Below are 56,659 nucleotides of genomic sequence, written 5' to 3'. Positions count from 1 at the left end.
AACGTAAAATGATAACGATTTTTGTCTGCGCGACGGATGCGATACATTGCCTGATCTGCGGGGTGTCGTAATTGATCGTGTTCAATTTCTTGCGGCTGTTCATGGAAAAATTACAAGTACGCTTGCTGCTGCATGACCTTGAGCTGCTTGGTAACAGCTGAATGCACGGGAGAGTATGCGATGGCCAGCAAGCAGGAAAAAGTCCAAAATCAGCGTAATGCAAATAAAGACAAATCGGGGTTTAGCAATGCGACAGCATGAACTGACAGACACCCGCAAGGGGTACGTGGAATGGATACTGTTTGCCGTGGCTGTGGTGTGGGGTGCCAACCCCCCCGTGGTCAAGGTCGGGCTGCAATATCTCTCGCCCATGCCTTACAACTTTGCCCGCATGGTGGTGGCGACGATCGTGGCCATGCTAGCGTTGTGGCTGTCTGGAACTTACCGGAAATTCGAGCAAGAGGATCTGCGCAAGGTGCTACAAGTAAGTGCTTTCGGCTTTCTGGTGTTCCAGGTCTGTTTTGCCGAAGGCGTGCTGCGTACCACCGCTGGCAATGCCTCGTTTCTGCTTTGTTTGCTGCCGGTAAGTGTGGTGCTGATCAACAAGTTTTTCGGCCTGGAAGCGCTGACGCGGCCGGCCATGGTCGGGATTGGTTTATCAATGGCCGGGGTGGCATTCATCGTGCTCGGATCCGGCAAGGAAATCAGTCTGGCCAGCACCCATCTCGTCGGCACCGGCTTGATGCTGCTAGCGCAATTCGGCTACGCCTATTACACGGTATTCTCGCGGCCCTTGCTGCAAAAGTATTCCACTTACCAGATCACCGCAGCGCTGATGCTGATGACTACGCTGTTGATGTTTCCATTTTCTGCTGGCAGCGTGCTGACGATCAACTGGGCAGGATTACCACTCAATGCCTGGGGCAGTGTGGTGTTTTCCAGCGTACTGGCGCTGTGTCTGGGCAATTTTCTGTGGATCTGGGGCGCTGGTATCATCGGCAGCACGCGTGCTTCGGTTTTCAATAATCTTTCCCCGGTTTTTGCCGTGATTTTTGGTTACCTGCTGTTGAATGAATCGTTTGGCCCGCTGCAGTTTGCCGGGGCCATAGCCGTGTTTGCCGGCGTATGGATTACCCGCCATCGCAAGTTGCCATTTCCCCAGCGAATATGAGGCTGTCGACAGTACCGTTTTACCGTACCCAGGTTTTACACTATCGCATTACGCAAGCAGGCCAGGATGACTGGCGCATGGAGATCACGGATGAGCCGAGTTCCGCAAAAAAATTACAGCACCAATCCACCTGTCGATTTATCGCTGAAGTATTTGCAACTGCTATCCGAGAAATACCCGTCGATCCAGGCTGCATCGACCGCCATCATCAACCTGACCGCGCAGCAGCAGCTTCCCAAAGGCACGGAACATTTCCTGTCGGATGTGCATGGCGAGCACGAGGCATTCGAGCATGTGGTGCGTAACGGAGCTGGATCGATCTGGCGCAAGATCGAGGAAATGTTCGCCAATTCCATGACCAAGCGTGAGCGTCGGGATCTGGCAGCGTTGATCTATTACCCCGAATTGAAGGGGCCTCTGATGCTCAAATCCGTGCCGGATGTGGAAGAGTGGAGCCGCCTGACACTGATCCGTCTGGTGAGATTGTGCCGGCATCTCACTGCCAAATACCGGCGCGAGGCCGTGCGCAATTTCCTGCCCAAGCATGTGGCTGAAACGATCGAGGAATTGTTGTATGACCAGGAAGGCGTGGAATTCAAGGCCGCCTATTATCAGTGCCAGATCGATACCATCATTGCCACCGGCAGCACGCAGATGTTCATTACCACGCTGGCAGAACTGATCCAGCGTCTGGCGGTAAGACGGTTGCACGTGATCGGCGATATCTACGATCGCGGACCAGGAGCACATATCATTCTGGATTTGCTGATGAAGCATCATCAGGTCGATATCCAGTGGGGCAATCACGATATTTTGTGGATGGGTGCTGCTGCCGGCAACGAAGCGAGCATGGCCAACGTCATTCGCATCAGCCTGCGTTACGGCAATATGGAATCGCTGGAAAACGGCTATGGCATCAGCCTGATGCCGCTGGCCTCCTTCGTGCTGGATGCCTATCAGGATGATCCATGTGAATTGTTTCAGCCCAAGCTGCCCAAGGACCACACTTTTTCCAATCAGGAAATCCAGCTTATGGCCAAGATGCAGAAGGCCATGGCGATCATCCAGTTCAAGCTGGAAAGCCAGATCATCAGGCGTCGTCCGCATTACCAGATGGATGATCGGCGCCTGCTGACCCAAATCGACTATGCGCGCGGCATCATCAATCTGGATGGCCAGGAGTATCCGCTGCTGGACAAACACTTCCCGACCATCGACCCGGCTGATCCGGAAGCCCTGACACCGGAAGAGCGTATCGTGGTCGACAAGCTCAAGCAGGCGTTTGTGGAAAGCCGCAAGCTGCAGCAGCATGTACGCTTCCTGTTTGCCAAGGGCAGCCTCTATCTGGCCCACAATGGCAACTTGCTCTATCACGGCTGCATTTCCATGCGCGAAGATGGTGAATTCCGCTGCTTTGATGTGGATGGCCAATCGTTTGCCGGCAAGGCATTTCTGGATCGGGTCGACCGGCTGGCGCGCCAAGGCTATTTCGATATTGGCAATCCGGAACAGAAACTCTACGGCATGGATACGCTGTGGTTCCTGTGGTGTGCACCACAGTCGCCCCTGTTCGGCAAGGAAAAGATGGCCACCTTCGAGCGTTATTTCCTGGCAGACAAATCCACGCACGTGGAAAAGCGCAATGCCTACTATGCCTTGCGCGATCAGGAAGAAACTGCCCGCAAGATCCTGCTGGAATTTGGCCTGAATCCGGATACTGGATTCATTATCAATGGTCACGTACCGGTCAAAGTCAGCAAGGGTGAACGGCCAATCAAGGCTAACGGTAGGCTGATCGTGATTGATGGAGGTTTCTCGCGCGCTTACCAGAAAGACACCGGTATTGCCGGCTATACCCTGATTTCGAACTCGCGCGAGTTGTTGCTGGCGGCGCACCAGCCGTTCGAATCAAGACAAAAAGCGGTTTCCGAGGCCGTGGATATCGATACGGAAACCGAGGTGATCTACACCTATCCCGAACGTCTGTTGATTGGCGATACCGACAGAGGGCGCGAATTTCAGCAGCAGATCGATGAGCTGCATGCCTTGCTGCATGCCTATCGCGAAGGTCTGATCAAGGAACATAGCCTGGCTTGAGTGCCACTTCCGCAAATACTGAACCGCTACTGATGAGATCGAATTCGAAAGCACTCGTCGCAATCGATGAGGTCATCGAAAACAGAAAGGCCAGCTCATTTGAGCTGGCCTTTCTGATGCTAACAATCTGGAGCGGGCGATGGGAATCGAACCCACGGCACAAGCTTGGGAAGCTTGGGTATTACCATTATACGACGCCCGCGAAGCGCCGCTATTCTATGCGGTTTGTCGGGGTGGATGCAAATCCATGTTGCGTTGACCAGGTTGATTCATGAGTGATCAAGCCTGGTCCGCAAAATTCAGCAGGCCCGACTAGAACATGTGCAGGCCACCGTTGATGGAAATATTCGAGCCCGTGATGAATGAGCCGGATTCGCTGGCCAGATAGGCGACCATGTCGGCGATTTCTTCCGGCTTGCCCAAACGACCCACAGGAATGGTCGAAATGATCTGGTTGCGTACTTCTTCCTTGATGGTCATGACCATTTCGGTGCCGATGTAGCCGGGGCTGATGGTGTTGACGGTAACGCCCTTGCGCGCCACCTCCTGTGCCAAGGCCTTGGTAAAGCCGTGCATGCCGGCTTTGGCCGCAGAGTAGTTAGTCTGGCCGAATTGTCCTTTCTGGCCATTCACGGATGACATGTTGATGATGCGGCCCCAGCCGCGTTCGGTCATGCCTTCGCAGAATTGCTTGGAAACGTTGTAGACGGAATCGAGATTGGTGCCCAACACAGCATCCCAGTCGACCTTGGCCAGTTTTTTGAACACGGCATCGCGCGTGATGCCGGCGTTGTTGACCAGAACGTCAACCGGCCCAACCTCGGCCGTGATCTGCTCGGCCATGCGCGCGCATTGGTCAAAATCCGTGACATCGCACACGTAGACCTTGAAGTCATAGCCTTGGGTTTTCATATCTGCCACCCAGGCATTTGCACGTTCCGCCTGGATATCGCAAGTAACGACAGTGTGACCCGTATCGGCGAGTTTCTTGCAGATGGCGGTACCGATGCCGCCGATGCCGCCAGTGACCAGTGCAACACGTTTCATGAAAGACTCCTTGCGTGAAGTTGGGATGTGCCAGCTTGTGCCGGACAGGATGGGAACCTTACTCATGATAGACAGACGGTTTTGTTTTTCCAGAAAAATGTTGCCGTGCAATATCGGGAATATTGTGCCTGCCGCAGGTCGGAATTCAGCGATAAGCAGAAGCATCAGGGTTTGTCCAGAATTGAGAGGGAGTACTGCTTCAGATAGAATGCGCGATTCAAATTCCCTCCTATAGCCATGACCAAGTTTATTTTTGTTACCGGTGGTGTGGTCTCCTCGCTGGGCAAGGGCATTGCTGCCGCTTCCGTTGCTGCCATCCTTGAATCGCGTGGCCTGAAGGTCACAATGATGAAGCTGGATCCATATATCAATGTGGATCCGGGTACCATGAGTCCTTTCCAGCACGGTGAAGTCTTCGTGACCGAAGATGGCGCCGAGACCGATCTGGACTTGGGCCACTATGAGCGTTTCATCTCGTCCAAGATGAGCAAGCGCAACAATTTCACCACTGGCCAGATTTACGAATCGGTGATCCGCAAGGAACGTCGTGGCGATTACCTGGGCAAGACTGTGCAGGTGATCCCGCATATTACCGACGAGATCAAACTCTTCATCAAGCAAGGTGCCGGCGCGGCTGATGTGGCCGTGATCGAGGTTGGCGGTACGGTTGGCGATATCGAATCACTGCCGTTCCTGGAAGCGATCCGCCAGATGGGCGTTACGCTGGGGCGTGACAATACCTGTTTCGTGCATCTTTCTTATGTGCCCTATATCGCGGCAGCAGGCGAGATCAAGACCAAGCCAACCCAGCACAGCGTCAAGGAATTGCGCGAAATCGGCATTCAGCCGGATGTACTGATCTGCCGTGCCGATCGTCCGGTTCCCGAGGAAGAAAAGCGCAAGATCGCGCTCTTTACCAATGTGCAGGAGCGCGCAGTTATTTCCTGTCCGGATATGCCGTCGATCTACCAGATCCCGCGCGTGCTGTGCGAGCAGAGTATCGATGACATCATCTGCAAGCAGTTGCAGCTTGATCATCAGCCGCCGGCCAATCTGTCGATGTGGGACAAGATCGTTGATGCCATCAACAATCCAACCCAGACCGTGCGCATCGCCATGGTTGGCAAGTATGTCGACCTGACCGAATCGTACAAATCGCTGATCGAAGCGCTCAAGCACGCCGGCATCCATACCGGTAGCGAAGTGAAGATCACCTTCGTCGATTCCGAAAACCTGGAAACCGAAGGCATTGACTGCCTGAAGGATATGGATGCCATTCTGGTGCCGGGCGGCTTTGGCAAGCGCGGCGTGGAAGGCAAGATCAAGGCAGTGCGTTTTGCACGCGAAAACAATATTCCTTACCTGGGCATCTGTCTGGGTATGCAGATTGCGCTGATCGAATATGCGCGCGATATGGCCGGTATGCAGGGCGCCAACTCGACGGAATTTGATCTGGAAACCGAATATCCGGTTGTGGCGTTGATCTCGGAATGGGTCAACCACGATGGCAAGATCGAAAAACGCGATGAAAACTCCAATATGGGTGGCACCATGCGCCTGGGGGCGCAGGAATGCCGCTTGGTGACAGATTCCCTTGCATCCAGGGTTTATGGCGCCGAGGTGATTACCGAACGCCATCGTCATCGTTATGAAGTAAACAACCATTATCTTGCCCGTCTGGAAGGCGCCGGACTCAAGATCAGCGGCAAATCGGCTGGTGCTGAACAACTGGTGGAAACGGTCGAGCTGCCGAATCATCGCTGGTTCTTCGCTTGCCAGTTCCATCCGGAATTCACGTCCACACCGCGTGATGGTCATCCGCTGTTCAAGGCCTATATCGAAGCGGCGATTGCGTATGCCAAGGAAAATGGCCGCGAAGGTCTTTCCTGCTGAAAACCTAGTGAGGCGTCAGGTATGAGGAGTTAGATCTTGCTCCTCACGCTTCACGCCTCATGCCTCACGGAGCCATCCATGAAACTTTGCGGATTTGATGTCGGTCTCGATAAGCCATTTTTCCTGATCGCCGGTCCTTGCGTGATCGAAAGCGAGCAGATGTGTCTCGATATCGCCGGCGAAATGAAGGAAATCACCACCGCGCTGAATATCCCGTATATCTTCAAGGCCAGTTTTGACAAGGCCAACCGCAGCTCTGGCAAGTCTTTCCGTGGCCCCGGCATGGATGCCGGGCTGGAAATTCTGGCCAAGGTGCGGCGCGAGATCGGTGTGCCGGTATTGACCGACGTGCATACCGAAGAAGAAATCCCGGCAGTGGCTGCCGTGGTAGATGTGTTACAGACACCTGCTTTCCTGTGTCGCCAGACCGACTTCATTCATGCCGTTGCCGCGTCCGGCAAGCCGGTGAATATCAAGAAAGGCCAGTTCATGGCGCCTGGCGACATGAAGAATGTCGTGGATAAGGCGCGTGAAGCCAGTGGCGGAGCTGACAATATCCTGGTATGCGAACGTGGCGCATCTTTCGGTTATAACAATCTGGTCAGCGACATGCGCAGCCTGGCGATCATGCGCGAAACTGGCTGTCCGGTGGTATTCGATGCCACGCACTCGGTGCAATTGCCGGGTGGACAGGGAACCTCCTCCGGCGGTCAGCGCGAGTTCGTGCCGGTGCTGGCGCGCGCGGCCGTGGCGGTTGGCATTTCCGGTCTGTTCATGGAGACGCATCCTGATCCAGCCAAGGCGCTCTCTGATGGGCCCAATGCCTGGCCATTGCCCAGGATGCGTGAGTTGCTCAGCGTGCTGAAGATGCTCGATGATGTGACCAAATTACATTGCATTGATTGAAAACACAGTTTTTCCTGAAAACCTGTGTTATTTTCTTACGGTTTTTTTGTGTAGCCTGGCTTGTTTCTACTTGAGGATGTGCAAATGAGTGCAATCGTTGAAGTAATCGCCCGCGAGATTCTGGATTCCCGCGGCAACCCGACTGTTGAAGCAGATGTTCTGCTGGAATCTGGCGTGATGGGCCGTGCCGCTGTGCCGTCCGGCGCTTCCACCGGTGAGCGTGAAGCCCTGGAACTGCGCGATGGCGACAAGTCCCGCTATCTGGGCAAGGGTGTTCTGAAGGCTGTTGAAAACATCAACACCGAAATCTGCGAAGCCATCATCGGCCTCGATGCTGCCGATCAGGCGTTCATCGACAAGACCATGATCGATCTGGATGGCACGGAAGACAAGGGCCGCCTGGGCGCCAACGCCATTCTGGCCGTTTCCATGGCCGTGGCCAAGGCTGCCGCTGAAGAAGCCGGTCTGCCGCTGTATCGCTACGTAGGTGGTTCCGGCCCGATGGCTCTGCCGGTGCCGATGATGAACGTGATCAACGGTGGCGAGCACGCCAACAACAGCCTGGACTTCCAGGAACTGATGATCATCCCGGTTGGCGCTCCGACCTTCCGCGAAGCCCTGCGCATGGGCGCTGAAGTGTTCCACAACCTGAAGAAGGTGCTGCATGACAAGCACATGCCGACCACCGTGGGTGACGAAGGTGGTTTCGCCCCGAACGTGGCCAACGCTGAAGAAGCGCTGGAAATGATCGCTGCAGCGGTTGCCAAGGCTGGCTACAAGTTTGGCGAAGACATCTGCATCGGTCTGGATTGCGCTGCTTCCGAATTCTTCGAGAAAGACACCGGTCTGTACTTCTACAAGAAGGGCGATGGCCGCAAGCTGACTTCCGAGCAGCAAGTTGACTACTTGGAAAGCCTCGTGAACGGCTACCCGATCATCTCGATCGAAGACGGTATGGGCGAGCGCGACTGGAACGGCTGGAAGATCCTGACCGACCGTCTGGGCGACAAGGTACAGCTGGTGGGTGACGACCTGTTCGTGACCAACGCCAAGATCCTGGCCGAAGGCATCGAAAAGGGTATCTGCAACTCGATCCTGATCAAGGTTAACCAGATCGGTTCGCTGTCCGAAACCCTGAAGGCTGTTGATCTGGCCAAGCGCAACCGCTACACCTCCGTGATGAGCCATCGTTCCGGTGAAACCGAAGATAGCACCATTGCCGATCTGGCCGTGGCTACCAACTGCATGCAGATCAAGACCGGTTCGCTGAGCCGTTCCGACCGCATGGCCAAGTACAACCAGCTGCTGCGCATCGAAGAAGAACTCGGTGATGCTGCCTACTACCCGGGCAAGGCTGCGTTCTACCAGATCAAGCGCTAAAACTGTTTGTGCGGGCGCTAGACGCCCGCCGAATGGTGTAACATCCCGAACCGGAGCCTGGGCTCCGGTTTTCTTTTATAGGGCCGACTTGAAACGTGCGTTTGCTTGCCATATTTTTTGCTGTCGTGATTGCAGCTTTGCAATGGCCACTCTGGGTAGGTAAGGGCGGGTGGCTGCGGGTATGGCAACTGGATCAGCAAGTCAGTGAGCATATGGCCCACAACGGCCAGCTCAAGGAACGCAATACCGCGCTGGAGGCGGAAGTCAGCGATCTGAAAACCGGTTCGGATGCGATTGAAGAGCGTGCACGCAGCGAATTGGGCATGCTCAAACAGGACGAAGTGTTTTTCCAGATTCTGGATAAACACAAGCCCGCAACCATTCCGCCACTTAACGCCAGTCGCACGGATGGCTCTGCAGCCTCCGCCATTGCGCCATAAACCAGTACACTTTTCTATTTTTAATTGCTGAAGTGTATCTGTTATCCCCGGGCTGACTCTGCTATCTTCAAGCCTATATGATGGATGGCACCATGAACGATCTCACCAATCTTACCTCCCAGACCCCGCGTCGCACCGGCACGCTTTATTACAAGATGGCGGAAGAGCTGGCCCAGGCAATCACCTCGGGTGTGCTCAAAGCCGGCGAAAAGCTGCCGTCCATCCGCAAGCTGTCTTCGCAGCGGCAAGTCAGCCTGACAACGGTGATGGAAGCCTATCGGGAGCTGGAAGATCGCGGCTATATCGAAGCGCGCCCACAATCCGGCTTTTATGTTCGGGCGCAGCGTGGCTTTGCCGTGCCTGAGATTACCCAGCCGCCGCAGAAACCTTCTGAAGTCATCATCGATCCGCTGTTGCAGCCGGCAGAATTGGCGCGTCTGCATGATATCCGGGTGGATTTTGGCCTGGCGATCCTTTCGCCCAAGCTCTACCCCAATCAGCAATTGCAGCGGCTTCTGGCCCAGGTGACACGACAGGAGCCAGAGCTTTTGTCCGACTACGGCAGGCCGTGCGGCGATCTGGAACTGAGAAGACAGATTGCCCGGCGTTCGCTGATCTGGGGTGGCCAGATCGATGCCGATGAAATCCTGATCACGCACGGCGGGCTGGAAGCGATCAACCTTTGCCTGCGTGCGGTGACGCAGCCGGGTGATGTGGTGGCGATTGAATCCCCGGCGTATTTCGGGCTGTTGCAGATACTGGAAAGTTTCCGGCTCAAGGCGCTGGAAATCCCGACGCATCCGCAGACCGGTATATCGATCGAGGCGTTGGAATTGGCTACGCGCAATAATGCGGTCAAGGCTTGCGTACTGCTGCCCAATTTCTCCAATCCGCTTGGCAGCCTGATGCCGGATGAAAACAAGAAGCGTCTGGTAGAGATTCTTTCCGAGCGCAAGATTCCGTTGATCGAGGACGATATCTACGGGGAGTTCTGTTATCACGGCGATCGGCCGCGACCCGCCAAGGCGTTTGATCGCGACGGCAGCGTGATGCATATCGGTTCGTTCACCAAAGTGGTGGCGCCAAGCTTCAGAGTGGGCTGGGTGGCGGCCGGTCGTTTCCAGCGCGAGCTGGAAGAACTCAAGTTCATCAACACCTACTCGACCTCGATGCCGCTGCAGCGCACGATTGCACGTTTCCTGGAAAGCGGCGGTTACGAGCACCATCTGCGCCGCCTGCGCAAGGCCTGTGCCGAGCAGGTAACCAGCGCCGTGGCGGCCATTCAGCGTTTCTTCCCGGCAGACAGCCGTTTGCATGTGCCGCAAGGCGGCTATGTGCTCTGGCTGGAGTTGAACCCGGCGGTGAATACCTTGTTGTTGTTGCAACGCGCGTTATCTGAGGGGATCAGTTTTACGCCGGGGCCGCTGTTTTCACCCAGCCACAGTTATCGCAACTGTCTGCGCATCTGTTGCGTCGAGCCGTGGACCATGCGGCACGAGCGTGCCATCCAGCGCTTGGGTACGCTGGCAGCGGACATGATTCACGGCGTTTGACCGGATTTTTGATCCAAAAAAGCCATTCATCGCAGAGCGTGAATGGCTTTTTCCATGCTTTTTTCAATCAGACAGTTGCATGCGGTGTGACATGCCCGTGCAGCAATTTTTCCAGCGACTGGTGCAGTTTTTGGCGCCAGCCCGGTTGCGTGCTGCTACTTTCGGTATGGAAGAAGCAGTCTTTGCTCAGCGATTCGATAACGATTGAATCACCCTGCATCTGATACTGTTCACCGTCTTGCAGGATGATGTCGTCCCCGCAATCCGTCAGCCACAACTTGCCCGTATCGCAGACTACACGCTCGCCTTGCTGGGCCGTGTACTGAATCGTTTGCCGGGCATGAAGACAGGTGGTGTCCATGATATGCACTCCTTTGATTGGCGATGGATTTTGTATGGCTATCATTTTCCCCGGCAATCGGCAGGCGATGCAGATGCACACTGTTATCTTGTCGAGAGAAACAGGCGCATAAAACGATCAACTGTATATCCTGGAAACGGTCTCAACTGTTATCTGCACCAGAATGAATCACTATATTCACGCATATGGTGCAGCGTGTCCGGATGAACACGGTGTGGCGGCCCCGTTTCAGGCGTAAATCCGCTTTCATGTTGTCGCTATGTCTGGCATGGTGTTTGCAAGACAGACGTCATAATCCATAACAAAAATGACGCGCCCATGAACGAAGATATCGAATTGTTACGCCTGCTGGCCCGCCTGAAACTTCAGGTTCGCCGCGAACTGGATCAATCCGTTGATCTGGATCGGCTCAGGAACGATCCACAGTACGCCCGTAACCGGCTGACCGAGATCGAGGATGAAACCTCGAATGAGGATCTGCTCGTTCTGGTTCTGCGCCTGCGCGAAATGCTCCTGCCGCATCAGTCCGTACACGCCAAGGCGGAAAACGAAGCTCGCCCGGAGAAATCGCAACGCTACCTGTTCGGCGCGCGTTCCTGATGTTGCTTTGTGCTGAGGCTCTGCCTTGAACGCTGCACCGAACCGGCCCCAGCAGCGCATCATCAAGGTGCGCCGGGATTACAATAGCTGGGTGGCGCGCGAAACGCTGGAAGATTTCGCGCTGCGCTACACGCCAGGTGCATTCCGCAAGTGGTCTATCTGGCAGGTGGCCAATACTGCAGTGGGTGGTGCGGCTTCGTTTCTGGTGCTGGAGGCCGTGGGTGCCACGATGATGGTGCAGGCCGGTTTCCTGAATGCTTTCTGGGCGATTCTGGCTTCCAGCCTGGTGATCTTTCTGGCCGGCTGGCCGATCAGCATCTATGCCGCGCGTTTTGGCGTGGACATGGATCTGCTCACGCGCGGCGCGGGTTTTGGCTACATCGGCTCGACCATTTCCTCGCTGGTTTACGCCTCGTTTACCTTCATTTTCTTTGCGCTCGAAGCGGCGGTCATGGCCTATGCACTGGAGCTCGGGTTGGGCATTGCACCTGCCTGGGGCTATCTGGTGTGTGCGCTGGTGATCCTGCCGCTGGTGATGCATGGCATTACCGCGATCAGCCGCCTGCAGGCCCGGACCCAGCCGGTCTGGTTGTTGTTGCTGGTGCTGCCTTATCTGTACGTGTTCCAAAAGGATGGACATGCACTCGCCGGCATCTGGCAATACGGCGGCAGCCAGAATGCCACTGGCTTTGATTTGTCGCTGTTCGGCACGGCATTTACGGTGGGTATTGCCCTGATTACCCAGATGGGGGAACAGGCTGATTACCTGCGTTTCATGCCGCGTCGTGATGATAGCAACCGGCGTAGCTGGCGCTGGGCGACCTTGCTCGGCGGGGTAGGGTGGCTGGTACCTGGCGTGGCCAAGATGCTGGGTGGTGCGCTGCTGGCCTGGCTCGCAATCCGCGCGGCCGTGCCGCTGGAGCGGGCGGTAGACCCGAACCAGATGTATCTGATCGGTTTCTCGCTGGTGTTTCCGTGGGCCGGCTGGGCGGTGGCGATCACGGTGCTGTTCGTGATCCTGTCGCAGATCAAGATCAATGTGACCAACGCCTATGCCGGATCGCTGGCGTGGTCCAACTTCTTTTCGCGCCTGACGCACAGCCATCCTGGCCGGGTGGTCTGGGTGGTATTCAATACGCTGATCGCGCTGATGCTGATGGAACTCGAAGTTTTCCAGGCATTGGGGCAGGTACTGGGCCTGTACGCCAACGTGGCGATTTCCTGGATCATGGCTGTGGTGGCCGATCTGGTGATCAACAAGCCGCTCAAGCTCTCTCCGCCCGGCATCGAATTCAAGCGCAGCCACCTCTACGACATCAACCCGGTCGGGGTGGGCACCATGGCGCTAGCCTCCATCCTATCGGTGTGCGCGCATGTGGGATTATTCGGTGCCACGCTCAAGCCGTTCGCGCCCTTCCTGGCCATCGTCACAGCGCTGCTGACTGCGCCGACACTGGCCTGGCTGACAAGCGGGCGTTATTACCTGGCACGCAAATCCGCGCCGTTCGATGGCCACCTGCATCACTGCGTGGTGTGCGAGCGCGAGTACGAAGCCGAGGATATGGCGCATTGCCCGGCGTATCAGGGGCCGATCTGTTCGCTGTGCTGCACGCTCGATGCGCGCTGTGATGATCTGTGCAAGCCGCATGCCCGCCTTGCCGTGCAGTGGGCCAGCCTGCTGGAGCGCCTGTTGCCACGCAGTGTTCTGCCATTCCTCTCGCGCGGGCTGGGGCATTATTTGTTGCTGATGACCGGCATTGTTTCCTTCCTGATGCTGGTACTGGGCCTGCTTTATTACCTCGAACTCAACGGCGAGCTTGCCCCGTCGCCGCATCTGGCCGATACCTTCCTGCGCATTTTCGCTGCACTGTTGCTGGTCAGCAGCGTGGTGGCATGGTGGATGGTGCTGACCCACAAGAGCCGGCAGGTGGCGCAGGAAGAATCCAACCGGCAGACCCAGTTGCTGCTGCAGGAAATCGAATCGCACCAGCGCACCGATGAGCAGTTGCAGAAGGCCCGCCAGACTGCCGAGCAGGCCAATCACGCCAAGAGCCGCTACATCACGGCGATCAGCCACGAATTGCGCACGCCGCTCAATTCCATCCTCGGGTATGCGCAGATTCTGGATGGCGATCCTGCCATCCCACCCTCGCGCCAGCAGGCCATTCAAGTAATCCGCCGCAGCGGTGATCATCTGCTTTCCGTGATCGAAGGCACGATCGACATCGCCCGGATCGAAAGCGGCAAGCTCACGCTCGATATCAGGCCGCTCGATTTCGCCGGATTCATCGAGCAGATTGTCGCCATGTTCGAGCTGCAGGCACGCGGCAAGGGGCTCGATTTCATCTACGAGGCACCCACCGAGCTGCCTGCCGTGGTGCGTGCTGATGAAAAACGCCTGCGCCAGATCCTGATCAACCTGTTGGGCAATGCCGTGAAATACACGGCCAGCGGCAGCGTCACCTTCAAGCTGGCCTATCTGCGCGAGATGGCCACCTTCGAAGTCTGCGATACCGGGCCCGGTATTCCCGAAGATGAGGTGGGGCGGATTTTCGAGCCGTTCGAGCGTGGCAGTGCGGTGCGGGGCGGTACTACCGGCACCGGCCTGGGGTTGACCATCGGCAAGATGCTTACCGACCTGATGGGGGGCGAGATGCGCGTGACCAGCGAACCCGGCAAGGGCAGCCTGTTCACGGTGCGCCTGTACCTGCCACAGGTACACGGTGCGCAGGCGGAAGCTGCGTTGCCGCGTTCCACTCGCATTGGTTATGTCGGCACACGCCGGCGCATTCTGGTGGTGGATAACGAACGCGTCGATCGCGAAATGCTGCGCAGCGTGCTGGCCCCGCTCGGGTTCCAGGTGGAAGAGGCGGCATCCGGCATCGAATGCCTGGCGCTGTTGCCGCATTTCCGGCCGCATCTGGTGTTCATGGATCTGGCCATGCCCGGTATCGATGGCTGGGAAACCATTCGCCGGATTCGTGAGCAAGGGCTGAGCGACGCCAAAATCGCCATCATCTCGGCCAATGCCTTTGAGAAAGGGCAGGAAAACGATGTCGGAATCGCTGCCGAAGATTTCATTCTCAAACCGCTGAAGGTGGAAGAGCTGCTCGAATGGATAGGCCGCAAACTCTCGCTGGAGTGGGTCAGCGCGCCGGCCCCGCTATTGCAGGTCAAACCGCTTGCCGCACCGGTCGTGCAGTGGGTCAGCCCGTCCGAGGATGAATTGCAGGCGCTGAATTCGGCGCTGGAGCTGGGCTATGTGCGTGGCGTGCGCCAAGCGCTTGACCGGATTGAGCAAGGGGATGCTCGGTATGCCGAATTCGTGCGGCTGGCGCGCGAACAGGTCGGCAAGTTTCAGTTCGATGTGCTGCGCGAAATCATTCGCAAGGGCTTGAAGGGAGAAGCATGAACACGCGCCAATCCGGCATTGTCCTGGCCGTGGACGATGTACCGGACAATCTTTCGCTGCTTTACGATGCGCTCGACGAAGTGGGTTACACCGTGCTGGTGGCCACCGATGGCGAAGCGGCGCTGCACCGGGCGCGCCTCAGCCTGCCCGACGTGATCCTGCTCGATGCCATGATGCCGGGCATGGATGGTTTTGAGGTGGCGCGGCGGCTCAAGGCCGATTTTGCTACGCAGGCTATCCCCATCGTCTTCATGACCGGGCTGACCGAGACGGAACACGTGGTGGCCGCCTTTGCCGCCGGCGGTGCGGATTACGTGACCAAGCCGATCAAACCGCAGGAAATCCTGGCGCGCATCGCCGCGCACATGCACAACGCCCGGCAGATGAAGCAGGCGCGCAGCGCACTCGATGCTTTCGGGCAGGCCACGGTAGCGATTGCCGCTGCCAACGGCCGGCTGACCTGGCAGACCCCGCTGGCGCGGCAGTTACTCAACGACCATTTCGGTCCGCATGGAGAATTCGCACCGCAAAGCCTGCTCGACTGGACCCGCCACGCCGATGTTGCCCGCCGCGAAAATCGCGAAATACCGGCGCTCTTGAATGTGCTGGAAGGCAGACGCCTGCTGGCGAGTTTCCATGACCAGACCGGCGACGAGGAATGGCTGGTGGTGCTGCGCGAAGAGAACGACGCCGCCTCGATCGAAACACTGCTGACGGCATTCCCGCTTACCCGGCGCGAGGCGGAAGTGCTGTATTGGCTGAGCCTGGGCAAGACCAACCGCGATATCGCCGAGATCCTGGAAATGAGCCCGCGTACCGTGAACAAGCACCTGGAACACATCTTCGAAAAGTTGGGTGTGGAAACACGCACGACAGCGGCATCGCTGGCGCTGGAGCGAATTCGCTAGAACATGTTCTTGGCAGACTTGGATTCCAGGCGTTGGATCGCATATTCCCTCCATGCCTGTGGCACGCTGCCACGCCCATCGCAAGGATGCCTCATGCCTGTACCGGAAGATTCCCCGCAACGCCCTGCCCAGTCGGCCGGTCATTCTCCGGCCCGGCTGATCCGTTTTGCCGTGATCGTCAGCGTTTCGCTGATCGTGCTGCATGCCTATATCGGCTGGCAACTCTTGCCTGATCTGCCACTGAACCAGGCAGGGTGGGGCGCGGGTATCGCACTGCTGGTAGTTCTGGCCGGGCTGATTCCGCTGGGCGTGCTTTCGCACTTTTTCATTGCCCGCCAGACGCTGGCGGATCGGCTGACCTGGGCGGGATCGCTCGCCATGGGGCTGTTCTCCTCCTTGTTTGTGCTGACTTTCCTGCGCCAGATCGTGCTGGGGTTGCTGTCCCTGATTCCGATGGTTGACCCGAACGCTACCGTACTGGAAATCTCGGCTATTGCCGTACTCGGGTTGGCACTGATTGTTACGCTGGCCGGCTTCGTCAACGCCCGGCGCTTGCCGCGTGTGGTGGAGGTGGATGTGCCAATTGCCGGGTTGCCGCCCGCACTGGCCGGATTCACGATTGTGCAGCTCAGCGATATCCATGTCGGTGCCACGATCAAGCGCAATTACGTGCAGGCTGTCGTCGATCGCGTGAATGGCCTGAATGCCGATGTGGTGGCGATCACGGGTGATCTGGTCGATGGCAGCGTGCCCCAGCTGGCGGACGATATCCAGCCGCTGGCAACACTCTTGGCCCGGCATGGCGTTTTTGTTGTGACGGGGAACCATGAGTACTATTCGGGCGCATCGGCCTGGGTTGAGCAATTCGGGCGCATTGGCTTGCGCTGCCTGATGAATGAGCACGTAGTGCTGGCTCACAACGATGCGGTGCTGGTATTGGCGGGCGTCACCGATTACAGCGCTCATCAGTTCGATCCGGCCCAGCGCAGCGATCCGCAACTTGCTCTTGTCGGTGCCCCGGCAGGGGTGCCGCGCGTGCTATTGGCGCATCAACCGCGTTCTGCCGCAGCCGCATCGGCAGCCGGATTCGATCTGCAGCTTTCTGGCCATACCCACGGTGGCCAGTTCTGGCCTTGGAATCTGTTTGTGCCGCTGCAACAACCCTATACTGCCGGTCTGCACCGGCTTGATCGCCTCTGGATCTACATCAGTCGTGGCACCGGTTACTGGGGGCCGCCCAAGCGCTTTGGCGCACCTTCCGAGATTACCCGTATCCGGCTGGTTGCGGGTGGTGCAGCGTAGTTAGCGCAATTTTTCCCCTTTGCTGGACTTGTATTTCGTTTTTTATCGATTTAATATTTCGTTAAATTGCGAAATAAATTTCTATTGGAGTCGAATCAATGGCTACGCCGGTTCCTGATACGGACGAGATCATGAAAGCGCTTGCGAGCCCGGCGCGGCGCGAAATCCTGGCCTGGCTGAAAGACCCGGCGCAGCAGTTTCCGCAGCAGATGCACTCGTTCGAGCTGGGCGTGTGTGCCGGCAAGATTTACGAAAAAGCCGGATTGTCGCAATCCACCGTCTCGGCGCACCTGGCTTGCCTGCAGCGCGCCGGACTGGTGACGACACGCAAGGTCGGGCAATGGATTTTCTATTCGCGCAACGAAGCTGTGATCGCCGCATTCCTGCAGCAGATGCAGCAAGAACTTTGATCCACCCATCCCTTCATGGAGAACACAAGATGAGTACCCTGTTTGATCCGATCCAGGTTGGCGATCTGAACTGGCCCAACCGTATCGTGATGGCTCCGCTTACGCGCTGCCGTGCCAGTGCCGGGCGCGTACCCAACGCGCTGATGGCCGAATACTACGCCCAGCGTGCCAGTGCCGGCCTGATCTTGAGCGAAGCGACTTCCATCATGCCGATGGGCGTGGGCTATCCCGATACGCCGGGCATCTGGACTGACGAGCAGGTGGAAGGCTGGAAGGGTGTAACGCGGGCCGTGCATGCGGCGGGCGGGCGCATCTTCATGCAGTTGTGGCATGTGGGCCGGGTTTCGCATCCGGATCATCTGGGCGGCGAATTGCCGGTGGCCCCCAGCGCCATTGCCCCGCAAGGGCACGTGAATCTGCTGCGCCCGATGCGCAACTTCGTGGTGCCACGTGCGCTGGAAACCGAAGAGATTCCGGCTATTATCGAGGCCTATCGCAAAGGTGCGGAAAATGCCAAGCGTGCCGGCTTCGATGGCGTGGAGCTGCATGGTGCCAACGGTTATCTGCTCGATCAGTTCCTGCAGGACAGCACCAACCAGCGCACCGATCGCTACGGCGGCAGCCTGGAAAACCGTGCCCGCCTGCTGCTGGAAGCGACTGACGCTGCCATCAGCGTATGGGGGCCGGGCCGCGTGGGTGTGCATATCGCGCCGCGCTGCGATTCCCACACCATGGGCGATAGCAACCCGCTGGCTACCTTCAGCTATGTGGCACGCGAACTGGGCAAGCGCAAGATCGCCTTCCTGTTTGCCCGTGAATCGCAGGATGCGCCGCGCCTGGGGCCGACGCTGAAAGCCGAATTCGGCGGCGTGTACATCGCCAATCAGGGATTGACCCGCGCCAGTACCGAGCAACTGCTGGCCGCCGGCGAAGCCGATGCTGTTTCGTTTGGCAAGGATTTCATCGCCAATCCGGATCTGCCGCTGCGACTGCTGCGCAATGCACCATTGAATCCGCAGCGTCCGGAAAGTTTTTATGGCTATGGCATGAGCAACCCGCAGGAAGGCTATATCGATTACCCGTTTCTGCAAGAGAGCGTGACTGCCTGATTCGCTGCTTCTTCGTTCGTAAAAAAACCGGATTTCGCATGGTGTGGAATCCGGTTTTTTGTTTGTGGGTCGGGTTTAACGATCAATACCCAGCACGGACTTGATCGTGCGTACCACACCATTGTCAGTATTGCCCGGCGCCAGGTAATTGGCGCGCTCTTTCAGGCGAGGATGGGCGTTGGCCATGGCAAACGAATAGGTGGCGTGATCCATCATTTCCAGATCGTTGAGGAAATCACCAAACACCATGGTCTGGTCGGGGGTGATCTGCAGGGCATCCTGGATATGGCGGATGCCGATACCCTTGTTGGCTTGCGGCGCCATGATGTCGAGCCAGTTCTGTCCGGATATGACGACCTGCAGTGTATCCCGATACGGCGCGAACGCCGGTGCGGCATTGCGTTCCGACGATTCAAAATCGAAGACTGCCACTTTCAGGAACTCGTCCTCAATCGTGAGCAGGTCGTCGACGATTTCGAGTCGCAGGTAGTAAGGCTGGGTTTGCGCCAGGAAGGCGGCATCGCTGCGCTCGATATAGGCCGAGCGTTTGCCGCACAGCACCACACCGATATTGGCACCACCCGCATTGATGGTGCGCGATACGCGGATCATCTCGCGAGCCGAGGCGGGGGCCAGACAATCCGAACTCAGCTCCTTGCCGTGCTGCACCACGTAGCTGCCGTTTTCAGCAATGAAAACCATCTTGTCGGCAATCGGGCGGAACTGATCCAGCAAGGTGTAGTACTGCCGTCCGCTGGCCGGGCAAAACAAGATGCCGCGCGCATGCAGTTCATCGACCAGGGGCCAGAAATCGTCGTGGATGGCATGGTCGTTATCGAGCAGGGTGCCATCCATATCACAGGCAATCAGTCGGATATCGGGTACATGGTCAAGACGGATGGGAGGCATGATCGATCCGGAGGGTGATTCAAGTCGAAATTGTAATCCGCCCTCACTCGCGCTGTAACGGGAAATCCTTGCGACCGTATGTCTGCGTACCCACTACGTCATCTGACGTATTCCGGGAAACCCCGTAGCTCCTTAATCTGGCTCCCGTAGTCATCAAGAACTACTTCGCCATCTACAAGGAGCCTGAGCATGTCAACCCGTCGCAATTTTCTGAAAGTCGGCGTGATCGCCGCCTCGCTGGCCCTGGCCGGTATCGGTTCTTCCGCCTTCGCGGCCGATACCATCAAGGTCGGTATCCTGCATTCGCTGTCCGGCACCATGGCCATTTCCGAGACTTCGCTGAAAGACATGGCGCTGTTTGCCATTGATGAAATCAACGCCAAGGGCGGTGTGCTGGGCAAGAAGCTCGAACCGGTAGTGGTCGACCCGGCCTCCAACTGGCCGCTGTTTGCCGAAAAGGCCCGCCAGTTGCTCACGCAAGACAAGGTAGCCGCCACCTTCGGCTGCTGGACTTCCGTTTCGCGCAAGTCGGTCTTGCCGGTGTTCGAGGAATTGAACGGCCTCTTGTTCTACCCGGTGCAGTATGAAGGCGAAGAGCTCTCCCCCAACGTGTTCTACACCGGCGCCGCACCAAACCAGCAAGCGATTCCAGCCGTGGAATACCTGATGAGCAAGGATGGCGGTTCGGCCAAACGCTTCGTGCTGCTCGGTACAGATTACGTTTACCCGCGTACCACCAACAAGATCCTGCGCGCCTTCCTGAAATCCAAGGGCGTGGCCGATGCCGACATCATGGAAGACTACACCCCGTTCGGCCACAGCGATTACCAGACCATCATTGCCAAGATCAAGAAGTTCTCTTCCGAAGGCAAGAAGACCGCGGTGATCTCGACCATCAACGGCGATTCCAACGTGCCGTTCTACAAGGAACTGGGCAATGCCGGCCTGAAGGCGACCGATGTGCCAGTGGTGGCGTTCTCGGTTGGTGAAGAAGAACTCAAGGGTATCGACACCAAGCCGTTGCTCGGCCATCTGGCAGCGTGGAACTACTTCCAGTCGGTGAAGAATCCGGTCAACACCGAGTGGGTGAAGAAATGGAAAGCCTACGCCGTGGCCAAGAAGCTGCCGGGCGCGGACAAGATGGTGACCAATGATCCGATGGAAGCGACTTACGTCGGCATCCACATGTGGGCGCAGGCTGTGGCCAAGGCCAAGACCACGGACGTGGACAAGGTACGCCAGGCCATGTACGGCCAGACCTTCAAGGCTCCGAGCGGCTTTACGCTCAAGATGGACGAAAAGAACCATCACCTGCACAAGCCGGTGATGATCGGTGAAGTGCAGCCGAACGGCCAGTTCTCGGTGGTGTGGCAGACCAAGGCGCCGGTGCGTGCCAATCCGTGGAGCCCGTTCATTGCAGGTAATGACAAGAAGGCGGATACGCCAGTCAAGATGGCTGCTGCCAAGTAAATAGCGTTCCTCTCTCCCAGCCTCTCTCCCGATGCGGGAGAGAGGTGTCTCGCCCTTCCGACTGCATGTGGTACCCCCTCTCCTGCTTGCGGGAGAGGGTTGGGGAGAGGGCCCTCGACAAGAATGCAAATATTTTCCGCAGAGGTTTCAGCGGGCTTTGACTGGAGATGCAACATGCCGATTCGCATGCTGCTGATAAAAATACTGGCGCTTGCAGGTCTGTTGCTGCCGCTGACAGCGCAGGCCGGGCCGGCCAGCGAGCTGCTGGCTGCCGACAACGGTACGCGCGCCGAGCTGATCGAACAGTGGGCCGCCACGCCCACGCCTGAATTGCTGACGCTGTTGCAGGCACTGCAGGATGGCAATCTGCTGAGCGATGAGGCCGGCAGCAAAGCATTCATGCAAACGGACAAAGGCATCGTGGATGCCGAAACCGGCCAAACAGTGAGTGTTGATGCCGATAGTTTGCAGCCGGTCATGGTCAACAATCGGGTGCGCGCGGCACTGGATGTTGCGCTGGCTTCGACCAAAATTGCCGATCCGGATCTGGCGGTGCGCAAGCAGGCTGCAGAAGCGCTGCTGGATGGCGCAAATCCCGCGCTGCTGCCCATGGTGGAAAAGCAGCTGACGGTGGAGAGCAACAGTGAAATGAAAGGGCTGCTGTCCCGTCTGGCTGCCCGCATGCAACTGGCTCACCCCGATGCCAATGTGCGACTGAAGGCGGTAAACGCGCTGGCCGCCAGCAGCGATCCTTCGGTGAAATCGCGCATTGAGCCGCTGATCCAGGCTGGCAACGAACCCAGTGCTGCCGTGCGCGCTGCTGCTGCCAAGGCGCTGCAATCGATCGAGCATCGCTTGATGTGGCAAGGCTTTGCCGGCCATGCGTTCAGTGGCTTGTCGCTCGGTTCCATCCTGCTGCTGGCCGCGCTGGGTCTGGCGATCACCTATGGCCTGCTCGGCGTGATCAATATGGCGCATGGCGAGCTCTTGATGATTGGCGCGTATGCCACGTTTGCCGTGCAAGGCGTGTTCCGCGCTCATCTGCCGGGTTTGCTCGATTGGTACTTGCTGGCTGCTTTGCCGGTGGCATTCATGGTGTCCGGGCTGGTCGGCATCGTGCTGGAACGCATAGTGATTCGCCACTTGTATGGCCGCCCGCTGGAAACCCTGCTCGCCACTTGGGGGATCAGCCTGTTCCTGATCCAGGCGATTCGGGTGCTGTTCGGCGCGCAGAACGTGGAAGTCGCCAATCCGTCGTGGATGTCGGGCGGCTGGGAAGTGACTTCTGCTCTGACCTTGCCGTTCAACCGCATGATCATCATTGCCTTTGCCGCTGCCGTACTGGTGTTGACCTGGCTCTTGCTCAACAAGACCCGTCTGGGGCTGTTTGTGCGTGCCGTGACGCAAAACCGGCGCATGGCCGATTGCGTGGGCGTACCGACCGGCAAGGTCGACATGCTGGCCTTCGGACTCGGTTCCGGCATCGCCGGGCTGGCGGGCGTGGCACTGACGCAAGTCGGCAATGTCGGGCCGGATCTCGGCCAGAGCTACATCATCGACAGCTTCATGGTGGTGGTGCTGGGCGGGGTAGGGCAGCTGGCGGGTTCCGTGATTGCGGCGCTGGGGCTGGGGGTGGTCAGCAAGGTGCTTGAGCCGTCGATCGGCGCGGTGCTGGGCAAGATCGCCATCCTGGTTTTCATCATTCTCTTTATCCAGAAACGACCGATGGGCCTGTTTGCGCTCAAGGGTCGCTCGGTCGAGTGAGGCACGCATCATGACAACGCCCATTTCTTTTCAACTCTGGCAAGGGCTGCCGGGCTGGCTGCGTGCGCTGCTGCTGATCCTGATGACGCTGGTACTGATCGGCATGCCGATCGGGCACGCCTTCTTCCCGGCAGGGCATGCGCTGCATGTATCCGCATTCACCCTGTCGCTGGTGGGCAAGATCATGTGCTACATGATCGCTGCGCTGGCACTCGATCTGGTCTGGGGCGTGGGTGGCATGCTCAGTCTTGGGCACGGACTGTTTTTCGCGCTCGGGGGTTATGCCATGGGCATGTACCTGATGCGTGCCATCGGCCGCGAGGGCAACTACCAGAGCGATCTGCCGGATTTCATGGTGTTCCTCGACTGGAAGGAGCTGCCCTGGTACTGGGTGGGTTCCGAGCATTTCCTCTGGGCCATGTTCCTGGTGGTGGCGGTGCCGGGCTTGCTGGCGCTGGTGTTCGGTTACTTTGCCTTCAAGAGCCGCATCAAGGGCGTGTATTTCTCGATCATCACCCAAGCGCTGACTTATGCGGCGATGCTGCTGTTCTTCCGCAACGAAACCGGCTTCGGCGGCAATAACGGGTTTACGGACTTCAAGCGCATCCTGGGCTTTCAGATTGCCGCGCCCGCCACCCGTGCGGTGCTGTTCCTGCTGACTGGCGCTCTGCTGGTGGCTTGCCTGTGGTTCGCGATCAAGCTGGTGCGTTCCAAATACGGCCGGGTGCTGACGGCGATCCGCGATGCCGAATCGCGTGTGATGTTCTGCGGCTACAACCCGTTCGGCTTCAAGCTGTTTGTCTGGGTGGTCTCGGCCATGATCTGTGGGCTGGCCGGCGCGCTGTACGTGCCGCAGGTCGGCATCATCAACCCCGGCGAGATGAGCGCAGCCAACTCGATCGAAATGGCGATCTGGGTCGCAGTCGGTGGGCGTGGCACGCTGGTGGGACCGCTGATCGGCGCGGCCATTGTCAACGGCGCCAAGAGCTGGTTCACCGTGGCGTTTGCCGAGTACTGGCTGTTCTTCCTGGGCGCACTCTTCATCGGCGTGACGCTCTTCCTGCCCAACGGCGTATTGGGCCTGATTGCCAAACTGCGGGGGATCAAATGAACGCAGACATTCATCAATTCGACGGCGGCCCGTCGGGCGATTCGGGTGGCGCACGCGTACTGCAGCCCGGACTGGATGCCAGCCATGGCCAGATGCTGTATCTGGAAGACATCACGGTTTCCTTCGATGGCTTCAGGGCGCTCAACAAGCTGACGCTCTATATCGAGGTTGGCGAGTTGCGCTGCATCATCGGCCCCAATGGCGCAGGCAAGACCACGATGATGGACGTGATTACCGGCAAGACCCGACCTGACAGCGGCATGGCTTACTTTGGCCAGACGCTGGATCTGACCAGGCTCACCGAGCCGCAGATCGCTCAAGTCGGCATCGGGCGCAAGTTCCAGAAACCGACCGTGTTCGAGGCCATGAGCGTCTACGACAACCTTGAGCTGGCGATGAAGACGCAGAAGTCGGTCTGGGCCAGCCTGAAGGCGAAACTCTCCGGCGAAGAGCGCGACCGCATCGACGCCACGCTGCAGCGCATCCGCCTGAAAAGCGAATACCAGCGCCCGGCCGGATTGCTGTCCCACGGGCAGAAGCAGTGGCTGGAAATCGGCATGCTGTTGATGCAGGAACCGCAACTGCTGTTGCTTGATGAACCGGTGGCCGGCATGACAGATGCCGAAACCGACGCCACGGCCGAACTGTTCCTGGAGCTTGCCAACAACCACACGCTGATGGTGGTCGAGCACGACATGGGTTTCGTCGGCAAGATCGCCGACAAGGTGACCGTGTTGCACGAGGGCAGTGTGCTGGCGGAAGGATCGCTGGATGAGGTGCAGGGCAATGAGCGGGTCATCGAAGTTTACTTGGGGAGGTAGGGAGTAGGGAGTGGTAAGTGGGGAAAGCATTTTCGACTCCCCATTCCCCATTCCTCACTCCCCGATCAAATATGTTGAATGTGAGCAATCTGAATCAATACTACGGCGGCAGCCATATCCTGCGTGATGTTTCGCTGGAGGTGCCTGTCGGTGAAGTCACGTGCCTGCTGGGACGCAACGGCGTGGGCAAATCCACCTTGCTCAAATGCCTGATGGGGGTGATCCCGGCCAAGAGTGGCGAAATGTTGTGGCAGGGCAAATCGATCATGAAGATGAGCCCGCACGAGCGCGTGGCGGTCGGTATCGCTTATGTGCCGCAAGGACGCGAGATTTTCGGGCGGCTCACGGTGGAAGAGAACCTGTTGATGGGCATGGCGCGTCTGCCGGGGCGGGAGGCGAAAAAAGTGCCGGAAGAAATCTACGCGATGTTTCCGGTGCTCAAGGAAATGAAGCATCGCCGTGGCGGTGATCTGTCCGGTGGCCAGCAACAGCAGTTGGCCATCGGCCGCGCGCTGGTCAGTCGCCCCCAACTTCTGATTCTGGACGAACCCACCGAGGGCATACAGCCATCGATCATCAAGCTGATCGGGCAGGTGATCCGGCAGCTGGCCGAGCGCGGGGATATGGCGATCCTGCTGGTCGAGCAGTACTACGATTTTGCGGCGGAACTGGCGGACCGTTATCTGGTGATGGAGCGTGGCGAGGTGATCCGTCGCGGGGCTGGCGCGGAACTTGCTCTACCGGAAGTAAAGGCCCTCGTGGCTATCTAACTTAAGACGCTTGCCTTGCCAGCTTGACCGCAGGACGGGTTTTAACCCGTCAAACTGCTGCATGGTATGGCCAGTGTATGACGGACTGAAGTCCGTCCTACGGTTGAATCGGAGTCCGGTTAAAAATGGCTTTAAGAAAATCGGTGCGGATTTGATATGGATCGCGCACCAGATTGCATCGTGAACGGCTTCGATAACTGGCAAGCCTGCCTGTCGCTGGGTTATGCATGTTCCGATGTTGGCACTATTCCGGTGCGGCGCATGCACCACGGCCCTTTAAGGGTGCAAAAGCATCTCTATCCGGAAGGGCCCGAGGTTTGCCTGCACATCATCGTGCATCCACCCGGCGGCATCGCCGGTGGCGATGAATTGCAGATCGACCTCGATCTGGCCGCGGGCGCCCATACCCTGATCACCAGTCCGGGTGCGGCCAAGTGGTATCGCAGCTTTGGCCGCACGGCCCGGCAGACGCTGCAGGCACAACTGGCAAGCGGTGCCGTGCTGGAATGGCTGCCGCAGGAAACCATGCTGTTCAACGGGGCCGATGTCACGATCCACAACGGGTTTGATCTGGCTGACGATGCGCGTTTGCTGGCAGTCGATGTGGTCTGCCTGGGCAGGCGTGCCTCGGATGAACGCTTCACTGAAGGGCTCTGGCGCCAGAAAACTGAAATCCGTCGTGAAGGCAAACTGCTCTGGCATGAGCAGACAGTACTCGCTGGCGGCTCCCCGCTGCTCGACTCGGCCGTGGGCATGGCTGGTGAGCCGGTCACCGGCAGCCTGATCTGGGCGGGGCCGCCCCTGCCGCAGGAAATCACCGATGCCTGTCGCGCGTTGCGCGTTGAAGGCCGTCTGGCGGTGACGCAATTGCCGGATGTCTGGGTGGCGCGCTATCTGGGGCCTGGTTCGGAAGCCGCGCAGACTGCCTTGCGCCAGGTCTGGGCGCTGGTGCGTCCGGCGGCTTTGGGTCGTGAAGCAGTCGCGCCCAGGATTTGGGCAACGTAAAAAACGGGGAGTGGGGAGTCGGGAGTGGAAAAACCACCATTCGCGCCTCGTTCCTTACCCCATATAGGAGAAAACGATGGAATTAACTCCACGCGAAAAAGACAAGTTGCTGCTGTTTACCGCAGGCCTGGTAGCCGAGCGGCGCCTGGCACGTGGCCTGAAGCTGAATTATCCGGAAGCAGTGGCCTATATCAGCGCGGCGATTCTGGAAGGCGCGCGCGATGGCCGCACCGTGGCCGAACTGATGAGCTTTGGCACCACGCTGTTGACCCGGGCACAAGTCATGGAAGGCGTGCCGGAGATGATCCCGGAGATTCAGGTCGAGGCCACTTTTCCTGATGGCACCAAGCTGGTGACCGTGCACCAACCGATTGTGTGAGGAACTGACGATGATTCCGGGCGAAATGCAGGTTGCCGAGGGCGAGATCGAAATCAATGCCGGCAGGCAGACCATCACGCTGGTGGTGGCCAATGTGGGGGACCGGCCGATCCAGGTCGGCTCGCACTATCACTTTTTTGAGACCAACGAATTCCTGAAATTTGAACGCGAAGCTGCCCGTGGATTCCGGCTCAATATCCCGGCCGGCACCGCCGTGCGTTTCGAGCCGGGACAGACGCGCACCGTGGAGCTCGTCTCTCTGGCGGGTGAGCGGGCGGTGTACGGATTTCAGGGCAAAGTAATGGGGACGTTGTGAGGTGTGAAGAGTGAGGGGTGAGGAGTCAAACCCCACCTCACACCTGACACCTCACTCCTCACATGGGAGAAACAAGAATGGCAACAATGTCCCGCAAGGCTTATGCCGAGATGTTCGGCCCGACGGTGGGCGACAAGGTGCGGCTCGCGGATACCGATCTGTGGATCGAGGTGGAACGCGATTACACGATCTACGGCGAAGAAGTGAAGTTCGGCGGCGGCAAGGTGATCCGCGACGGTATGGGCCAGAGCCAGCGCATGGCGGCCGACGTGGCCGATACCGTGATCACCAATGCGGTGATCCTGGATCACTGGGGCATCGTCAAGGCCGATATCGGTCTCAAGGGTGGGCGCATCGCCGCGATTGGCAAGGCGGGCAATCCGGATATCCAGCCCGGTGTGGACATCATCATCGGGCCGGGTACCGAGATCATCGCAGGCGAGGGCTGCATTCTCACTGCCGGCGGCATCGATACCCACATCCATTTCATCTGCCCGCAGCAGATCGAAGAAGCCTTGATGAGCGGTGTGACTACTATGATCGGTGGTGGCACCGGGCCGGCAACGGGAACGTATGCCACGACCTGCACGCCGGGGCCGTGGCATATGGAGCAGATGCTCAAAGCCGCCGAAGCATTCCCGATGAATCTCGGCTTTACCGGCAAGGGCAATGCCAGCCTGCCGGGGCCGCTGATCGAGCAGGTCGCCGCTGGTGCGATTGGCCTGAAATTGCATGAGGACTGGGGAACGACGCCGGCCGCAATCGACAATTGCCTGAGTGTGGCAGACCGCTACGACGTGCAGGTGGCGATCCATACCGACACGCTGAACGAATCCGGCTTCGTCGAGGCGACGCTTGCCGCATTCAAGGGCCGTACCATCCATACCTACCACACCGAAGGTGCAGGTGGTGGCCATGCGCCGGACATCATCCGTGCCTGCGGCGAGCTGAACGTGCTGCCTAGCTCGACCAACCCGACCCGGCCGTATACGGTGAACACCATCGACGAGCATCTGGACATGCTGATGGTCTGCCATCACCTTGATCCGAGCATTGCCGAGGATGTGGCGTTCGCCGAGAGCCGCATCCGCCGCGAGACGATTGCCGCAGAAGACATCCTGCACGATCTGGGTGCGTTCTCGATGCTGTCATCCGACTCGCAGGCCATGGGTCGTGTCGGCGAAGTGATCATCCGTACCTGGCAGACCGCTGACAAGATGAAGCAGCAGCGCGGCGCACTGGCCGAGGATGCGCCCGGCAACGACAACTTTCGCGCCAAACGCTATATCGCCAAGTACACGATCAACCCGGCCATTACCCACGGCATTGCGCATGAAGTCGGCTCGATCGAGGTGGGAAAGTTTGCCGATCTGGTGCTGTGGAAACCGGCTTTCTTCGGCGTGAAGCCGAGCCTGATTATCAAGGGCGGCGCCATTGCTGCGGCTGCCATGGGCGATGCCAATGCCAGTATCCCGACCCCGCAGCCGGTGCATTACCGGCCGATGTTCGCGAGCTTTGGCAAAGGTGTACAGGCGACCTCACTGACTTTTGTTTCCGAAATCGCCCAACAGGCTGGTGTGGCTGAACGCCTTGGGCTGCAAAAGCGCACGGTAGCAGTGCAGGGCTGCCGCACAGTGAAAAAGACCGATCTGATCCACAACGGCTGGCTGCCCAAGATCGAGGTGGATGCGCAGACCTACCAAGTCCGTGCCAATGGCGAGCTGCTGTATTGCGAACCTGCCAGGGTGTTGCCGATGGCGCAGCGCTATTTTCTGTTTTAAAAGCAGGGAGTGGGGAGTTGTTTCTACTCGCCACTCGCTACTCCCCACTCACAGGTTAAAAATGCTTGTCCTAACGAAACGTACTGAAGCAACTCAAACACAGCTGGAGTTGCCGCTAGCATATGAATACCGCCAAAAGGCACGTTTTCGCACCCGTCTGGCGGATGGCACTGATGCCGGCTGGTTTCTGGAGCACGATGGTCGGCCCTTGCGTGGTGGTGAATGTCTGCTGGCTGAAGATGGCCGGGTCGTGAAGATTGTGGCCAAGCCGGAAGATGTCTTGCATGTCACCGCCGATACGCCGGAGCAATTGATGCGCGCTGCCTATCACCTCGGCAATCGCCATGTGCAATTGCAGGTGGGCAATGGTTGGCTGCGGCTGCTTGATGATTACGTGCTGGCCGACATGCTGGCGCAGATGGGTGTGAAAGCAGTAAAGGTCATCGCGCCATTCGAACCGGAGGCGGGTGCCTACGGCGGTGGGCATCATCACAGCCACGGCGATGCCGAATTTCGCAGCAAGCCCAAAATCCATATCTTTGGGGCGCGCTGAACATGGAGATGGCAGCCTTTCAATTGCTGCGTCTGGCCAGTCCGGCTTTACCAATTGGTGCATATAGCTACTCGCAGGGCATGGAATCCGCCATCGAGCATGGCATTGCCCATGATTCAGCATCGGCCAAAATCTGGATTGCCGATCAGTTGCATGGACCGGTTGGACGGTGGGAAGCCCCCTTGCTGTGGCATTCCCTGCTGGCTGCCGAGGCTGGAAACTGGGCTCGGCTGGAGGAACTCAACCAGCGCTGGCTGGCCAGCCGTGAAACGAAAGAATTGCGTGCCGAAACCGAGCAGACCGGCTATTCCCTGATCCAGTTGCTCAAGGCGCTCGATGCCGGTGAGTTGCCGCTGGCTGGCCCGGTTGGCCTGCTGGCAGCTTGGGCATTGGCCGCCAGGCACTGGGAAATATACCCGCAGGCAGCCTTGCAGGCTTATCTGTGGAGCTGGCTGGAAAACCAGATCATGGTGTTGATGAAGGCCTTGCCCATGGGGCAGGTGGCCGGGCAGAAACTGCTTGGAGAATTGCTGCCGGCGCTGGAAAACACTGCCGAGCTGGCACAAAACCTGCCCGAAGATGTCATGTCCGGCTTCGCTCCGGCCCTGGCATGGCTGTCGGCGCAGCATGAAACGCAATACAGCCGCTTGTTCCGTTCCTGAGCGGCCTCGGCCACTATTTTAAATCTGGCCAAGTGATGTTTGAATTTTTGCTGTTCCCAAGGGGGCTTCCTTCGGGCGTCATACCGGCGTAGGCCGGTATCCAGCAGCGAAGCCGCTTAAAGCTACTGGACCCGGGCCTGCGCCCGGGTGACGAGTTCAAAAAAGCAGACGAATCTATAGGTTTGTAGTACCCAGACAAGATTGGAGACAAACATGCAGAAACCCCCTCTACGCGTAGGTATCGGCGGACCGGTTGGTTCCGGCAAGACCGCACTCACGCTGGCGCTGTGCAAGGCGATGCGCGAAAAATACAACGTGGCTGCCGTGACCAATGATATTTATACCCAGGAAGATGCCCAGTTTCTGGTGCGCAACGAAGCCTTGAGCCCGGATCGCATCATTGGTGTGGAAACTGGCGGCTGCCCGCATACCGCGATCCGCGAGGATGCCTCGATCAACCTCGAAGCCATCGCCCGGCTTAATGCACGCTTCCCGGGGCTGGATGTGATCTTTGTGGAAAGTGGTGGCGACAATCTGGCTGCCACCTTCAGCCCGGAATTATCCGATCTGACGCTTTATGTGATTGATACTTCCGCCGGAGACAAGATCCCGCGCAAAGGCGGCCCGGGCATCATGAAGTCCGATCTGCTAATCATTAATAAAATCGATGTCGCGCCACTGGTGGGGGCCTCGCTCGAAGTGATGGAGCGCGATGCCAAGAAAATGCGCGGCGAACGACCTTTCCTGTTTTCGAACATGAAGACAGGCTACAGCCTCGATCACATCATCGAATTCATTGAAACCCAGGGCATGCTCAAGACTGCCTGACAGGAGACTCACCATGAAACAGGTTCATAAATTCCTCCCATTTCTGGCTTTGCTGGCCAGCCCCTTGGTCTTGGCGCATCCCGGCCACGGCGAAAGTGGTCTGGTTTCCGGGCTGCTGCATCCGGTGTTGGGCCTGGATCACCTGCTGGCCATGCTGGCAGTGGGCTTGTGGGCGATCCAGAGTGGCGAGCGTCGCTGGTGGGCCTTGCCGGCTGCTTTTGTTGCCATGATGCTGGCCGGTTCCGGTATGGCGATGGCCGGCTTTTATGTGCCCGCTTGGGTTGAAGGCGGAATCGCACTTTCGCTCGTGCTGTTCGGTTTGCTGCTGGGCGCTGCTGCGCGCTTGCCGCTGTCCGTGGGTATTGCCCTGATCGGCGGCATGGCGCTGTTGCATGGTCTGGCGCATGGCAGCGAGTGGCCGGAGGGCACGCTTGCTGCGAGCTATATGGCGGGTTTTGCTGTGTCGAATATCGTGCTGCATGCGGCTGGTGCCGGCATGGCCGTTCTGGCGTTGCGGTCGAGCCGCATGGCCTGGCTGGTTCGTGGTGCAGGCCTTGGTATTGCAGGCTTTGGCATGCTGATTTTTGCCTGATGTACTTCCACTCGTCCCGACTGCCTGTAGGGTAAATGCAACAAGCCTGTAACAGGGATGTGCATGGCGCTTGCCGGATTCAATCGGCATGCGCATAATCCGCTGCAACTGATGTAGTGCATCGGACAGGACAACAAGGATTCGTTCGGGTCGAGGACGAGGGGAAGAGGACAGGCGAGGTAAAACAAGCCTGAATCCAGATACATAACAAGCCCTGCAGCGGGCAAATAATAAAAAAGCGATTACATGGCGGTGAATATTTTTCGGAAAAACCGGAAAGTCTTCACCGCCAATTTCATTTATGCGCCAGCGCTTTCTCCACCCAGCGCACTGATCAACAGATCGAACAGGCTGCGCAATTCGCCGATCAACAGGGCATAGCTGGTATCGAACATGGCAGCAGCATCGGCGGCATCGGCATTTTCGAGTGCTTCGTTGATCTGGTCGAGCATGGTCAGGCGCTTGATTTCCATTTTCTCGGTCAGCTGGAAAGCAATCCGATCCTCCCAGGCCAGCCCCAGACGGCTGACCAGCTTGCCAGCCTGCAGGTGATGGCGAACCTCATCGGTATCCAGTGCCTGGCGGGTAAAGCGGGCGACTGCCCCCCCGTCGCCGGGAAAACGCAGCTCGCAATCTGCATCCAGACTGAAAGGCTCGGGCGTGCCTTCCTGCAGCCAGATCGTCATCGCCATTTGTGGCGAGGTCTGCGTGTCGACCAGGCGGGTCGGTAGCGTGCCGATGGTGTCGCGCAGGAAGGACAACAACAGTTCGGCCTTGCTGGCCGAACCGCTTTCCACCCAGACCCAACCATTGGCCAGATCGATCAAGGCGCGCTGGGTACGGCTTTTCACAAAGGCGCGTGGCAGCAGTTCTTCTGCAATGCGCTCGCGTATTTCCCGGATTTCCCTGCGTCCGACGCGGCGCCCTTCATCGGCTTCGATCTTGCGCACGCGCTGATCGGCCTGTTCGCGGATCACGGCTGCTGGCAGCAGTTTTTCCTCGGTTTTCAGACAGACCAGCACTGCGTCCTGCAGGCTGGGTGCATACAGATCGGGCATGTGGGAGGCCGGTGGAATCCAGCCTTGCGACATCAGATCCTGACTGCCGCAGGGAACAAAAGGTTTTTTCTCCAAGGCCTGGGAAATGATCTCGGCCGTCAGACCGTGGTCTGTGGCGAGGCGGTAGGGCAATAAGTTACGAAACCAAAGCATGGAGTTTTTTCCTGTAAAGCGCGGAGCGCAATTGTAGCCGTAGCCGTCGATCTATGGGCTCTGCTGCGCATCGGGAATTTTGATGAAAGTCATTGGAAAAATGAGCGTGGTGGCTAGATTGGTGGTGTGGGTATATTTGTTCACTACATGAGCAGGAGGTAATCATGGCCAATATCATTCGGCGCAATCTGGATAATTTGCTGGATGACCCGTTTCGCGGGGTTGATGATCTGTTCAGAGGATTCTTTGTTCGTCCCGTCGAGTATCAGCGTGGATCGCGCATGAGTGTTGACGTGCGTGAAGATGACAAGGCGTATACGGTGCATGCCGATCTGCCGGGCGTAAAGAAAGAAGATATCGATGTGCAGATAGAAGGAAACATGGTGCATATTTCCGCACAAAGCCGGCAGGAACGCGAGGAGAAAGATGGCGAAAAAGTGATCCGTTCCGAGCGCTATTTTGGAAAAATATCGCGTAGTTTTACGCTTGCAAACGAAGTGGATGAAACGGCTGCAAGCGCCAAGTTCGATAACGGCGTGCTGGAATTGACGCTGCCGAAAAAGGAAGCGCCGGTACAAGGCAAAAAATTGCAGATCGAGTAAGGATGGTGTGGTCTCATCAAGGATTGATCATGCGTTTCCAATCGTTAAAATTAAAAAGGCGCCACAGTTAAGCTGTTGGCGCTTTTTTTATGCGGTATTTCATTTTTATGCTGTGCTTTCCCGGCTTTTTTCACTACAGTTTTGCCTGTAAGAATTGGAGCCATTTGATTGGCGTGATTATAAAAATCAATGTAGTTTGTAAGAACCCGTTCAAAGTCTGTCGCGAGAGGCGCTCGGCAGGGTGAAGGGCAGCACAGGAACCGGAGTTTATGTGGATAAATGAGGATTCCGAGCAGCGCATGAGCCCCGATCAGCACCTCGCAGCAAGACTTTGAGCAGGTTCTAATAATCTGTTCAAAGGGATGGGCGGGATGGCAAATGTAGGGGGCGGACGTTTTCGGGTTGAACGGAAACTGGGCCAGGGCGCGCAGGGTGGGGTCTATCTGGCGATTGATACCCGACTCGGGCGAAAAGTTGCCATCAAGTTCCTGCATGCGGCAGGGCAACCCAAGGACTTGCAGGAAGCCCAACTGGTCAGCAAGTTGCAGCACCCCAACGTGGTGGCCTTGCATGACGTGATCGTGGAGAGTGGTCGCACCGGCCTGGTTTTCGAGTATGTCGAGGGTGAAACCTTGTCGGCGTTGATCGAACGCGAAGGGGCGCTGTCGCCCGTGCGCGCGGTCGAATTGATGCTGGATATTCTTGCCGGATTGAGTGTTGCGCATGAGCAAGGCGTGATTCATCGCGATCTCAAGCCACAGAACATCATGATCGATCAGTCTGGCCGTCCGCGCATCATGGATTTTGGCGTAGCCACCTCCGAGTCAGGCCAGGTCGGGATGCTGGGAACAGCCGGTTACATGGCACCCGAGATGATCAAGAATCTGCCGGTAGATGCCCAGGCCGATGTGTTCGCTGCTGGAATGGTGTTGTATCAGATGCTGACGGGGCAATCACCCGTCGATGGCGGCTCGGTTTTTGCCACCCTGAACCGGATTGCCAACGAAGCCGTGAAGCCGCCTTCAGCGTTGCAGCCGGGCATTGACCAGAAGCTCGATCATCTGGTGATGGTCGCTTTGCTCAAGCAACCGCAGGAACGTTACGCCGATGCCGGTGCGATGCGCGATGCCCTGGCATCCTGGCTGACATCCGGCCAGGATGCCGAACACGATTCAGCTGGCAGCAACCGGCACAGCACGCTGGATTTTCTGTTGCGGCGCATGAATCATTCCCCCGATTTTCCGGTGCTTTCGCAAACGATCAGTGCCATCAATCGCATCAACAATTCTGATCGCGAGCGCTTGCAGACGTTGTCGGACGCTATCCTCAAGGATTTTTCCCTGACCAACAAATTGCTGCGTATCGTCAATTCGGCCACTTATGGCCAGTTTGGTGGTGCAATCAGCACGATTTCACGCGCTATCATCATTTTGGGGTTCGACACGATCCGCAATCTGGCGATCACATTGCTGTTGTTCGAGCACATGCGCGACAAGACACAGGCGGTGCAGCTGCGCGAAGCTGTGCTAAAGAGCTTTTTTGGTGGATTGCTGGCAAGTACCCTGGGCAAGAAAAGTGGCTGGCGCGATGTCGAAGAGGCGCAAATCTGCGGCATGTTCCACCATTTGGGACGTTTGCTTACCCTTTATTACTTTCATGAGGAAAGCAAGGAAATCGCCAAACGTGCCGAGCAGCACGGGGAAGATGAAGATAGTGCGGCCCAGAGTGTGTTGGGATTGAGTTATCGCGAATTGGCCATCGGTGTGGCAGGCAGCTGGAATTTCCCGGAGCGTATCGTCAACAGCATGCGCGAGTTGCCGCAGGATGCGCTCAGACGCCCGCAAAATCAGGTTGAGCGGCTGCGCCTTTTTGCCAATCTGGCTGGAGAATTGTTGCCCCTGGTGGAAATGCCGCCAGTAGAGGCGGCCAAGCTGATGAATCAGGTCATGAAACGTTTTGGTACGGTCATCAATGCTTCCGAACGTGAATTGCAGGAAAGCATGCAGGATGCAGCCGAGCGCTATCTGCAGTATCTGTCGATACTGGGCGTCAAGCAGGGCAACAGCCCGTTCTGCAAACAGTTGCGTCGCCTGAGCAAACATACCGAACAGGGCAGCATGCATGTCGATGCAGAGGCTGATGCGTTTGACGAAGCACTGCATGCCGCGGAGGTGTCGGTGGAAGATGCAGCTCCGCTTGATTCTGCTGCCATCCTGTCGGCCGGTGTGCAGGACATTACCAATACGCTGGTTGGTAACTACAACCTCAATGATCTCTTGCGCATGATCCTGGAAACGATGTTTCGCGGTATCGGCTTTGAACGTGTGTTGTTTTGCACCAAGGATCTGAAACAGCCTCGTGTGGTGGCGCGATTCGGGTTTGGGCCGGACATCCAGAAAATCACGGCACGTTTCAGTTTCGATACGATGCAGACCAGTGACGTTTTCCAGCTGGCGCTGGCGCGTAATGCCGATATCCTGATTGAGGATGTCGATGCGGCCTCCATCAAGGATCGCATCCCCTCCTGGTATCGAGAGCAGCTGCCAGCAAAGACATTCATTGTTTTTCCGCTGGTGCTTGATAAAAAACCGATCGGGCTTTTCTATGCGGATCGCTCCGATGCACACAGCCTGAAAATTCCCGCGGAGCAACTGAACCTGCTTAAAACGCTTCGCAATCAAGCCTTGCTTGCCATCCGGCAGAAACAATTGGGAAACTGATCGATAGCCGGTTGTGCAATGCACAAATCTCCTTGACTTTCCAGATAGCCTCGCCAAGAATGCAAAATATATTGCGATGCACAAGTCAAGGAGATACCACGATGACCACTACCCCACAACAGCAGCTATCCGAACTGAGCCTGGCCAATCTGGAAAAATCCATCCGCCTGACCCATATTGCGCTCAATGGTGCAGAGCGCATGCTTAATCTGCAGATGGAAATGACTCGGGATCTTCTGGCTGAAAATGCAGCAACGGCCAAGGCTTTGGCCGGAATCAAGAATGCACAGGAATTGATGGAGTTCCAGAAAAACCTTGCGCAGCCCTCGATCAGCAAGCCGGTTGCCTTGGCTCGCACGGTGTATGAAACCGCTGCGGCTACCCAGTCCGAACTGAACAAACTGGTTGAAGAGCAGTTGATCGATTTCAACAAGAATCTGCTGAATACGCTGAATGACACGTTCGGCCAGGTGCCGGCCAGTGCAGCGGCTATTTCTGCGATCAAGAATGCCGTCGAAAGTGCAACGACTGCGTATGACACAGTCAGCAAAACTACCCAGCGCATCACCAGCGAACTGGCGGAAGCCACTGTTTCCGCTGTTGAATCCAGTGCCAAGGCCGCGAGCAAGTCTGCGTCGCGTAAAACAACTTGATCCGCTGATTCCTGCCATCAAATGAAAAACCGCGTCACATGAAAATGTGACGCGGTTTTTGTTTGGTGATACTGATGTGGCAATGCTGAAAATACTCAGTGCAGATGCCTGGGTTGTTCGGGGGCCTCTTCTGGCGTTTCCGTGTGCAGCAATTCGCCTTCTGCATTTGGAAAAAGCGGCGCACCACAGTCATCACAATAATCCAGCGGAAATTCATGCTCATGAAGCACGATGTCGGCAATGCCGCATTCGCGCAGGATGGTTTCGATTTGGCCAAAACTGTCGGTATGCTCATCTTCACCATCCAGCAAAGGCCAGACCACGCCATGCACCACATTCGGGTTCCCTTTCAGCATAAAGCCGATGCGGTACTCTTCCAGCCGGCGGCCGTGGCAAGGTGCGATGGCGGCCGTAATCTGGCGCGGTTCGACATTGAGTGCGAGTTGCAGGAATGCCGCTGTGGCATGAATGGCGTAAGTCCGTGAAGCACGATCTGCTTCGCGCCAGGCGCCAAAGTAGGCCAGCGGAAGCAGGGGCTCGAATGCGCACCCTGCAAAAACCGGTTGCAATGCACCTCCGCCCTGTTTTTGCCACTGGGACTGTGCCTCTTCGCGATCCCCATCGCTTTCCTGCCAGCGAAACAAGGGTTCTCCCTTGGGGCATGCTGCAACAGCCAACACATAACGCGTATCAGACAAGAATTGCTGAGTGGGCGGCAGATTGCGTGTATCGATAGCCAATGTACCATTGCGCATCACCGATTCTGCCAGCGCTTCGGTCAGTTGCGCGGTGTTGCAGTAACCTTGTGGCAACTGGTCGGGGCTGAACAGATAGTCAGCCACGGATAGCTTCACGCCACCGGCCAAAACGTGGGCACATAGCTGGACGCGCATCAGCTGCGTGATCTCGCGGCCGAGCGGGCCAGAAGGGATGGCGTAGCGCGACCAGCACAGGATTGGTGCTGCGACCAAAACGGCTTGCCATTCTTTCCCATCGTGCATGAAGTTTGTGGTCTCGCTGCAGGATTCGACTACATCGGCCAGTTCATTCCAGGCAATGGAATCCGTTTGCACCAAGGTATCGAGCGCGGTGTTGAGAGTTTCCTCTTCGCCAGACACAAGTACTTCATGAATGAGACCAGCCAGCTTGTCTTGCCAGAAACGATCTTCGGCCATGTGGCTGGAGGCAGCCAAACCAGTGGCCAGGCGAATCAATTCTTCAGCTTCTGCCGTATGGCGACTTCTGCGTGCGGCACGCGGACGCTTGAGCATGGCAAGGATTCCTTAATACAAGATTCGTCGAGATTTTAGCAGTTTGCTTCGGCAGTTGCCTGCCAGTGCAGTACATCGCAGCAAAGACAGTGGGCATCGGGGCCATAAGCCTGCAATTTGGCTTGCAGCTGTGGCATCGAGGTTGCTGGTGGGCCAAAGCCCTTTTTCTTCCAGAACGCATGTGAGTTGCGCACGGCAACCAGCGAGGCTGTGCGTAATCCATTCGATCTGGCCCATCGATTTGCTTGCTCCAACAACGCTTGTGCAACACCCAGCCCCCTGGCCTGCGGCAGGATGGCCAGGTCGTGCAAGAACAAGGCATCAGCGCGATCGGGCAGGCTAGTCAGTACATGATCCAACGCGGGCGGTAACTGACCTTGCCACGGATGGCTGAACAGATAACCGATGGCGCTATGTTGCTGCATGGCAATCCAGCAGCTTGCCGGTGAAAGCTGGCTCTTTGCCTGCAAAGCTTCAATCGATTCCTGTAACTCGGCGGGATAGCATGCTGCCTGAATGTGCTGTATGGCAGCAGCATCCCTAGCCTGAATATTGCGGATCTCGAAATACATAACGATTTCTGAAAAAAACAAGGCTGGCATTGTAGCCAGCCTTGCAGGGTTCTTGTCAGTGTTGATGAGCCAGGTTAGTTGGCCCAGTTGCCACGGTTGCCGCTATGGCCACCGCCATGACGTTGCTGGTTGCCCTCGCGCTTGCGGCCATCGAAACCGCCAGGCTTGCCTTGACGGCGGGAATCGTTGGAGCGACCTTCATTATTGCGCTTGGCACCGAAGCCGGGTTTTCCACCGTGCGATTTACGTGCACCATCGCGCGGCCGGTTGCGCTCTGGCTGGAAGCTGGATTCCAGGCCTGGCACCGTCAGTGTCTGGAAATCTACCTTGTAGAGACGACGGATGCGGGTCAATGGCTGGAAATCGTTGCGACCCACCAGGGAGATGGCACGACCGGAGCGTCCGGCACGGCCAGTTCGTCCGATGCGATGGATGTAATCTTCGGCAAAACGCGGCAGATCGAAGTTGATCACCATGCCAATGCCGGCCACGTCAATGCCACGTGCAGCCACATCCGTGGCAATCAGCATGTCGACTTCACCGCGACGCAGGCGGTCGAGAGTTCTGCGGCGATCACGCTGGGCCAGGTCGCCGTGCATGGCGGCTGCGCGGAAGCCTTCAAGTTTCAACCAGTCTGCCACGGCATCGGCATCAGCCTTGGTTGCGGTAAATACGATGGACTGGCTGCCCTGGTTTTCCTTCAGCAGATTGGCAGTCAGCTTGAGTTTGTGTTCGTAGCCGTCAGCGTAATGCACCGCCTGATCAATCTGGGGTTGCGGGGTGGTTTGTGGTGCCAGTTCGACCAGCTTGGGTGCGCGCAGCATGGGCGCGGCAAATTCTTGCACCGATTCACTCAGTGTTGCTGAGAACAAGGCAGTCTGGCGATCCTTGGGCAGGGAGGCAACAATGGTTTCCACTTCGTCAATGAAGCCCATGTCCAGCATGCGGTCAGCTTCATCGAGTACCAGCAGCTCCAGGCGGCGGAAATCCACACGACCGCCACGGATCAGATCGTTCAGGCGACCCGGTGTGGCTACCATCACTTCCAGCGGCTGTGCCAGCAAACGGTTCTGAACCGGATAAGGCACGCCACCGACAAAGCTTGCGACCTTGGTACGCGGAATGCTGCGGGCAAAATCGCTCGCCACCTTGGCTACTTGTTCTGCCAGCTCGCGAGTCGGCGTCAGTACCAGAATACGCGGGCCTTTGCTGCGATGCTTGGGCTCTTTCAGCAAACGTTGCATGGCTGGCAGCAGGAACGAAGCGGTTTTGCCGGTGCCTGTCTGGGCAGATGCCATCAGGTCATGGCCTTCGAGCAGAACCGGGATGGATGCAGCTTGTACGGGGGTGGGCTCGACAATACTTTGCTGGGCGAGAACGCCAACAATTTGCGGATCGAGGCCAAGTTGGACAAAAGCATTGCTTTGCTCGCTATGGGGCATTGGATATTTCCTTTGAGGTGGTTCACTGGCCGAAGAGATCGGCCCGGCATCGACGCTAACCGTGAACAACCGCAAAATCCAACGACTTCAGGCGGGAAAGGTCAGGGGCGATGGTGTAATCGAAAAGCGCTCTATGATCGAGCGAGGAAGGGGCGCAATTATCCGGCTTTGATGGGATAAGTCAACAACTCAATGTTTTTTAGTGAAAAATTCCCGCCGGGCGGAAATGCAATACCGAAAAACTGTAGTCGTGAGCAAGTTAAGTTGCTGTTTGATTACAAAATCACCGACTATCCATTTTCCAGTAAGCTGCAAATATTTCTCTGGCCTTACTGACTTTGGGTGTGATGACCACGGCGCAGTAGGGTTGCGCAGCATGCTGTGCAAAATAATTCTGGTGGTACGTTTCCGCAGGCCAAAATGCCGAGACGGGTACAATCTCGGTAACAATGGGGTTGGCAAAATCGGCGGCTATTTCCTGGCGCTTGGCGTGAGCGGCCAGACGTTGTGATTCATCGCCGTAAAAAATAGCCGATCGATACTGGCTGCCAATGTCGTTGCCCTGACGGTTGAGCGTGGTCGGGTCATGGATGGTAAAAAAGATATCCAGTAAATCGGCGTAGCTAATACGTTGCGGATCAAAATCGATCTTGACCACTTCGGCATGGCCCGTATTGCCACTGCATACCTGCTCATAGCTGGGGTGGCTGATCTGGCCACCCATATAACCGGATGTCACGGCCTGTACGCCGTCGATTTTCTGAAAAACCGCTTCCAGGCACCAGAAGCAGCCACCGGCCAGTATCGCAGTTTCAGTCATTGGCGTGCCGTTCTGTGGTTGGGGGGGAGGGGCGTGCTGTAATTGCTGCGCCACGGATTGATATCCAGGCCGCCGCGGCGGGTGTAACGGGCATATACGGCCAGGCGCAAGGGTTTGCACATGCGCAGAATGTCGATGAAGATGCGCTCCACGCATTGTTCGTGGAATTCATTGTGTTCGCGAAAGGAAATCAGATATCTGAGCAGCGATTCACGGTTGATGGGGGCACCGAAATAGTGGATTTGCACACTGGCCCAATCCGGCTGGCCTGTTACCAGGCAATTGGATTTGAGCAGGTTGGAAACCAGCGACTCTTCGACGGGAGGCAGCGTTTCGCAACACAGCACGCCAGGAGCGGGCTGGTAGGTGTCGACCTCGATATCGAGATTGTCGATGCAATAGCCTTCCAGATCCTGAATGCGCTGACCGGCAAAATGCTCGGGCAAAAGCAACTCCACGCTCACGGGCTTGCCAACGGCTGCGCTTAGATCCGACATCAGCCGTTGCCGCATTTCGCCAACATCAGCCAGACGCGTCTGGTTGAACGAATTCAGGTAGAGCTTGAACGACTTGGATTCGACAATGTGTGTTGAATCACTGGGAAACTTGAAGGTTGCCAGGGCTACCTGCGGTTTGCCGCGCTGGTTCAGCCAGGAAAGCTCATAGGCATTCCAGATATCCATCCCCATGAACGGTGGTGTTCCCTGAACGCCGATTTCCTCCCGCTTGGGTGCGCGTGGAATCGGGAACAGCAAGGACGGGTCATACTGGCTTTGGTAGCTGACGCTTTTCCCCAGTGGGGACTGATGTACTTCAGACATTTTGAACTCGATTAACGGTACTTGCGGATCAGACCCACCATCACGCCATAAATTTCCAGCCCTTCCAGCGGGCGTATCGGGGCATAGCTGGCGTTTTCCGGTTGCAGCAAAAAGCCCTGCTTATCCTTGGCGAGTGTCTTGAGCGTGTATTCCCCGTCAACGATAGCCACGACCTTGTCACCCAGGTTGGCGGCATGGCGTTTTTCAACGATGGCGATGTCGCCATCGAAAATGCCTGCTTCAATCATTGAATCGCCACGAATCTTGACCAGCACCGTGTTTGATGGGCGCGGGATCAGGAATTCATCGATGGTCAATGCCTCGCTCATGGCATCGTTGGCGGCTGCTGGCAAGCCTGCCGGCACGGGGAAATCCGCCAGTTCACGCTCGAAAAAACGCTTGGTCGGTGCCAGGCGCTTGTCCGGGGTCATTTCGACATAACCGGCAAGCGTCAGCCGCTTGATCAGCGCGGACACGGCTGATTTGGAGGCCATGCCCAGCATTTCGCCAATTACGGCATAAGACGGCAGGCTGCGGTATTGGGAGAAATAATCCTGCAATTTCCCCAGGTATTCATTATCGCGATTCAGGTTGCCCATGAGACATTTCCGGCAGAACAATCGTTCCAGAGCGTAGTGAACGAGCGTTCGATTGTCAAGGCATCTACTGCATGGGTTGCAGAGGGTGCTGACTAGCGGACAGGTTTGCCATGCCAGTTCAGCTTCTGATGCAGTTTGACTACGTCGCCGATAATGATCAGTGCCGGTGGTTTCACATCGTGCAGCGCAATCAGTTCAGGCAGCGTGGATAAGGTTCCTGTCACGGTTTTTTGTTCCGGGGTGGTGGCCTTTTCGATGATGGCTGCCGGCGTATCGGGATTGCGACCGTGTTCGATCAGGCGGGCACAGATGCGTGGTGCTTCCTTGACACCCATGTAGACCACGATGGTCTCGGTCGGGCTGGTCAGACGTGCCCAGTCGAGTTCGATTTCGCCTTCCTGGCGATGACCCGTTACGAAGGTGACGGATTGCGCGTAATCACGGTGGGTAAGCGGAATGCCGGCGTAGCAGGATGCTCCGGCGGCGGAAGTGATGCCGGGTACAACCTCGAATGAAATGCCATGCTGTGCCAGTTCGTCGATTTCCTCGCCGCCTCGGCCAAAGATGAAGGGGTCGCCGCCCTTGAGCCGCAGGACGGTTTTTCCTTCTTGGGCAAGCCTTACCAGCAACTGGTTGATTTCTTCCTGCGCCAGCGCATGATTGCTGGCTTTCTTTCCGACATAGATACGCTCGGCATCGCGACGGACCAGTTCAAGAATCGCCGGAGAAACCAGGTTATCGTAGAGTACAACATCGGCTTTCTGCATCAATCGCAGCGCTCGAAAAGTCAGCAGATCCGGATTGCCGGGGCCGGCACCGACCAGATAGACCGCGCCCTGCTGCAGTGCCTGGTGGCTTGATTGTTGCAGTTCGTGGGCCAGTGCTTCGGCAGCACCCTGTTCGTCCCCGGCCAGTGCTTTTTCTGCTGCCGGACCTTCCAGTGCCATTTCCCAGAAGCGACGACGTGCCCGTTCCTGCTCGCCAAAGCGTTGTTTGACCTGTTCCCTGAATTCTCCGGCCAGGCGAGCCAGTACCCCGTAACCGTGCGGCAGCCAGGCTTCGATCTTGGCACGCAAGTGGCGGGCCAAAACCGGGGCATGGCCGCCACTGGAGATGGCGATCATCAGCGGCGAGCGATCGACGATCGATGGCACGATGAAGCGGCAAAGCTCGGGCTGATCAACCACATTCACGGGAATTCCGGCTGATTCACACGCGGCATGCACGGCAGAGTTGACGGTGTGGTTGTCGGTGGCGGCAATCGCCAGGCGTATGCCTTGCAAATCGTCCGCCTGCCATGCCCGGCTCAGGTGCCGGAATTTGCCGGCATCAGCCATGGCCTGCAAGGTCGGTGTGAGTTGCGGCGCCACAACGCAGAGGGATGCACCTGCGCAGAGCAGCAACTGGATCTTGCGTTGCGCGACATCGCCTCCGCCCACGACCAGGCAAGGGTAGTTGTGCAGATCAAGAAAGACGGGAAAGTAATCCATGAGGCCGTATCCTTGCTGAGAATATTTCCCATTCTAGCGATATGACTTAAGTATCAGTAGTCCGCTTGGTTATATGCTTGGATCAATGCTGCATGCGTAGCAGGCGATAGCGCAGCCGCATGTCGTCGAGTAGCGGAAGGAGCGAAAGAATGACCAGAATGATGGCGAGCGGGATGGTGCTGGCATAGCCCCAGTGCTTGAAGCCAAAGCCGCCACAGATGCCGCCCGCGACAAACATCAGAATCAGCTTGCCCTGAATGCGCAGGCGACGGCGATCGGCCTCGATGCGTCCGAGTTCGTGCGTGCGGTTGAAATAGATCAGCCGGCCGATTTCAATGCCCAGATCCGTGACCAGGCCGGTGACATGGGTGGTGCGTATTTCCGATTGGGAAATGCGGGTGATCAGCGCATTCTGCAGCCCCATGGTGAAGCACAGGACGATCACGGTTTCGGGCAGCAGGAATGTCCGTTGTTCGTGCAAGGTGGCGCCGAGCAGGCCAAAGAACAGCAGCAGGCTGGCTTCGAGCAGCAATGGCAGGGCAAACTGGCTGCGCAGGCGCCGGCGCTTGGCCCAGGTGACCATGACCGAGCTGCAAACCGCCCCGGCAATGAAGGCACACAAGGAGGATACGCCGGTCAGGGCCAAAGCCAGGTTGCCCAGCGCAATATTGTCTGCGACCAATGACACAATCCCTGTCATGTGCGAGGTGTACTGGCCCACAGCCAGAAAACCGCCGGCATTGGTGGCGCCGGCGATGAAGGCAAGCGCCGCGCCCAAGCGCAGGTTGGTTTGCGGTGTGCGTTGCGGCGATGTCAGCTTGCGTATCGAGGGAATCATTCTTGTTTGCGTCCGGCTATGAAAGCACAACGCCGGCACAGGGCCGGCGTTGTCAGGGTAGGCAGATCAGTCTTCCCGCCGCATTTGCGGGAACAGAATCACATCGCGGATGCTGGCCGAATCGGTCAGCAGCATCACCAGGCGATCGATACCGATACCGCAGCCGCCGGTCGGTGGCAGGCCGTATTCGAGTGCCTTCACGTAATCGGCATCGTAGTGCATGGCTTCTTCGTCACCAGCATCCTTGGCGCGTGCCTGTTCCAAAAAGCGGGCTGCCTGATCTTCCGGATCGTTGAGCTCCGAGAAGCCGTTGGCATGCTCGCGCCCGACAATGAACAGCTCGAAGCGCTCGGTAATGCCCGGATTACTGTCGGAAGCCCGTGCCAAGGGGGAGATTTCCAGAGGGTAGTCGATGATGTAGGTCGGGTCCCACAGTTTTTCTTCGGTGGTGGCTTCAAACAGCGAGAACTGCAGGCCGGCGATGCCGTCAGTCACGACCAGCTTGCCGCCCAGGCGTTCAATCTCGGCCTTGAGCCAGGCGCGATCATGCATCTGCGCCTCGGTATAGTGCGGGTTGTACTTGATGATGGCCTGCGTCACTGTCAGGCGTTCAAACGGCTTGGACAGATCGATCAGGCGACCCTGGTATTCGATCACGGTGTGGCCGGTCGCTTCGCGTGCGCATTCACGGATCACGGTTTCCGTGAGTTCCATCATGCGGGTGTAGTCGGCATACGCTTCATAGAATTCCATCATCGTGAATTCAGGGTTGTGGCGCGTGCTCATGCCTTCGTTGCGGAAGCTGCGGTTGATTTCAAAAACGCGTTCCAGCCCGCCGATCACCAGGCGCTTGAGGTACAGCTCCGGTGCAATGCGCAGGTAGAGTTGCATGTCGAGCGCGTTATGGTGCGTGATGAACGGCTTGGCCGCAGCGCCACCCGGAATCGGGTGCATCATCGGCGTTTCAACTTCCAGGTAGCCTTCGCCCACCATGATGTCGCGCACCTTGCGGATAATGCGCGAGCGCTTCATGAAGGTATCGCGGCTTTGCGGATTGGTGATCAGGTCGAGGTAGCGCTGGCGATACTTCATTTCCTGATCGGCGATGCCGTGGTGTTTGTCCGGCAGCGGGCGCAGCGATTTGGTCAGCAGACGCAACTCGGTGACCTGAATGGTCAGCTCGCCGGTCCTGGTCTTCATCAGAAGACCTTTCGCGCCCAGGATATCGCCCAAGTCCCAGTGCTTGAATGCGGCATAGACTTCCTCGCCCACAGCATCGCGGCTGATGTAGAACTGGATCTGGCCGGAGCTATCCTGCACCGTGGCAAAGCTGGCCTTGCCCATCACGCGCTTGAGCATCATGCGGCCAGCCACGCTGACTTCGATGGCCTGGGCCACCAGTGCTTCGCCTTCGGTTGCGTCATATTTGGCATGCAGGTCAGCGGCGATTTCCTTCGGACGGAAATCGTTCGGGAAGGCAATGCCTTGTTCACGGATGCCTTTCAGCTTGGCGCGCCGTTCCGCGATGATCTGGTTTTCGTCTTGTGTGATGACTTCCGGGGTAGCTTGCTTGTCGCTCATGATGCTTTCCATCGTTCGGGGCTGGCCCGAGGGTTCAAGTGTTGAATCGGTGTCCTATGGACTGTAATCAAACGCCCTGTTTCAGGCTGGCTTCGATAAAGCCATCGAGGTCGCCATCCATCACGCCCTTGAGGTTGCCTACTTCGTAACTGGTGCGCAGATCCTTGATGCGGCTCTGATCGAAAACATAGGAACGGATCTGGTGGCCCCAGCCGATATCGGCCTTGCCGGCTTCCAGTGCCTGCTGGGCTTCCATGCGCTTGCGCAGTTCCGCCTCATAGAGTTTGGCGCGCAGCATTTTCATGGCTTCATCGCGGTTCTTGTGTTGCGAGCGATCATTCTGGCACTGCACCACGATGCCGGAAGGATTGTGGGTAATCCGCACGGCAGAATCGGTCTTGTTGATGTGCTGGCCGCCCGCGCCCGAAGCGCGGTAAGTGTCGATGCGCAGGTCGGCCGGGTTGATTTCGATTTCTATGCTGTCGTCGACTTCCGGGTAAACGAACACCGAACAGAATGACGTGTGGCGGCGCGCATTGGAATCAAATGGAGAAACACGCACCAGACGGTGCACCCCGGTTTCGGTCCGCAGGAAGCCATAAGCGTATTCGCCGTTGAGCTTGATCGTGGCGCTGGTGATGCCAGCGACTTCGCCTTCGGATTCTTCCATCACCTCGACGCCAAAACCCTTGCGCTCGCCATAGCGTACATACATGCGCAGCAGCATGCCGGCCCAGTCCTGGGCTTCGGTACCGCCGGCGCCGGACTGGATATCGATAAAGCAGTTGTTCGGGTCCATCGGGTTGCTGAACATGCGGCGGAATTCCAGCGCACTGATCTCGCTGTTGATTTTTTCAACATCGGCTTCCACGGCGTGGAGCGTATCGATATCGCTCTCGCTCTTGGCCATCTCGAACAGATCCTGGCCGTCGGCAATTTCCTGGCTGACTCGATCGAGTACAACCACGACATCTTCCAGTGTCTTGCGCTCGCGCCCCAATTCCTGCGCCTTTTTCGGATCATTCCAGATGTCCGGATCTTCGGTCAGGCGAACGACTTCTTCCAGTCGGTCACGCTTGCCCGGATAATCGAGATATTGCCGCAACTCTTCCGTGCGCTTGGCAAGATCGGCAAGAGTGTTTTCGATCTGGTTTAACTGTTCCGCTTCCATTGCAATGAATTCCGCTTGAGCAACTGCAAAACCCGCAATTATATACTACGCAGGCCGAACGGGCAGGCGTGAATGTGGCCAGCATGTGCCTGTTTCACCAGAGTTGGCAGACATGTCTTTGGAACGCGCGCTTGTGATGGCTTGCCAAGCGTTATTCATCCAGCCTCATATATATTAACTCGCCGCCCCAGCGAAAGCCGCGACCCAGACGTCCATCTATGCTGGGACTGGATTCCGGCCTTCGCCGGAATAACGACGTCTTAAAACTTCAACGGACCTGGTCAGAATGGTTGTTGCAGCGCGCTGTTTTTCGTTTCCTGGACCCTAAAACTGCTGTTTGTTCTCGGTAAGATGTGGCAACTCTGCTAGACTTGCCGCCCATGATCCGACTGAAATCTCTTACTCTGCGACGTGGGGTCAAGGTACTGCTTGAACACGTCGATCTCACGCTTAATCCTGGTTGCAAAGTGGGTGTTGTTGGCCCGAACGGGGCAGGCAAGTCCAGTTTTTTTGCATTGCTGCGCGGTGAACTGCATCAGGATGCGGGCGATCTGGAACTGCCTCCGAATTTCGTGATTGCGCATGTGGCGCAGGAAACCCCGGCATTGGATACCCCGGCACTGGAATACGTGCTGGATGGTGATCTGGAATTGCGGGCCATCGAGCGTGACCTTGCCACCAGCCTGCATGACGGCATCAAGCATGCCGAATGCCTGGCGCGCCTGGAGGTTATCGATGGCTATGCTGCGCCGTCCCGCGCGGCCAAGTTGCTGGCTGGCTTGGGTTTTTCCGAAGCTGAAATGGCCAGGCCGGTTGCGAGTTTTTCCGGTGGCTGGCGCATGCGCCTCAATCTGGCGCAAGCCTTGATGCGTCGTTCCGACCTGCTGCTTCTGGATGAGCCGACCAACCACTTGGATCTGGAAACCGTGGTCTGGCTGGAAAACTGGTTGCGCAGCTATCCAGGCATGCTGCTGGTGATTTCGCACGATCGCGATTTTCTCGACAACACGGTGAATGCAATCCTGCACGTCGATCGTGCCGAATTGAACCTGTATACCGGCAACTATGCCGATTTCGAGGAACAGAAAGCCGAACGTCTGTCGCAGCAGCAACAGGCATACGAAAAGCAGCAACGCGAGATCGCGCATCTGGAATCTTTCATTACCCGCTTCAAGGCCAAGGCAAGCAAGGCGCGCCAGGCACAGAGCCGGGTCAAGGCGCTCGAGCGCATGGAGCGCATCGCCGCCGCGCACGTCGATTCGCCGTTTACCTTTACCTTCCGCGAACCAGAATCCAGCCCGAATCCGCTGCTGCGCGTGGAAGACGGCCAGGCCGGCTACGATCCGGCCAAACCGGTGTTGAGCAGGCTCAACTTCAGTGTCGAGCGCGGTGCGCGGCTGGGTTTGCTGGGCGTGAACGGTGCGGGCAAGTCCACGCTGATCAAGGCGCTTTCCGGTGAAAATCCGCTGCTGAACGGTATCTGTACCGAAGGCAAAGGTTTGCGTATCGGCTATTTTGCCCAACACCAGCTCGATCACTTGCGGGCCGAGGAAAGTCCGCTCTGGCACATGCAGAAAATTGATCCGCTTACCCGTGAACAGGAGCTGCGCGATTACCTGGGCGGCTTTGATTTTCGCGGTGATATGGCATCGAGCCCGGTAGGGCCATTTTCCGGTGGCGAAAAGGCACGCCTGGCGCTGGCGATACTGATCTGGCAGAAGCCCAATCTTTTGCTGCTGGATGAGCCGACCAACCATCTGGATATCGAGATGCGCCAGGCGCTGACGCTGGCGATGCAGGATTATGAAGGCGCGCTGATCGTGGTTTCGCATGATCGTCATTTGCTGCGCAGCACGGTCGATGATTTTTGGCTGATCGAAAAAGGCACGGTACGGCCGTTTGATGGCGATCTGGATGATTACACGCGTTACAGTCAGGAAGTCCGCGCGACGGACGTACCGCGACTGAATGCCTCGGAGGATGTGGTCGATCGCAAGGCGCAGAAACGCCAGGAAGCCGAAGCGCGCCAGCGCCTGTCCAGCCAGCGCAAGCCGCTTGAGCAAAAACTGGCGAAAATCGACAAGGAACTGGTCATCCTGCACGAACAGCATCAACGCCTGACGGCGAGTCTGGCCGATGAATCAATCTATGCGCCGGAAAACAAGACGCGTCTGCAGACGACCTTGCAGCAGGAAGCCGAGGTCAAACAGCGCCTCGAAACGCTTGAAATGGAATGGCTGGAGCTGACGGAATCGCTGGAGCAACTGCAATGATCTGCCTTGATTTCAGCCTGCAGGGCAGGGCATGAACAGCATGCTCGAATTTCTGTCTCTGGCACAAATCATCGGCTATCTGGCTTTTGTGCTCGGCGTCGGTTCATTCCTGCAGATGAGCGATCGCCATTTCAAGCTGTGGATGACAGCGGAGTGCATCGCTTATGCCGTGCATTTCTACTTGCTTGGCAATCCGACTGCTGTCGCCAGTACGCTGGTCTCAGCCAGTCGTTCCATCATCTCGATGTACACGCGCTCGCTCTGGCTGGCGTGGATGATCGTGTTGGTGAATATCGGTTTTGGCATCCTGTTCGTGAAGCAACCGGCCGATGCCCTGCCGCTGATCGCATCCAGCATTGCCACGCTGGGCCTGTTCCGGTTGCAGGGTATCCGCATGCGCTTCGTGCTCTTGTGCGGCACCCTGCTCTGGCTGGCAAACAATCTGATCGCAGGTTCGATCGGCGGCACCGCGCTGGAAGCCGTGGTGGCCGCAGTTAACTTGTCCACCATGGTTCGCATGTATCGCGAATCCCGACTAAAAAACGAAGCTGCCTGATCAAGGCTTCCTTCTTTCTGGATTTTCATGGCACTCAAAGCAACCATCTTCAAGGCAGATCTGCAGATCGCCGACATGGACCGCAATTACTACGCTGACCATGCCCTGACCATTGCCCGTCATCCATCAGAAAACGATGAGCGCATGATGGTGCGGCTGCTCGCTTTTGCCCTCAACGCAAGCGAGACACTCACGTTTACCAAGGGCTTGTGCGATACGGATGAGCCTGATATCTGGCAAAAGGATCTGACCGATGCCATTGACTTGTGGATCGAACTCGGCCAGCCGGATGAAAAGCGCCTGCGACAGATTTGTGCCAAATCGGCCAAGGTGCTGGTGTATTGCTACAGCGGGCGTCCGGCGGAAATATGGTGGGATCAGATCAAGGGCAAGGCGGCACGCTTTGATAATCTGCAGGTGGTCAGCATCGCGCCGGAATCGGTCAAGGAATTGGCCAGCCTTGCGCAGCGAACCATGCGCCTGCAGTGCACGATTCAGGATGGTGAAGTCTGGCTGGGCGATGGTGTCACGACGGTCGGTATTATTCCTGTCAGATGGAATGCCTGAATCGATTTGGTTCAAACATCGATGATATGACTCTCCTTCACTTCCTCCATCACCACATAGCTGCGTGATTCAACCGCCATCGGCAGCTTGAGCAGGATGCGCCCAAGCAGCCCACGGTAATCCTGCATATTGGGGATTCGTGCCTTGATCAGGTAGTCGAACTCGCCCGCGACTAGATGGCATTCCAGCACTTCGGGCACCAGCGCAAGCTCGCGCTTGACCGATTCAAAGATCTCGCCCGATTTTTTCGACAAGCGCAGTTCGACAAAAACCAGGATATTCAGCCCCAGCATGTGCTGGTTCAAGTGGGCATGGTAACCGGTGATGACCCGTTCACGTTCTAGGCGCTTGACCCGTTCATTGACTGGCGTGGGTGATAGGCCGACTCGGGCGGCCAGATCGGTCATGGAAATGCGGGCTTCGCGCTGCAAGATGGAGAGGATTTTGCGGTCGGTTTTGTCCAGCGTGATCATTTCGCTCTTTCGTGAGTGGAATGGTGTCTGTGGTAGTGAAAGCCACTAAATTTGCATATTACATTGGTTACTTTCACTGAAAAGTTATCCATATACTGAATTATCCGCTGTGGTGGTGCATCCAATAAATACTCGGTTACCCCGATGGCACGGTGGATTTCAAACATATCTGCAAATGGAGCAATAACATGCTGGTTGGAACTCCCAAGGAAATCAAAAATCATGAATACCGCGTTGGCCTGACCCCGGCCGGCGTGCGCGAATTGGTGGCGCATGGCCATCAGGTCATGATCGAAAAACAGGCAGGTGCGGCGATTGGTTTCAGCGATGAGCAATATGCAAACGCTGGCGCGCAACTGGTTGATACCGCTGCGGAAATCTTTGCCAAGGCCGAGATGGTGATCAAGGTCAAGGAACCGCAGCCAGTCGAATACAAGCAACTGCGCCCCGGCCAGATCCTGTTTACGTATCTGCATCTGGCACCCGATCCCGAACAGGCGCGCGGGCTGGTCGAATCCGGCGCGGTTTGCGTTGCTTACGAAACGGTTACCGACAATCGCGGCGGTCTGCCCTTGCTGGCACCGATGTCGGAAGTGGCGGGCCGCATGGCAATCCAGGCGGCCGCGCGTGCGCTGGAAAAATCGCAGGGTGGCTCCGGTGTGTTGCTTGGCGGGGTGCCGGGTGTAGCTCCAGGCCATGTCACCGTAGTCGGTGGTGGTGTTGTCGGGATCAATGCCGCGCGCATGGCCGCCGGCCTGGGGGCGGATGTCACCATTCTCGACAAATCGTTGCCGCGCCTGGCAGAGATCGACAACCTGTTCGGCGGACGTGTCAAAACGCTGTATTCCACGCGCGATGCGGTGGAAAGCGAGATCAAGCTAGCCGATGCCGTGATTGGCGCCGTGCTGATTCCGGGTGCCGCAGCACCCAAGCTGGTGACACGCGACATGCTCAAGCTGATGAAGCCGGGATCGGTGCTGGTCGATGTGGCCATCGATCAGGGGGGGTGTTTCGAGACCTCGCATGCCACCACGCATCAGGAACCGACCTATGTGGTCGATGGCATCACCCATTATTGCGTCGCCAACATGCCGGGTGGTGTGGCACGCACGTCCACGCAGGCTCTGACCAATGCCACGCTGGCCTACGCGCTGGCGATTGCCAACAAGGGCGTGAAGCGGGCACTGCTCGAAGACGGCCACCTCAAGAATGGTTTGAATGTCTGCAAGGGCAAGGTCACTTTCGAAGCCGTGGCCAAGCAATTGGGTTACGAATATGTGCCGGCGACGGATGCACTCAATGCCCTGTAACATTCTCCGGTAAAATCCAGACCCCGGTTTTTCGCCGGGGTTTGTCTTTTCTGGAATGGATTACATGGATCTGGCTGGCCTGATTGAAAAACTTCGCGAATTTTCCCGTGAGCGCGATTGGGAGCGTTACCACACGCCCAAGAACCTGGCGATGGCCATGTCAGTGGAAATGGCCGAGCTGGTCGAGCATTTTCAGTGGCTTACCGCAGAGGAATCCGTGGCATTGAAACAATGCCCGGACAAACTCACTGCCGTATCGGAAGAGATGGCCGACATCCTGCTCTACCTGGTTCGCATGACCGATGTGATGGGCGTGGATCTGGAGCAGGCAGCGTTGCGCAAGATCGGGCTCAATGCCGTCAAGTATCCGCCGCTGTCACGGCAGGAGCAGCCATGAGAATTCTGCTGGCACCGATGGAAGGTCTGCTTGACTGCGTGCTGCGCGATATCCTGACCCGCGTCGGCGGCATCGACCTGTGCGTGTCCGAATTTGTGCGCGTATCGGGCTCGGTGTTGCCCAACCGAACCTTCCAGCGCATCGTGCCGGAACTCGATACAGCCAGTCACACCGGGGCTGGTGTTCCGGTGCGCGTGCAGTTGCTGGGTTCCGATCCACATTTCATGGCACTGAATGCGGCACGGCTGGCTGCGCTCAAGCCGACCGGCATTGATCTGAACTTCGGTTGCCCTGCCAAGACGGTGAATCGCCATGGTGGTGGCTCGATCCTGCTGCGCGAGCCGGAGCGTATCCGCGAACTGGTGACCGCCGTGCGTGCCGCCATGCCGGCAAACATGCCGCTGACCGCCAAGATGCGGCTTGGCTACGAAGATAAAAGCCTGGCGCTGGATTGCGCACGCGCCATGCAGGCTGGTGGGGCGCAGGAGTTGGTGGTACATGCCAGAACAAAGGTCGAAGGCTACAAGCCGCCTGTGCACTGGGAATGGATCGGGCGCATTCAGGATGCCGTGAGCATTCCAGTCATTGCCAATGGTGAAATCTGGACATTGGACGACTACCGGCGCTGCCGGGAAATCAGCGGGGTGGAAGATGTCATGCTTGGCCGGGGCATGGTGGCCAACCCCGGTCTGGCCAATATCATCAGGCATGACAACGATGAGGCCGGCTTGCCCTGGCAAGCACTGCAGCCCTTGCTCGGGGATTTCTGGGTATTGGTCACGCAGCATACGCTGCCGAAATATCACTGCGGCCGGGCCAAGCAATGGCTGAACTACCTGCGTCAGACCTACCCGCAGGCCGAAGCGCTGTATCAGTCGGTGCGCACCGTGACATCACCGGAAGAGATGGGTGTCCGGCTCACGGAGCATTGAGGGTGGAGGTTCTTAGGCTCTGTTGACGTTTGATTGTTTTTTACGCAAGCCCGCCAACTTGCCGGGGCGAGAAGCCAAGCGCAAGCAATACTGGTGTATTGCGAGCATTGGCGACAAAGCATCCGGCAAAATTGGCGGACTTGCCCTTCGGGCGGCTGGGTCTTTTGCTCCATTACGGCGTTATTTCCCACTTGCGGTACCCGTACCGCGGCCTGGGAAATGCCTTGTACTGGAGCAAAATACCCCAGCCGCGTAAAAATTAATCAAATGTCAACAGAGCCTAGAGCCTGTTCACGATCTTTTCACCGCAGCGCCAGATAGGAAAAGGGCTGGCCACAAGGCGAACGACGCTGGCAATAACGGGTTATTTCCAAGGCGTTCAACGCAGTGGATGGCCATTTTCCTGCCTGGCCCGGCGGGTTCCGGGCATTGCCGGCAGCCGCCGGCGTTACAAACCGCTTGTGGTACACGTACCACGGCACGGTTTGTGCCTTGGCCTCTATCCGGCACTGCCCAGAACGCTGCGGTGAAAAGATCGTGAACAGGCTCTTAGCGTGTACGCCAGTGCAGTTTGGCCGGCACCCACACATTTTCCGGCTGTTGTCGCGCGATGATCGCCAGCAATGAGGCAATGCTGGCCGCTGCCAGTGCGTCACTGTCCTGCTGGATGGCGTCGATCGCCAGCGGCAGGCAATCCAGCAGGTTGTGATCATCAAAGGTAATGATGCGCTGTGGCGCGATCGAGAAATGGCGGTTTTCGCTGATGAACGATAAAGCACCTTCGAGCAGCGTGATCGAGCCGGTAAACAGCACCTGCGGATAGCGACCCAGTTGCTCGTAACACTCGCGCATCAGTGCATGGCCGCTGCTGCGCCGGTAATCGCGTGCGCGCACCCAGCCCGGCTGCTCCTGCAATCCGGCCTGATTCAAGGCGGCACGAAAGCCTGCCAGCCGGTCGATGCTTGGCGAAAGATTGGGCTGCCCGCCAAAGTAGTAGGCTTCCCTGGCTTGCCCTGACAAGGCATCCAGCATCAGGGTGGTAACAGCGTGCTGGGCGTCTGTCACCACAAAGGGCAGGGCGGAATCCGGCACGCGACGGTCGACCAGTACCACTGGCAGGCGTGCATTCCAGTAGGCATAGGCTTCGGCATCGATGCTGCATGGCACAATCATCAAGCCATCGACCTGGCGCGCGACCAGGTGTTCGATGCCTTTCTTTTCCAGTTCCGGATCTTCATCGCTCGATACCACTAGCAACTGATAACCAGCTTTATGGCATAACGGTTCCATCGCCTGCGCCAGGCTGGCATGGGCAAAGTTGGTCAGTTCCGGTACCACCAGTCCCAGCGTATTGCTGCATCCCGAGCGCAATGTGCGCGCGGAGTGCGAGGGCAGAAAATGGTGTTCTTCCGCAATATCGAGTACGCGCTGTTTGGTCTTGGCCGAAATGCGAAATTCTTCGGCACGGCCGTTGAGCACCATGCTGGCCGTGGTGCGGGAAACACCTGCCAGCTTGGCGATGTCGTCGATGGTCAGGCGGGTGTATTGGTTCATGCATTACCCTGGGGTAGATAAGTATTCATGCGCAGGTATCCTGGATCTTGGGATGGGAATCCTTGCCGTTCAGCCACCATGAGTGCACAGCCGCCGCAATGATCAGAACGGCAGCCAATCCGCCGGTTACCACTTCCGGGATATGAATCTGGGCTGACAGCAACATGATCATGGCCAGTGCGCCAATGGCCCAAAAAGCGCCATGTTCCAGATAGCGCAGTGTTGAAAGGGTTCCCTTGTTGACCAGATACAGGGTGAAGCTGCGTACAAACATTGCACCTATTCCCAAGCCGATCGAAATCAGAAAGATATCCTTGGTCAGGGCAAAGGCACCGAGTACGCCATCGAATGAGAACGATGCATCGCGCATTTCGACGTAGATAAAGCCACTCCAGCCAATTTTGGCGGCGGGATTACTGTCTCCCATGATGGCTCCCAAGCCATCCACGATGATATAGACAACAATGCTCCACAACCCTGCAACCAGAAAACGATGAGCATGACTGGCGGACATGAAGGACGCCAGGGTCAACAAGGTGGTCAAGGTCAGCAAAATCGATGCCATATCCAGCTTGCCCAGTTTGCTGAGCAATTCTTCAACCGGTGCAAACCAGTGTTCATTTTTTTCGTAATCGATAAAAAAGTGCCAGAACACCATCAGCAAGAATGTTCCGCCAAATGCAACCACTTCGATATGCGCTGATTGCAGAATACTGGAGTAGTGCTCCGGCTGGTTGATGGCCATGGACATGACATCAGCGGACGACCAGTGTCCACTTTGAAGCCATTCGAGCAGTGAAAGTGGGCCGGGCAATGGCCACAGATGGGCCAGTACGCCCACAATCACCAAAGGGAATAACAAGCGCATGCCAAATACTGCCACCAGCATGCCCCAGACAAGATAGCGTGAGCGCCATTTGTCATCCCAATCTTTCAATACCGCAGCATTGACGACGGCATTATCGAAACTGAGGCTGGTTTCCAGCATGGCAAGGTTGAACGCGATCCACATCCCCGGCCAGCCACCGATCCAGAGCGCCAAGCCCAGACCGATGGCTGTTACCACTAGAGAACTGCGAAAGTATTTGAACATGTTGCTATTTCCCAAACGATTGCCCTGGAAAAATTATAGTCTGCAATCGTTCAGTACTTTCAGCCGGCCGTAGCATACCCCATGGACTGAGGTAGCCAGAGGATGGTTTGTGGGAAGAAGGTCATGATGAGCAGGGCGATGAGCAGCAGGATCAGGAACGGTA

52 protein-coding genes and 1 tRNA gene are annotated in these 56,659 nt (G+C 57.3%); 35 read left to right on the top strand and 18 right to left on the bottom strand.

Annotated features, from left to right (window positions below):
• Positions 1-247 precede the first annotated feature (247 nt).
• Positions 248-1,171, top strand: coding sequence for a DMT family transporter (locus tag AC0KVQ_RS10380; protein WP_473421089.1), 924 nt, complete (start codon positions 248-250; stop codon positions 1,169-1,171).
• A gap of 90 nt (positions 1,172-1,261) precedes the next feature.
• Positions 1,262-3,268 (top strand): fructose-bisphosphatase class III, encoded by a 2,007-nt coding sequence (locus AC0KVQ_RS10375; RefSeq protein WP_473421088.1) that lies wholly within the window; start codon positions 1,262-1,264, stop codon positions 3,266-3,268.
• 128 nt (positions 3,269-3,396) lie between these two features.
• Here the strand turns inward: AC0KVQ_RS10375 and AC0KVQ_RS10370 are convergent.
• A tRNA-Gly gene (locus AC0KVQ_RS10370) sits at positions 3,397-3,470 on the bottom strand.
• Between the two features lie 110 nt (positions 3,471-3,580).
• Complete coding sequence (gene phbB / locus AC0KVQ_RS10365) at positions 3,581-4,315, bottom strand: acetoacetyl-CoA reductase (protein WP_473421087.1); 735 nt, start codon at positions 4,313-4,315, stop codon at positions 3,581-3,583.
• 237 nt (positions 4,316-4,552) lie between these two features.
• Here phbB and AC0KVQ_RS10360 point away from each other — a divergent pair, with 237 nt between their 5' ends.
• The 5 genes from AC0KVQ_RS10360 to AC0KVQ_RS10340 all read left to right on the top strand — a co-directional run bounded on the left by AC0KVQ_RS10360 (position 4,553) and on the right by AC0KVQ_RS10340 (position 10,487).
• Positions 4,553-6,208, top strand: coding sequence for a CTP synthase (locus AC0KVQ_RS10360; protein ID WP_473421086.1), 1,656 nt, complete (start codon positions 4,553-4,555; stop codon positions 6,206-6,208).
• Between the two features lie 78 nt (positions 6,209-6,286).
• Entirely contained in the window at positions 6,287-7,114 is an 828-nt protein-coding gene (gene kdsA / locus AC0KVQ_RS10355) for a 3-deoxy-8-phosphooctulonate synthase (RefSeq protein WP_473421085.1), read from the top strand.
• Positions 7,115-7,198: 84 nt separating this feature from the next.
• Positions 7,199-8,494, top strand: a complete 1,296-nt coding sequence (gene eno, locus AC0KVQ_RS10350; RefSeq protein WP_473421084.1) for a phosphopyruvate hydratase — start codon at positions 7,199-7,201, stop codon at positions 8,492-8,494.
• Positions 8,495-8,589: 95 nt separating this feature from the next.
• Positions 8,590-8,934 (top strand): cell division protein FtsB, encoded by a 345-nt coding sequence (ftsB, locus tag AC0KVQ_RS10345; protein ID WP_473421083.1) that lies wholly within the window; start codon positions 8,590-8,592, stop codon positions 8,932-8,934.
• A gap of 92 nt (positions 8,935-9,026) precedes the next feature.
• Positions 9,027-10,487 (top strand): aminotransferase-like domain-containing protein, encoded by a 1,461-nt coding sequence (locus tag AC0KVQ_RS10340; RefSeq protein WP_473421082.1) that lies wholly within the window; start codon positions 9,027-9,029, stop codon positions 10,485-10,487.
• A 67-nt stretch (positions 10,488-10,554) separates the two neighbouring features.
• On the opposite strand, the gene AC0KVQ_RS10335 is transcribed toward AC0KVQ_RS10340, so the two are convergent.
• Complete coding sequence (locus tag AC0KVQ_RS10335) at positions 10,555-10,848, bottom strand: DUF2917 domain-containing protein (RefSeq protein WP_473421081.1); 294 nt, start codon at positions 10,846-10,848, stop codon at positions 10,555-10,557.
• Positions 10,849-11,166: 318 nt separating this feature from the next.
• Between AC0KVQ_RS10335 and AC0KVQ_RS10330 the strand changes: the two genes are divergently transcribed.
• The 6 genes from AC0KVQ_RS10330 to AC0KVQ_RS10305 all read left to right on the top strand — a co-directional run bounded on the left by AC0KVQ_RS10330 (position 11,167) and on the right by AC0KVQ_RS10305 (position 18,589).
• Positions 11,167-11,448, top strand: coding sequence for a hypothetical protein (locus tag AC0KVQ_RS10330; RefSeq protein ID WP_473421080.1), 282 nt, complete (start codon positions 11,167-11,169; stop codon positions 11,446-11,448).
• 25 nt (positions 11,449-11,473) lie between these two features.
• Positions 11,474-14,860, top strand: coding sequence for a hybrid sensor histidine kinase/response regulator (locus tag AC0KVQ_RS10325; RefSeq protein ID WP_473421079.1), 3,387 nt, complete (start codon positions 11,474-11,476; stop codon positions 14,858-14,860).
• Positions 14,857-15,768: a response regulator gene (locus AC0KVQ_RS10320; protein WP_473421078.1), complete on the top strand. Its 912-nt coding sequence runs from the start codon at positions 14,857-14,859 to the stop codon at positions 15,766-15,768. Before AC0KVQ_RS10325 ends, AC0KVQ_RS10320 begins: the two co-directional genes overlap by 4 nt.
• A gap of 93 nt (positions 15,769-15,861) precedes the next feature.
• A complete protein-coding gene (locus tag AC0KVQ_RS10315) occupies positions 15,862-17,070 on the top strand; it encodes a metallophosphoesterase (protein WP_473421077.1) in 1,209 nt (402 codons plus the stop codon).
• A gap of 98 nt (positions 17,071-17,168) precedes the next feature.
• Positions 17,169-17,480, top strand: coding sequence for an ArsR/SmtB family transcription factor (locus AC0KVQ_RS10310; RefSeq protein ID WP_473421076.1), 312 nt, complete (start codon positions 17,169-17,171; stop codon positions 17,478-17,480).
• A gap of 29 nt (positions 17,481-17,509) precedes the next feature.
• Positions 17,510-18,589, top strand: a complete 1,080-nt coding sequence (locus AC0KVQ_RS10305) for an alkene reductase (protein WP_473421075.1) — start codon at positions 17,510-17,512, stop codon at positions 18,587-18,589.
• 75 nt (positions 18,590-18,664) lie between these two features.
• Here the strand turns inward: AC0KVQ_RS10305 and AC0KVQ_RS10300 are convergent, their stop codons facing one another.
• Positions 18,665-19,498, bottom strand: coding sequence for a Cof-type HAD-IIB family hydrolase (locus AC0KVQ_RS10300; RefSeq protein ID WP_473421074.1), 834 nt, complete (start codon positions 19,496-19,498; stop codon positions 18,665-18,667).
• Positions 19,499-19,687: 189 nt separating this feature from the next.
• Here AC0KVQ_RS10300 and urtA point away from each other — a divergent pair, with 189 nt between their 5' ends.
• The 13 genes from urtA (at position 19,688) to AC0KVQ_RS10235 (ending at position 31,550) form a co-directional block, all read left to right on the top strand.
• Entirely contained in the window at positions 19,688-20,968 is a 1,281-nt protein-coding gene (gene urtA / locus AC0KVQ_RS10295; protein WP_473421073.1) for an urea ABC transporter substrate-binding protein, read from the top strand.
• Positions 20,969-21,142: 174 nt separating this feature from the next.
• Positions 21,143-22,732, top strand: coding sequence for an urea ABC transporter permease subunit UrtB (urtB, locus tag AC0KVQ_RS10290; protein ID WP_473421072.1), 1,590 nt, complete (start codon positions 21,143-21,145; stop codon positions 22,730-22,732).
• A gap of 10 nt (positions 22,733-22,742) precedes the next feature.
• Positions 22,743-23,843, top strand: a complete 1,101-nt coding sequence (gene urtC / locus AC0KVQ_RS10285) for an urea ABC transporter permease subunit UrtC (RefSeq protein WP_473421071.1) — start codon at positions 22,743-22,745, stop codon at positions 23,841-23,843.
• Entirely contained in the window at positions 23,840-24,664 is an 825-nt protein-coding gene (urtD, locus tag AC0KVQ_RS10280) for an urea ABC transporter ATP-binding protein UrtD (protein WP_473421070.1), read from the top strand. The genes urtC and urtD overlap by 4 nt, the downstream gene beginning before the upstream one ends.
• Before the next feature lie 71 nt (positions 24,665-24,735).
• Positions 24,736-25,434, top strand: coding sequence for an urea ABC transporter ATP-binding subunit UrtE (gene urtE / locus AC0KVQ_RS10275; protein ID WP_473421069.1), 699 nt, complete (start codon positions 24,736-24,738; stop codon positions 25,432-25,434).
• 156 nt (positions 25,435-25,590) lie between these two features.
• Positions 25,591-26,439 carry an urease accessory protein UreD gene (locus tag AC0KVQ_RS10270; RefSeq protein ID WP_473421068.1) on the top strand — a complete coding sequence of 283 codons (849 nt, stop codon included), beginning with the start codon at positions 25,591-25,593 and terminating at the stop codon, positions 26,437-26,439.
• A 76-nt stretch (positions 26,440-26,515) separates the two neighbouring features.
• Positions 26,516-26,818, top strand: a complete 303-nt coding sequence (gene ureA / locus AC0KVQ_RS10265) for an urease subunit gamma (protein WP_473421067.1) — start codon at positions 26,516-26,518, stop codon at positions 26,816-26,818.
• A gap of 10 nt (positions 26,819-26,828) precedes the next feature.
• Positions 26,829-27,134, top strand: coding sequence for an urease subunit beta (locus AC0KVQ_RS10260; protein WP_473421066.1), 306 nt, complete (start codon positions 26,829-26,831; stop codon positions 27,132-27,134).
• A gap of 77 nt (positions 27,135-27,211) precedes the next feature.
• Entirely contained in the window at positions 27,212-28,915 is a 1,704-nt protein-coding gene (gene ureC, locus AC0KVQ_RS10255; protein WP_473421065.1) for an urease subunit alpha, read from the top strand.
• A 61-nt stretch (positions 28,916-28,976) separates the two neighbouring features.
• Entirely contained in the window at positions 28,977-29,468 is a 492-nt protein-coding gene (gene ureE, locus AC0KVQ_RS10250; RefSeq protein WP_473421064.1) for an urease accessory protein UreE, read from the top strand.
• An 8-nt stretch (positions 29,469-29,476) separates the two neighbouring features.
• Positions 29,477-30,130, top strand: coding sequence for an urease accessory protein UreF (locus AC0KVQ_RS10245; RefSeq protein ID WP_473421063.1), 654 nt, complete (start codon positions 29,477-29,479; stop codon positions 30,128-30,130).
• Between the two features lie 213 nt (positions 30,131-30,343).
• Positions 30,344-30,958 carry an urease accessory protein UreG gene (gene ureG / locus AC0KVQ_RS10240; RefSeq protein WP_473421062.1) on the top strand — a complete coding sequence of 205 codons (615 nt, stop codon included), beginning with the start codon at positions 30,344-30,346 and terminating at the stop codon, positions 30,956-30,958.
• A 13-nt stretch (positions 30,959-30,971) separates the two neighbouring features.
• On the top strand, positions 30,972-31,550 hold the full coding sequence (locus AC0KVQ_RS10235) for a HupE/UreJ family protein (RefSeq protein ID WP_473421061.1): 579 nt from the start codon (positions 30,972-30,974) through the stop codon (positions 31,548-31,550).
• A 299-nt stretch (positions 31,551-31,849) separates the two neighbouring features.
• Here AC0KVQ_RS10235 and AC0KVQ_RS10230 read toward each other — a convergent pair whose 3' ends face one another.
• Positions 31,850-32,761, bottom strand: coding sequence for a recombination-associated protein RdgC (locus AC0KVQ_RS10230; RefSeq protein WP_473421060.1), 912 nt, complete (start codon positions 32,759-32,761; stop codon positions 31,850-31,852).
• Positions 32,762-32,925: 164 nt separating this feature from the next.
• Between AC0KVQ_RS10230 and AC0KVQ_RS10225 the strand changes: the two genes are divergently transcribed.
• The 3 genes from AC0KVQ_RS10225 to AC0KVQ_RS10215 all read left to right on the top strand — a co-directional run bounded on the left by AC0KVQ_RS10225 (position 32,926) and on the right by AC0KVQ_RS10215 (position 36,736).
• On the top strand, positions 32,926-33,363 hold the full coding sequence (locus tag AC0KVQ_RS10225) for an Hsp20/alpha crystallin family protein (protein ID WP_473421059.1): 438 nt from the start codon (positions 32,926-32,928) through the stop codon (positions 33,361-33,363).
• A 371-nt stretch (positions 33,364-33,734) separates the two neighbouring features.
• On the top strand, positions 33,735-36,083 hold the full coding sequence (locus tag AC0KVQ_RS10220; protein WP_473421058.1) for a protein kinase domain-containing protein: 2,349 nt from the start codon (positions 33,735-33,737) through the stop codon (positions 36,081-36,083).
• A gap of 101 nt (positions 36,084-36,184) precedes the next feature.
• A complete protein-coding gene (locus AC0KVQ_RS10215; protein ID WP_473421057.1) occupies positions 36,185-36,736 on the top strand; it encodes a phasin family protein in 552 nt (183 codons plus the stop codon).
• Positions 36,737-36,831: 95 nt separating this feature from the next.
• Here AC0KVQ_RS10215 and AC0KVQ_RS10210 read toward each other — a convergent pair whose 3' ends face one another.
• From AC0KVQ_RS10210 to prfB, 10 genes are all read right to left on the bottom strand, one after another.
• A complete protein-coding gene (locus AC0KVQ_RS10210; RefSeq protein WP_473421056.1) occupies positions 36,832-38,007 on the bottom strand; it encodes a DUF2863 family protein in 1,176 nt (391 codons plus the stop codon).
• 35 nt (positions 38,008-38,042) lie between these two features.
• A complete protein-coding gene (locus tag AC0KVQ_RS10205; RefSeq protein ID WP_473421055.1) occupies positions 38,043-38,609 on the bottom strand; it encodes a GNAT family N-acetyltransferase in 567 nt (188 codons plus the stop codon).
• 44 nt (positions 38,610-38,653) lie between these two features.
• Positions 38,654-40,021 (bottom strand): DEAD/DEAH box helicase, encoded by a 1,368-nt coding sequence (locus AC0KVQ_RS10200; protein WP_473421054.1) that lies wholly within the window; start codon positions 40,019-40,021, stop codon positions 38,654-38,656.
• A gap of 283 nt (positions 40,022-40,304) precedes the next feature.
• Positions 40,305-40,841, bottom strand: a complete 537-nt coding sequence (gene msrA / locus AC0KVQ_RS10195) for a peptide-methionine (S)-S-oxide reductase MsrA (protein WP_473421053.1) — start codon at positions 40,839-40,841, stop codon at positions 40,305-40,307.
• Positions 40,838-41,662, bottom strand: a complete 825-nt coding sequence (queF, locus tag AC0KVQ_RS10190; RefSeq protein ID WP_473421052.1) for an NADPH-dependent 7-cyano-7-deazaguanine reductase QueF — start codon at positions 41,660-41,662, stop codon at positions 40,838-40,840. The genes msrA and queF overlap by 4 nt, the downstream gene beginning before the upstream one ends.
• A gap of 11 nt (positions 41,663-41,673) precedes the next feature.
• Positions 41,674-42,261, bottom strand: coding sequence for a LexA family protein (locus AC0KVQ_RS10185; protein WP_473421051.1), 588 nt, complete (start codon positions 42,259-42,261; stop codon positions 41,674-41,676).
• Between the two features lie 92 nt (positions 42,262-42,353).
• Positions 42,354-43,751, bottom strand: a complete 1,398-nt coding sequence (gene cysG, locus AC0KVQ_RS10180; RefSeq protein WP_473421050.1) for a siroheme synthase CysG — start codon at positions 43,749-43,751, stop codon at positions 42,354-42,356.
• An 82-nt stretch (positions 43,752-43,833) separates the two neighbouring features.
• The gene (locus tag AC0KVQ_RS10175; protein WP_473421049.1) at positions 43,834-44,589 is read right to left on the bottom strand and encodes a YoaK family protein; all 756 of its coding nucleotides are present in this window, start codon (positions 44,587-44,589) and stop codon (positions 43,834-43,836) included.
• 66 nt (positions 44,590-44,655) lie between these two features.
• Positions 44,656-46,170: a lysine--tRNA ligase gene (lysS, locus tag AC0KVQ_RS10170; protein ID WP_473421048.1), complete on the bottom strand. Its 1,515-nt coding sequence runs from the start codon at positions 46,168-46,170 to the stop codon at positions 44,656-44,658.
• 67 nt (positions 46,171-46,237) lie between these two features.
• Positions 46,238-47,341: a peptide chain release factor 2 gene (prfB, locus tag AC0KVQ_RS10165; RefSeq protein WP_473421047.1), complete on the bottom strand. Its 1,104-nt coding sequence runs from the start codon at positions 47,339-47,341 to the stop codon at positions 46,238-46,240.
• A 380-nt stretch (positions 47,342-47,721) separates the two neighbouring features.
• Between prfB and AC0KVQ_RS10160 the strand changes: the two genes are divergently transcribed.
• Genes AC0KVQ_RS10160 through AC0KVQ_RS10150 form a run of 3 tightly spaced genes read left to right on the top strand, consistent with a single transcriptional unit; the run spans position 47,722 to position 50,737 of the window.
• On the top strand, positions 47,722-49,614 hold the full coding sequence (locus AC0KVQ_RS10160; RefSeq protein WP_473421046.1) for an ATP-binding cassette domain-containing protein: 1,893 nt from the start codon (positions 47,722-47,724) through the stop codon (positions 49,612-49,614).
• Between the two features lie 31 nt (positions 49,615-49,645).
• Entirely contained in the window at positions 49,646-50,170 is a 525-nt protein-coding gene (locus tag AC0KVQ_RS10155; protein WP_473421044.1) for a YgjV family protein, read from the top strand.
• Positions 50,171-50,197: 27 nt separating this feature from the next.
• The gene (locus AC0KVQ_RS10150) at positions 50,198-50,737 is read left to right on the top strand and encodes a YaeQ family protein (protein ID WP_473421043.1); all 540 of its coding nucleotides are present in this window, start codon (positions 50,198-50,200) and stop codon (positions 50,735-50,737) included.
• Between the two features lie 11 nt (positions 50,738-50,748).
• Here AC0KVQ_RS10150 and AC0KVQ_RS10145 read toward each other — a convergent pair whose 3' ends face one another.
• Entirely contained in the window at positions 50,749-51,210 is a 462-nt protein-coding gene (locus AC0KVQ_RS10145; RefSeq protein ID WP_473421042.1) for a winged helix-turn-helix transcriptional regulator, read from the bottom strand.
• A 188-nt stretch (positions 51,211-51,398) separates the two neighbouring features.
• On the opposite strand from AC0KVQ_RS10145, the gene ald reads away from it, so the two are divergent.
• From ald to AC0KVQ_RS10130, 3 genes are all read left to right on the top strand, one after another.
• Positions 51,399-52,520 carry an alanine dehydrogenase gene (ald, locus tag AC0KVQ_RS10140; RefSeq protein ID WP_473421041.1) on the top strand — a complete coding sequence of 374 codons (1,122 nt, stop codon included), beginning with the start codon at positions 51,399-51,401 and terminating at the stop codon, positions 52,518-52,520.
• A gap of 64 nt (positions 52,521-52,584) precedes the next feature.
• On the top strand, positions 52,585-52,917 hold the full coding sequence (locus tag AC0KVQ_RS10135; protein ID WP_473421040.1) for a nucleotide pyrophosphohydrolase: 333 nt from the start codon (positions 52,585-52,587) through the stop codon (positions 52,915-52,917).
• Positions 52,914-53,849 (top strand): tRNA dihydrouridine synthase, encoded by a 936-nt coding sequence (locus AC0KVQ_RS10130; RefSeq protein ID WP_473421039.1) that lies wholly within the window; start codon positions 52,914-52,916, stop codon positions 53,847-53,849. Before AC0KVQ_RS10135 ends, AC0KVQ_RS10130 begins: the two co-directional genes overlap by 4 nt.
• Before the next feature lie 549 nt (positions 53,850-54,398).
• On the opposite strand, the gene AC0KVQ_RS10125 is transcribed toward AC0KVQ_RS10130, so the two are convergent.
• Positions 54,399-55,403: a LacI family DNA-binding transcriptional regulator gene (locus AC0KVQ_RS10125; protein ID WP_473421038.1), complete on the bottom strand. Its 1,005-nt coding sequence runs from the start codon at positions 55,401-55,403 to the stop codon at positions 54,399-54,401.
• 25 nt (positions 55,404-55,428) lie between these two features.
• The gene (locus AC0KVQ_RS10120; RefSeq protein ID WP_473421037.1) at positions 55,429-56,496 is read right to left on the bottom strand and encodes a DUF475 domain-containing protein; all 1,068 of its coding nucleotides are present in this window, start codon (positions 56,494-56,496) and stop codon (positions 55,429-55,431) included.
• Positions 56,497-56,659: the final 163 nt, after the last annotated feature.

The organism is Formivibrio sp. oc-25 (assembly GCF_055810895.1).
Note: the sequence above shows the minus strand (reverse complement) of the source record. Positions and strands in the feature narration are given on the sequence as shown.

Excerpts from the sequence above, each read along its gene's own strand:
- AC0KVQ_RS10320 (WP_473421078.1), top strand. The coding sequence starts at position 14,857 with ATGAACACGCGCCAATCCGGCATTGTCCTGGCCGTGGACGATGTACCG.
- AC0KVQ_RS10200 (WP_473421054.1), bottom strand. The coding sequence starts at position 40,021 with ATGCCCCATAGCGAGCAAAGCAATGCTTTTGTCCAACTTGGCCTCGAT.
- AC0KVQ_RS10245 (WP_473421063.1), top strand. The coding sequence starts at position 29,477 with ATGGCAGCCTTTCAATTGCTGCGTCTGGCCAGTCCGGCTTTACCAATT.
- AC0KVQ_RS10220 (WP_473421058.1), top strand. The coding sequence starts at position 33,735 with ATGGCAAATGTAGGGGGCGGACGTTTTCGGGTTGAACGGAAACTGGGC.
- AC0KVQ_RS10315 (WP_473421077.1), top strand. The coding sequence starts at position 15,862 with ATGCCTGTACCGGAAGATTCCCCGCAACGCCCTGCCCAGTCGGCCGGT.
- AC0KVQ_RS10215 (WP_473421057.1), top strand. The coding sequence starts at position 36,185 with ATGACCACTACCCCACAACAGCAGCTATCCGAACTGAGCCTGGCCAAT.
- AC0KVQ_RS10230 (WP_473421060.1), bottom strand. The coding sequence starts at position 32,761 with ATGCTTTGGTTTCGTAACTTATTGCCCTACCGCCTCGCCACAGACCAC.
- AC0KVQ_RS10120 (WP_473421037.1), bottom strand. The coding sequence starts at position 56,496 with ATGTTCAAATACTTTCGCAGTTCTCTAGTGGTAACAGCCATCGGTCTG.
- lysS (WP_473421048.1), bottom strand. The coding sequence starts at position 46,170 with ATGAGCGACAAGCAAGCTACCCCGGAAGTCATCACACAAGACGAAAAC.
- AC0KVQ_RS10260 (WP_473421066.1), top strand. The coding sequence starts at position 26,829 with ATGATTCCGGGCGAAATGCAGGTTGCCGAGGGCGAGATCGAAATCAAT.
- AC0KVQ_RS10380 (WP_473421089.1), top strand. The coding sequence starts at position 248 with ATGCGACAGCATGAACTGACAGACACCCGCAAGGGGTACGTGGAATGG.
- ureC (WP_473421065.1), top strand. The coding sequence starts at position 27,212 with ATGGCAACAATGTCCCGCAAGGCTTATGCCGAGATGTTCGGCCCGACG.
- msrA (WP_473421053.1), bottom strand. The coding sequence starts at position 40,841 with ATGACTGAAACTGCGATACTGGCCGGTGGCTGCTTCTGGTGCCTGGAA.
- AC0KVQ_RS10175 (WP_473421049.1), bottom strand. The coding sequence starts at position 44,589 with ATGATTCCCTCGATACGCAAGCTGACATCGCCGCAACGCACACCGCAA.
- AC0KVQ_RS10145 (WP_473421042.1), bottom strand. The coding sequence starts at position 51,210 with ATGATCACGCTGGACAAAACCGACCGCAAAATCCTCTCCATCTTGCAG.
- urtE (WP_473421069.1), top strand. The coding sequence starts at position 24,736 with ATGTTGAATGTGAGCAATCTGAATCAATACTACGGCGGCAGCCATATC.
- AC0KVQ_RS10235 (WP_473421061.1), top strand. The coding sequence starts at position 30,972 with ATGAAACAGGTTCATAAATTCCTCCCATTTCTGGCTTTGCTGGCCAGC.
- eno (WP_473421084.1), top strand. The coding sequence starts at position 7,199 with ATGAGTGCAATCGTTGAAGTAATCGCCCGCGAGATTCTGGATTCCCGC.
- AC0KVQ_RS10305 (WP_473421075.1), top strand. The coding sequence starts at position 17,510 with ATGAGTACCCTGTTTGATCCGATCCAGGTTGGCGATCTGAACTGGCCC.
- AC0KVQ_RS10335 (WP_473421081.1), bottom strand. The coding sequence starts at position 10,848 with ATGGACACCACCTGTCTTCATGCCCGGCAAACGATTCAGTACACGGCC.
- AC0KVQ_RS10205 (WP_473421055.1), bottom strand. The coding sequence starts at position 38,609 with ATGCCAGCCTTGTTTTTTTCAGAAATCGTTATGTATTTCGAGATCCGC.
- AC0KVQ_RS10330 (WP_473421080.1), top strand. The coding sequence starts at position 11,167 with ATGAACGAAGATATCGAATTGTTACGCCTGCTGGCCCGCCTGAAACTT.
- ureG (WP_473421062.1), top strand. The coding sequence starts at position 30,344 with ATGCAGAAACCCCCTCTACGCGTAGGTATCGGCGGACCGGTTGGTTCC.
- AC0KVQ_RS10135 (WP_473421040.1), top strand. The coding sequence starts at position 52,585 with ATGGATCTGGCTGGCCTGATTGAAAAACTTCGCGAATTTTCCCGTGAG.
- phbB (WP_473421087.1), bottom strand. The coding sequence starts at position 4,315 with ATGAAACGTGTTGCACTGGTCACTGGCGGCATCGGCGGCATCGGTACC.
- urtB (WP_473421072.1), top strand. The coding sequence starts at position 21,143 with ATGCCGATTCGCATGCTGCTGATAAAAATACTGGCGCTTGCAGGTCTG.
- AC0KVQ_RS10130 (WP_473421039.1), top strand. The coding sequence starts at position 52,914 with ATGAGAATTCTGCTGGCACCGATGGAAGGTCTGCTTGACTGCGTGCTG.
- cysG (WP_473421050.1), bottom strand. The coding sequence starts at position 43,751 with ATGGATTACTTTCCCGTCTTTCTTGATCTGCACAACTACCCTTGCCTG.
- queF (WP_473421052.1), bottom strand. The coding sequence starts at position 41,662 with ATGTCTGAAGTACATCAGTCCCCACTGGGGAAAAGCGTCAGCTACCAA.
- AC0KVQ_RS10150 (WP_473421043.1), top strand. The coding sequence starts at position 50,198 with ATGGCACTCAAAGCAACCATCTTCAAGGCAGATCTGCAGATCGCCGAC.
- AC0KVQ_RS10300 (WP_473421074.1), bottom strand. The coding sequence starts at position 19,498 with ATGCCTCCCATCCGTCTTGACCATGTACCCGATATCCGACTGATTGCC.
- ald (WP_473421041.1), top strand. The coding sequence starts at position 51,399 with ATGCTGGTTGGAACTCCCAAGGAAATCAAAAATCATGAATACCGCGTT.
- kdsA (WP_473421085.1), top strand. The coding sequence starts at position 6,287 with ATGAAACTTTGCGGATTTGATGTCGGTCTCGATAAGCCATTTTTCCTG.
- prfB (WP_473421047.1), bottom strand. The coding sequence starts at position 47,341 with ATGGAAGCGGAACAGTTAAACCAGATCGAAAACACTCTTGCCGATCTT.
- urtD (WP_473421070.1), top strand. The coding sequence starts at position 23,840 with ATGAACGCAGACATTCATCAATTCGACGGCGGCCCGTCGGGCGATTCG.
- AC0KVQ_RS10155 (WP_473421044.1), top strand. The coding sequence starts at position 49,646 with ATGAACAGCATGCTCGAATTTCTGTCTCTGGCACAAATCATCGGCTAT.
- AC0KVQ_RS10360 (WP_473421086.1), top strand. The coding sequence starts at position 4,553 with ATGACCAAGTTTATTTTTGTTACCGGTGGTGTGGTCTCCTCGCTGGGC.
- AC0KVQ_RS10375 (WP_473421088.1), top strand. The coding sequence starts at position 1,262 with ATGAGCCGAGTTCCGCAAAAAAATTACAGCACCAATCCACCTGTCGAT.
- ureA (WP_473421067.1), top strand. The coding sequence starts at position 26,516 with ATGGAATTAACTCCACGCGAAAAAGACAAGTTGCTGCTGTTTACCGCA.
- AC0KVQ_RS10225 (WP_473421059.1), top strand. The coding sequence starts at position 32,926 with ATGGCCAATATCATTCGGCGCAATCTGGATAATTTGCTGGATGACCCG.
- ureE (WP_473421064.1), top strand. The coding sequence starts at position 28,977 with ATGCTTGTCCTAACGAAACGTACTGAAGCAACTCAAACACAGCTGGAG.
- AC0KVQ_RS10310 (WP_473421076.1), top strand. The coding sequence starts at position 17,169 with ATGGCTACGCCGGTTCCTGATACGGACGAGATCATGAAAGCGCTTGCG.
- AC0KVQ_RS10270 (WP_473421068.1), top strand. The coding sequence starts at position 25,591 with ATGGATCGCGCACCAGATTGCATCGTGAACGGCTTCGATAACTGGCAA.
- urtA (WP_473421073.1), top strand. The coding sequence starts at position 19,688 with ATGTCAACCCGTCGCAATTTTCTGAAAGTCGGCGTGATCGCCGCCTCG.
- urtC (WP_473421071.1), top strand. The coding sequence starts at position 22,743 with ATGACAACGCCCATTTCTTTTCAACTCTGGCAAGGGCTGCCGGGCTGG.
- AC0KVQ_RS10125 (WP_473421038.1), bottom strand. The coding sequence starts at position 55,403 with ATGAACCAATACACCCGCCTGACCATCGACGACATCGCCAAGCTGGCA.
- AC0KVQ_RS10185 (WP_473421051.1), bottom strand. The coding sequence starts at position 42,261 with ATGGGCAACCTGAATCGCGATAATGAATACCTGGGGAAATTGCAGGAT.
- AC0KVQ_RS10160 (WP_473421046.1), top strand. The coding sequence starts at position 47,722 with ATGATCCGACTGAAATCTCTTACTCTGCGACGTGGGGTCAAGGTACTG.
- AC0KVQ_RS10340 (WP_473421082.1), top strand. The coding sequence starts at position 9,027 with ATGAACGATCTCACCAATCTTACCTCCCAGACCCCGCGTCGCACCGGC.
- AC0KVQ_RS10210 (WP_473421056.1), bottom strand. The coding sequence starts at position 38,007 with ATGCTCAAGCGTCCGCGTGCCGCACGCAGAAGTCGCCATACGGCAGAA.